We start from the raw sequence: 57,671 nt of genomic DNA on the forward strand, positions 1-57,671 counted from the left end.
CGTTCATCTGAAGGCGGACGTTCATGCCCACCTCCTGCCACATGGCCATCATGGCTTCCATCACCTCGGTCCCGTTCGGGAACAGGTTGTTCCGACCGACGATCAGAACCTCGGTGTCCAGCGGCACGCCGTCGGCGCGGGCCTCCTCGATCAGGGCGCTGGCGCGTTCGGGGTCATAGGGCCACGGCTCCATCTCCTTGTTGTAGCCGATGGTGGTCGGCACGACGAGCTGGCTTGCGATCTGCGATTCCTCGGGCAGAAGGGTTCCGATCATCGCCTCACGGTCGATGGCCAGGTTCAGCGCCTCGCGCACGCGGTGGTCGTCCAGCGGCGGGGTGCGCGTGTCGATCCGCATATAGGTGGTTTCCGAGTTCGGATAGGCGAAGTCGGTGTCGGGGTTCGTCGCGTCCTGCATGGCGATCGCGGGCACGATGTCGGCCTCTCCCGTTTCCACCATCGCGGCGGCCACGGCGCTGTCGGCCCGCCAGACATAGGTGGCCTGCTCCACCTCCGGCTCCTCGCCCCAGTAATCGGGATTGCGCTTCAGGACGATCGACTGGCCCACATTCCATTGGTCGAAGATATAAGGGCCGGTGCCGACCGGTTGGCGCGTCAACTCCCCCTCGGGCGTGGCGGTGGCCGATGCGATGGGCATCACCGTCATCAACAGCGGCAGGATCGGCGACGGAGGATTGGTGGTGATGTTGATGGTGTGGTCGTCCACGATCTCGGTCGTGAAGTCCATGCCGCCGAAATACTTGCCGCCCACTTCGCAGGTCAGTTCCGGCTTCTTGTTGCGTTCCAGCGTGAAAGCGACATCCTTGGCGGTGAAGGGCGATCCGTCATGGAACGTCACCCCGTCGCGCAGCTTGAACTGCCAGGTGTCGTCGTCGGTCTGGCTCCATTCGGTGGCCAGACGGGGCTTCAACCCGCCGTTGACGTAATCGAATTCCACCATCATCTCGTTCACGTTTTCCGAGACGACGCGGCCCACATTCTGGCGCGCGGCCATGCACGGGTCCACAAGGTCGACGTTCTGCGACAGAACGACGGTGATGTCGCGGTCCTGCGCCAGGGCACCCGTCGCCATCAGAGCGCAGGTTGCCGCCAATCCGGTAGCTTTGAAATTCATGTCCGATCCTCCCTTTATGGCCGAACCCTCCCCGGTCCGGCCGTTCTGTATCCGTAGTGCAGTCCTTCGTTCGTCCGTTTGGCAAAGGGTCCGGCGCGAAAGACCCGCGCCGGACATGATGGCTCAGGCCAGATCGCCTTCGATCAGGGCGTCGGGCAGGTTCTGGAACGCCACGGGGCGCAGGAAGCGGCGGATCGACAGGGTGCCGACCGAGGTGGCGCCGAAGTTGGTGGACGCGGGATAAGGCCCGCCATGCACCATGCTGTCCACGACCTCCACCCCCGTGGGGAAGCCGTTGATCAGGACACGCCCCGCCTTGCGCTCCAACACCGGCAGCAGCGCGCGGGCGGCGTCGGTGTCGCCGTCATCCATCAGGATCGTCGCGGTCAACTGGCCGCTCAGCCCCTTGGCCAGACGCACCATCTCGTCGGGAGAGGAGGTGCGGACCACCAGACCCAAGGGGCCGAACACCTCCTCGCCCAGGGTATGATCCTCAAGGAAAGCGTTCGACGACACTTCATAAAGGTTGGGCGCCGCGCTGCGCCCGTCAGAGGTGGTGGAGACCACCGGCCGGACGGAATTGCGCGTGTCGAACCGGTCCTTGCCCTGACGATAGGCGTCGGCGATGCCGTTCGTCAGCATCGTCTGCGGCGCCGCGGCCTTCAGCGCCTTGGCGGTCGCGTCGATGAAGGCATCCCCCTCGGCCCCGGTGGGAACCACCGCAATGCCGGGATTGGTGCAGAACTGCCCCGCCCCCATGGTCAGCGATCCGGCCCAGCCTTCGCCCATCTGCGCGCCGCGGGCGGCCAGCGCCCGGGGCAGCACGAACATCGGATTGACGGATCCCAGCTCTCCGAAGAAGGGGATCGGCTCGGGCCGTTGGGCGCAGAGATCGAACAGTGCGCGCCCACCGCCAAGGCTGCCGGTAAAGCCCACGGCCTTGATCAACGGGTGCTGCACCAGCGCCGTGCCGACCTCGCGGCGCCCGCCCTGGATCAGGCTGAACACGCCCGGATGCACACCGGTCTTCCTGATGGCCGCGTTGACGGCCTCGGCAACGATCTCGCCCGTGCCGGGATGGGCCGAATGGCCCTTGACCACGACCGGGCAACCGGCGGCCAGGGCGGCGGCGGTGTCCCCCCCGGCGGTGGAGAAGGCCAGCGGGAAGTTCGACGCGCCGAACACGGCCACCGGCCCGATCGGGCGTTGGACCATGCGGATTTCCGGGCGTGCGGCGGGCTGACGGTCGGGCTGCGCCCCATCCGTGCGGCGGTCCAGATAGTCGCCCTTGCGGATGTGGTCGGCGAACAGGCGCAGTTGGCCCGTCGTGCGGCCCCGTTCGCCCTGCAGACGGGCGGTCGGCAGGCCGGTTTCCTGGCTGCCGATTTCGGTGATGGCGTCGGCGCGGGCCTCCATCTCGTCGGCGATGGCCTCAAGGAATTCGGCGCGCTTTTCCCGAGGAAGGTAGCCGTAGGTCCAGAACGCCTCCTCCGCCGCCTCGCAGGCGCGGTTGACCAGATCCACCGTCCCGACCGAAAAGTCGTGGACGGGTCCGGTGGCGGGTTCCGACTTGAAGGTGGCATCCGTGCCGACCCACTCGCCCGCGATCAGGTGTTTTCCATGCGGGGTGAATGTCATGCGTGTCTCCTCAACGACCGTTCTTGGCTCGCCACTCGGCGAATAGGGTCAGGTTATTCTGATCTGTCGCGGGGTAAAGCCCAATTATCGTATGACCATTGCGAACTTGTGTGATGACAAAATCCTCATAGGCCGTCATCTCCACCGCCTCATCCGCAATTTCCGCAGCAATATCAGCGGGTATGACGATGACGCTGTCATCATCCCCCACCAGGATATCACCGGGAAACACGGCCACATCGCCGCAGCCGATCGGCACGTTGATGTCGATCGCCTCGTGCAAGGTCAGGTTCGTGGGGCTGGATGGGCGGTTGTGATAAGAGGCGAAGTCCAGGCCGGCAATCCCGCCCGAATCCCGGAACCCGCCATCGGTCACAACCCCTTCCGCCCCACGGGCCGCCAGACGGGTGATCAGGATGTCGCCTGCACTGGCCGCACGCGCGTCCTTGCGGCTGTCCATCACCAGAACGTGGCCCTCGGGACAGGTTTCGATCGCCACACGCTGCGGATGGTCGGGATTGCGGAACACGTCCATCTTGTTGCGATCCTCACGCGCGGGCATGTAGCGCAAGGTGAAGGCAGGCCCCACCATGTTCTTGCCCCGCGCGCGCAAGGGGCGCACATCCTGGATCGTCTGGTTTCGCAACCCCCGTTTGAACAGTGCCGAACACAGGGTGGCGACCGAAACGCCCATCAGTTTCTCTTTGACCTGCGGATCCATGACGCCCTCTCAGTTGATGACCGGATCGGGGGTCTTGCCGCCGAACTCGGTTTTCAGGAAATCGAAATCGCAGCCCTTGTCTGCCTGCTCGATATGCTTGTTGAACATATAGCCATAGCCGCGGGTGTAATGGCTTTCCGGCGCGGTCCACGCGGCGCGGCGGGCGGCGATCTCCTCCTCGCTCACCTGCATGTTCAGGCTGCGGTTGGGAATGTCCAATTCCACCATGTCGCCGGTTTTCAAAAGGGCCAGCGGTCCGCCCACATGCGCCTCGGGCGAGACGTGGAGGACGCAGGCGCCAAAGCTGGTGCCCGACATGCGCGCATCCGAAATCCGCACCATGTCCCGCAGGCCGAGTTTCAGCAGCGCCTTCGGCATCGGGATCATCCCCCATTCCGGCATTCCCGGCCCGCCCTGCGGCCCCGCCCCGCGCAGCACCAGAACCGTGTCGGGCGTCAGCGGGTAATCGGGGTCGTCGATGATCTTCTTCAGATCGGGATAGCTGTCGGCCACCAGTGCCGGGCCCACGTGACGGTGGAACTTCGGATCGCAGGCGGCGGGCTTGATCACCGCCCCGTCGGGGCAGAGATTGCCCTTCAGCACCGCAAGCGAGCCTTCGTGATAGACAGGGTTCGACAAGGGACGGATTACGTCGTCGTTCCAGATCTTCACATCCTCCAGCCCGTCCACCAGCGGTTTGCCGGTGACGGTGATGGCGGTCGGATCCAGCTTGTCGCCCAGCTGCTTCATCAGCGCGCGCAGACCGCCCGCGTAATAGAAGTCCTCCATCAGATACGTCGTTCCGGAAGGACGGATGTTGGCCAGAACCGGCGTCGTGCGTCCCACGCGGTCCAGATCCTCCAGCTTCAGATCCACCCCGGCGCGGCGGGCCATGGCGATGATGTGGATGATGGCGTTGGTGGAACAGCCCGTCGCCATCGCCACCGTTACCGCGTTTTCCACGGCGGCGGGGGTGATGATCTTGTCGGGCGTCAGGTCTTCCCAGACCATGTCGACGATGCGGCGGCCGCATTGCGTGCTCATCCGTTGGTGGCCCGCATCGGCGGCGGGGATCGACGACGCGCCGGGCAGCGTCAGCCCCATCGCATCGGCGATCGCCGTCATCGTGCTGGCGGTGCCCATCGTCATGCAATGGCCGTAGGAGCGCGCGATCCCGCCCTCGATCCCCGTCCATTCCTCTTTGGTGATGGTGCCGGCACGGCGTTCATCCCAGTATTTGAACCCGTCGGTGCCCGACCCAAGGTATTTGCCCGCGTAATTTCCGCGCAGCATCGGCCCGGCGGGAAGATAGATGAAGGGGATGCCCATGCTGACGGCCCCCATCGTCAGGCCCGGCGTGGTCTTGTCGCACCCCCCCATCAACACCGCGCCGTCCACGGGATGAGAGCGCAGAAGCTCCTCAACCTCCATCGCCAGCATGTTGCGATACAGCATGGTCGTCGGCTTCACGAAATTCTCGGACAGCGACAGGGCCGGAAGCTCCATCGGAAAGCCGCCCGATTGCAGGACGCCGCGCTTCACCCATTCCACGCGGTCCTTGAAATGCATGTGGCAGGGCTGCGCATCCGACCATGTATTGATGATCGCGATGATCGGGCGCCCTTCCCAATCGGCAGGGTCGTATCCCATCTGCATCGTCCGGGACCGGTGCCCGAACGAGCGTTGGTCATCGGGCAACATCCAGCGGGCCGAACGCAGGTCGGCATAGGTCTTCGGCATAGGTTTCCTCCCGTCGCGGCGCGATTCTCTCAAACCGTTCGACCGCCCCTAAACTAATATATTAGTGCGTCAGATATATCAACAGCCATTCGTTGCCTTCCCTCATACGCACATTCGGTCTAGGATGATGACCATGCCATATGCCGCGACACGCCATGCCCACACTGACCCGTCTTGAACCGACCGCCGGCGGAACGGTCCAGCGCATCTATGACAGCCTGCGCCACCGGATCGTGATGCTGGACCTGCCGCCCGGCAGCGCCCTTTCCCGGCTGGACCTGACCGTGGAATACGCGGTCAGCCAGACCCCCCTGCGTGAGGCGTTGCAGCGTTTGGCGCAGGACGGGCTGGTCAGCATCCGCCCCCAATCCAAGACCGTGGTCAGCCAGATCGACACGAACCGCCTGCGCGAGGCGCATTTTCTGCGCGTGGCCTTGGAAACCGAAGTGGTTCGACGCATTGCCGAGGATGTGCCCCCCGATCTGGTCGCCAACCTGCGGTCGTTGGTGCGGATGCAGACGGCCATCGCCCATGACAGCACGCAATACCGGATGTTCCAGGAACTGGATGAGCTGTTTCACCAGACGCTGTTCGCCGCCGTCAATCAGATCGACCTGAACCGTCTGGTGCGGGAACGGTCGGGCCATATGGAGCGGGTTCGGCAGCTTCATCTGCCCGAACATGGCAAGATCGAAAGCATCCTGTTCGACCACGGCGCTGTGGTGGATGCGATCGAGGCGGGCGATGCGCCGGCGGCGATGGCCGCCATGCGCAGCCATCTCAGCCGCACGTTGCAGCAGGTGGAGGCGTTGCGCCAAGTGCACCCCGCCTATTTCGCCTGATCAGTCGGGCCGGTTGGCGGGCGACAGAAGCGGCCGATCGTCGAACCACGCCACAAGATTGTCCACGGCGCGCTGGTGCATCGCGTCGCGCGTTTCCTCCGTGCCGCTGGCGTGATGGGGATAGAGCGTGACATTGGGCAGGCCCAGCAGCGCGGGATTCGGGTTCGGCTCATCCATGAACACGTCCAGACCCGCCGACGCGATCGTGCCATTCCCCAGCGCCGCGATCAGGGCCTCCTCATCCACCACCGTCCCGCGGGAGATGTTGACGAACGTCCCCGCCGGGCCCAGCGCCGCAAGCGTTTCGGCCGACACCAGATGCGCGGTGCCCTCGCCGCCCGCCGTCGCGGCGATCAGGATGTCCGACCATCCGGCCAGCCCCTCGGGCGTGTCGAAGAAGGCATAGGGCACATCCTTCGGCCCCCGCCCGAAATAGCCGATCTCCAGGCCCAGCGCCTCGCACCGCTTGGCAATGGCCGATCCGATGCGCCCCAGTCCCAGAATGCCCACCTTCTTGCCTGCGGTGGACACGGTCAGCGGGAACATTCCCTTCTGCCCCCACGCGCCCGTGCGGACATAGGCGTCGCCCTCCACCAACCGCCGCCGGGTGGCCAGCATCAGCATGATCGCCGTATCCGCCACGTCGTCGGTCAGCATTTCGGACGTGCTGGTCAGCCACACCCCGCGGCGGCTCATCGCCTCCACGTCCATCGCCTCATACCCGGCCGAGGTGATGGAGACGATCTTCAGCGCGGGCATCTTGTCCAGAAACGCCTGATCCAGATGGAAATGGCCGTTGGCGAACATGGCCTGGCAGGTTGGCCCGACACGGGCCAGAAGGGCATCGGGATCATCGGCCTTGTTCAGCCAATGCAGGGTGAAACGTTCCTCCAACTGCGCCAACTGGTGCGGACGGGGGGCAAGGGTCATCAAAAGATCGGGCTTCATACGCAAAGCATACCTTCGTGTTCGCGGTCCTGCCGGCGGCGGGACTGCACTTCGGGGTCGGGGTCCAGACTGGAGGCGAGCAACCTGCGGGTATACTCCTGCCGGGGCGCGTCGAAGATCTGGCGCACCGGCCCCTCCTCCACGATCCGGCCGTTTTTCATGACGATCACGCGGTCGGCGAAATCGCGCACCACCGGCAAATCATGGGCGATGAACAGATAGGACAGGCCGAATTCCCGCCGCAACCCGTCCAGAAGCGCGATCACCTGCGCCTGGATCGACACGTCCAGCGCCGATACCGCCTCGTCGCAGATGATCAGCTTCGGTTCCATCGCCAGCGCCCGCGCAATGGCGATCCGCTGCCGCTGCCCGCCCGAGAATTGGTGGGGATAGCGTTTCGCCATTTCCGGCGTCAGGCCGACCTTGGTCAGCAGTTCGGCAACCCGGCCCTTCCACTCCCCCTTGGGCAGGATCTCGGGATGGATCACCCACGCTTCGGAGATCAGCTGGAACACCGTCATGCGCGGGTTGAGCGACTGCGTCGGGTCCTGAAACACCATCTGGATCTCGCGCCTCAGACGATACAGGTCGGCAGGCGGCATCGTCACCAGATCCTTGCCGCGATAGATGGCCTGCCCGCCATCCGGCTCCTCCAGCCGCAAGAGCGCGCGGGCGAGCGTGGATTTGCCCGATCCGGACTCGCCCACCACAGCCACGGTTTCGCCGGGCATGATGGTGAAGGTGGCCCCCTTCAGCGCCTTGAACGCGCCATAGGATTTGTCCAGACCGTCCACCCGCAACAAAGGCTCCCCCGCGCGGGCGCGCTCCTCGGGCATCGCCCCCTTGCCGGGGGCCGCCCCGATCAGCTTCCTGGTATAGGCGTGCTGCGGATTTCGATAGACCTCCGCCGCCGCACCCGTTTCCACGATCCGCCCCGCATTCATCACGACGACGCGGTCCGCCACCTCGGCCACGACGCCAAGATCATGGGTGATCAGAAGCACACCCATCCCCGTCTCGGCCTGCAATTCCTCGATCAGACGCAGCACTTCGGCCTGCACGGTGACGTCCAGCGCGGTCGTGGGTTCATCGGCGATCAGGATATCGGGCTTCATCGCCACGGCCATCGCGATCATCAGCCGCTGCCGTTGGCCGCCCGAAAACTGGTGCGGATACTTGCGCAAGGCGGCCTCCGGCTCGGGCATGTCCACGCGGTGCATCAGATCCAACGCCCGGGCGCGGGCCGCATCGGGGGACGTGCCGTGCACTTGCAAAATCTCGGCAATCTGCCACCCCACGGTATAGACGGGGTTCAGATGGGCCAGCGGATCCTGAAAGATCATGGCGATGCGCTTGCCATTGATGCGGCGACGCTCCTCCTCTGTCATCCGCAGCAGGTCCTTGCCATCCAGCATGATCGTCCCCGACGTGATCTTGCCCGGCGGCATGTCGATCAGGTTCATCACGGCGGATGCAGAGACCGATTTCCCCGATCCCGACTCGCCCAGGATCGCCAGCGTCTCGCCACGATCCAGATGCCAGCTCACGTCCTCCACCGCGCGGACGGTGCCTTGGGCCGTGTGAAATTCCACCGACAGGTTGCGCACCTCCAGCAAATGATCAGCCATTCTTGCGCCCCCCCATTTCCAGCCGCCACCGTTGCGCCGGATCCAGCGCGATACGCAGCCAGTTGGAGATCAGGTTCAGCGACAGCGTCGTCAGGATGATCGCAAGGCCCGGCCAGAAGGACAGCCACCACGCGTTCGTCAGATAGGCGCGCCCCTGCGACACCATCAGCCCCCACGTCACCTCGGGCGCCTGAATGCCGATGCCAAGGAACGAAAGCGAGCTTTCGGCCAGCATGACGAAGGCGAAATCCAGAGTGCCGATGGTAACCAGCGTCGGCAGGATCACGGGCAGGATATGGCGGAAGATGATCCGGTTGGTGGAGGCGCCCATCACCTTGGCCGCCTGCACGAACATCCGCTCCCGGATCTCCAGCACCTCGGCCCGGGCGGTCCGCAGGTAAACGGGGATGCGCGTGATCGCCAGGACGATGATGATGTTGGTGATCGACGGCTCCAGCATGTAAAGCACGATCACCGCCAGCAGCAGTGACGGAAAGGACATGATCACGTCCGCCAGCCGCGGAATGATCTGCCCCAGACGCCCGCGCGAATATCCGGCGATCATTCCCAGCGTCGTGCCGATGATCATGCTGCACACCACCGCGCCCGCGGCGACGGCCATCGTGTTCTGCGCGCCAAGGATCACGCGCGGCAGCAGCGGCCGGCCCAGCGAATCCGCGCCCAGCATCATGGCCCAGCCCAGATCCCACTGGAACGGCGGGGCATTGCGCCCGCGCAGGTTCATCTTGTCGGCCAGACCGTCCATCAGCATCGGCCCGAACAGCGCGCACAGCACCACGATCAGCAGGAAGATCATGGCGACAAAGGCGAACTTGTCGGCCCAGAGAAGGGACAGGAAGGTGGCGAACGGCCCCCGCGGGCGCGCATCGGTCTTGGTCATCGTTTCGCTTGCACTCATGGATCAATACCGGATGCGCGGATCAAGCAGGGCATAGGCCATGTCGATCAGCAGGTTCATGATGAAGATGGCCAGCGCCGACACCATGATCGCCGCCAGAACCACCGCGAAATCGCGCTGAAGAATGCTGTCGATCATCAGCTTGCCGATGCCCGGAAAGCCGAAGATCGTCTCCACCACCACGGCGCCGTTCAGGATGGCCGCCGCCTGATCGCCGATGACCGTGATCACCGGCAGCAGGCCGTTGCGCAGGCCGTGCACGAAGATGATGGGCCGAGATTTGACGCCCTTGGCCTTGGCCGTCTTGATATAGGGGGCCGAAAGGGCGGTGATCATCGACCCGCGCACCACCTGAAGGATCAGGCCGAAGGGGCGGATGAACAGCACGCCGACCGGCAGGATCCAGTGCCAGACGGTCCCCGTGCCCGATGTGGGAAGCCAGTGCAGGTTCACGGCAAAGATCACGATGGCCACGATGGCGATCCAAAAATCCGGCGCCGACGCCCCGACAAGCGAGAAGAAGGTGGCGATCCGGTCGAACACCCCGCCCACGTTGAACGCGGCAAGCGAGCCGATCACGATGGCCGCGACCGTCACCAGCGTCATCGTCACCACGGCCAGGCTGAGCGTCCAGGTGAACCCCTGAAGCACCACGTCGATGGCCGGACGCGATTGCCGGATGGACTGGCCGAAATCCAGATGCAGCAGATCCCAGACATAGCGTCCGAACTGCACGATCAGCGGATCGTTGAACCCGTTAAGCTCGCGGAACTGGTCCCGCATTTCCTGATTGGCGTCGATGGGCAGATAAAGATCCGTGGGATCCCCCGTCAGACGCGACAGAAAGAATACCAGAACGACAAGCCCCACCAGCGAAATCGCGCTGGCAATGGCCCGTTTGCCTAAGAATGGTCCCATGCCGACCCTCTCCTCCCTCGGGTGCGCCGTGCCGTGCGACCGGGCCTCCATTCCCGATTCGCACCGCACTGATATATTAGTATTACAGTATTGAAAGGTGCCCGACCAGAGATTCGTTGCGGCCCCCTGCCAGCGATCCACAGGTGGGGGGGGCCGGAGGGCGACGCTCTGTCAATTCGCCCCTCGACCGGGCCTCACCCTCCGGCCCCCGAACGCGGACCATCACCCCATCTCCAGCATCAAATCCTTGGCGTCGATCTGGGTGCCGGGCGTCACGTGCAGCGCGGTGACCACCCCGTCGCGGTCGGCATGAAGCGCGGTTTCCATCTTCATCGCCTCGATCGTCAGCAGCAGATCGCCCGCGCGGACCGACTGGCCCTGGGTCACGGCCACGCTGGCAACGACCCCCGGCATCGGGGCGGCCACATGGGCGGGATTGCCCTCCTGCGCCTTGGGACGGGCGGTGGCCTTGGTGCTGGCACGGTTGGGCACGCGGATGATGCGCGGCTGGCCATTCAGTTCGAAGAACACCCGCACGTCGCCATCTTCCCCCTCCTCGCCGATGGCCTGCAGGCGCAGTTCCAGCGTCTTGCCCGGCTCCAGCTCCACCGATGTCTCCTCCCCCGCCGCCATGCCATAGAAGAACACCGGCGTCGGCAGCGCCGAGACGGGGCCATACACCCGCAGCCGTTTGGCGTAATCGACGAAGACCTTGGAATACATGAGATAGGCTGCCAGATCCTCGTCCGTCGGATCGGCGGGGTCGTCCTCGGTCCCCACCGCCTCGGCCAGGGCGGCGCGGGCGGCCTCCAGATCGGCGGGGGGCAGATGCGCGCCGGGGCGGTCGGTGGAGGCCACCTCGCCCTTCAGCACCTTGGCCTGCAAGGCGGGGGGCCAGCCGCCGGGGGGCTGGCCCAGATTGCCGCGCATCATGTCGATCACGCTGTCGGGAAAGCTGACCTCGACCTTCCGATCCTCCACCTGCGCACGGGTCAGGCCTTGGGCCACCATCATCAACGCCATGTCGCCCACGACCTTGGAACTGGGCGTGACCTTGACGATATCGCCGAACATGGCGTTCACGTCGGCATAGGCCTGGGCCACTTCGTGCCACCGCTCCTCCAGCCCCATCGACCGCGCCTGCGCCTTGAGATTGGTGAACTGCCCCCCCGGCATCTCGTGCAGCCAGACTTCGGATGCCGGGGCCTCCAGCCCCGCCTCGAACGCGGTGTATTGATGGCGCACCGCCTCCCAGTAGTTGGAGACCGCCCGCACCGCGCCAATGTCCAGCCCCGTGTCGCGGTCGGTATGGCGCAGAACCTCCACGATGGACCCGAGCGCGGGCTGCGACGTGCCGCCCGAAAAGGCGTCCATCGCCGCGTCCACCGCGTCCACCCCCGCCTCGGCCGCAGCCAGGATCGTGGCCCCGCCCAGACCGCCGGTGTCATGGGTGTGGAAATGGATGGGCAGGCCCACCTCCTCCTTCAACGTGCGGATCAGGTGGCGGGCGGCGGCGGGCTTTAGCACCCCCGCCATGTCCTTCACCCCCAGCACATGCGCCCCCGCATCCCGCAGATCGCGGGCCAGACCGACGTAATACTTCAGGTCGTATTTCGCCCGGTCGGGGTCCAGCAGATCGCCGGTATAGCACAGCGTGCCTTCGCAGATCTTGCCCGCCTCCTGCACGGCATCCATCGCGACGCGCATGTTCTCCACCCAGTTCAGGCTGTCGAACACCCGGAACAGATCGACCCCCGACGTGGCGGCCTGGCGCACGAAGCGTTCCACCACATTGTCGGGATAGTTGGTATAGCCGACCCCGTTCGCCCCGCGCAGCAGCATCTGCGTCAGGATATTGGGCATGGCGGCGCGCAGCCGGTGCAACCGGTCCCACGGATCCTCCTGCAGGAAGCGATAGGCCACGTCGAACGTCGCCCCGCCCCAGCATTCGACGCTGAACAGCCCGCCAAGATTTGCGGCATAGGCGGGGGCGACGCGGACCATGTCGTCGGTCCGCATCCGCGTGGCCAGAAGCGACTGATGCCCGTCGCGCATGGTGGTGTCGGTGATCAGCAGCCGCGTCTGGTCCCGCATCCAGTCGGCCACGCCCTGCGGGCCGTGCATCTCCAGCACTTGCCGCGTGCCGGGGGGCGGATCGCCCGCAAGGTCGGGCACGCGCGGGCGCCGCGCTTCCGCCGCAGGCTTGGGACGGCCCGCCGTTTCGGGATGCCCGTTCACAGTGATGTCGGCCACATAGGTCAGAAGCTTCGTCGCGCTGTCGCGGCGGCGGGGGAAATCGAACAGATCCGGCGTCGTGTCGATGAACTTGGTCGTATAGGCGTCCGACAGAAAGGTCGGATGCTTCAGTAGGTTGATGACAAAGTCGATATTCGTGCTGACCCCTCGGATGCGGAACTCGCGCAGCGCGCGGTCCATCCGGGCAATCGCGGCCTCTGGCGTCTGCGCCCAGGCCGTCACCTTCACCAGCAGCGAGTCGTAATGCCGCGTCACTACCGACCCGGAATAGGCGGTGCCCCCGTCCAGCCGGATCCCCATGCCCGTCGCGCTGCGATAGGCGGTGATGCGGCCGTAATCGGGGATGAAATTGTTCTGCGGATCCTCGGTCGTCACGCGGCACTGGATCGCGTGCCCGGACAGGTGGATATCGGATTGGGCCGCCGCCCCCGTCGCCTCGGCCAGCGTGGCCCCTTCGGCGATGCGGATCTGCGCCTGCACGATGTCGATGCCGGTCACCTCCTCGGTCACCGTGTGCTCCACCTGAACGCGGGGGTTCACTTCGATGAAGTAGAATTTGCCCTCGTCCATATCCATCAGGAACTCGACCGTTCCGGCGCAGGTATAGCCCACATGCGCGCAGATGCGGCGGCCCAGATCGCAGACCTCGGCCCGCTGCGCGTCGGTCAGATAGGGGGCGGGCGCGCGTTCCACCACCTTCTGGTTGCGCCGCTGCACCGTGCAATCCCGTTCATACAGATGATAGATGCCACCCTGCGCATCGCCCAGGATTTGCACCTCCACATGGCGCGCGCGCTGGATCATCTTCTCCAGATACCCCTCGCCGTTGCCGAAGGCGGCTTCGGCCTCGCGCCGCCCCTCGCGCACCTTCTGCTCCAGTTCGGCGGGGGTCAGGATCGGGCGCATCCCGCGCCCGCCCCCGCCCCAGCTGGCCTTGAGCATGAGGGGATAGCCGATCGTCTCCGCCTCGGCGCGGATCGCGGCGAAATCCTCGCCCAGAACGCCGGTGGCGGGAATGACCGGCACGCCCGCCGCCACCGCCACCTGCCGCGCGCTGGCCTTGTCGCCCAAAGCGCGCATCGTCGCAGCGGACGGGCCGATGAACACGATCCCCGCCGCATCGCAGGCATCGACGAAATCGGGGTTCTCCGACAGCAGGCCATAGCCGGGATGGATCGCGTCCGCGCCCGACATCTTCGCCACACGGATGATCTCGGGGATCGACAGATAGGCCCCCACCGGCGACAGCCCCTCACCGATCCGATACGCCTCGTCCGCCTTGAAGCGGTGGAGCGAGAGCTTGTCCTCCTCGGCATAGACGGCGACCGTGGCCTTCCCCATCTCGTTCGCCGCCCGCATCACGCGGATCGCAATCTCGCCCCGGTTCGCAATCAGGATCTTGGAGAATGTCTGCCGCATGGTCGTCATTACCTCGGATTGTGTGGATGAATCTTTGGGCGATAAGGAAAATGTCACCGACACGGGGCCAATCCGCAACCGCGAAGATCGGGGGGACGTCATTTCGTGGCCGCCCTGCCCATCCCGCCCCCGCGGACGGGTCATCTATTGGGGTTGTCAGTCCCGGGACAAAGCGGTCACATTGGCGTCATCTGATTTGCAGGAGGGACGGATGAAACTCTTTTCGATGAAATCGCTGGTCGGGGCCGCCTTTGCCGCCGGACTTCTGGCGCCGGGCGCCATGGCGCAGGACATGCAATTCTTCCGCATCGGCACGGGGGGCACGGCGGGCACCTATTATCCCATCGGCGGGCTGATCGCGAACGCGATCTCCAACCCGCCCGGATCCCGCGCCTGCGAAGACGGCGGCTCCTGCGGCGTGCCGGGCCTGATCGCGACGGCGGTCGCCTCGAACGGATCGGTGGGCAACGTCAACTCGATCAACGGCGGCACGCTCGAGGCGGGGTTCAGCCAGTCCGACGTGGCCTATTGGGCGCAGACCGGCACCGGGCTTTGGGAAGGGCAGCCGGCGGTGGAAAAGCTGCGCCTTCTGGCCAACCTCTATCCCGAAAGCATCCATCTCGTGGCCCGCGCCGATGCGGGCATCACCTCGGTCGCGGACCTGAAGGGCAAGCGCGTGTCGCTGGACGAACCCGGCTCGGGCACGCTGGTCGATGCCAAGATCATCCTTGAGGCATTCGGGCTGAGCGAGGCCGACATCTCGCCCGAATACCTCAAGCCCGACCAGGCCTCGGACCGGATGCGCGACGGGGCGATGGACGCGTTTTTCTTCGTGGGCGGCTATCCCGCCGGGGCGATCGCGGAACTGGCCAGCCAGAACGACGTGACGATCGTGCCGATCACCGGCCCCGAAGTGGACGCCCTGCGCGACCAATACACCTTCTTCGCCGCCGACACCGTTCCCGCGAACACCTATGACGGGCAGGATGCGGACGTGCCGACGATTTCGGTCGGGGCGCAGATGGTCACCTCGTCCGACCTGTCCGACGATCTGGCCTATGGCATCACCAAGGCGCTGTATAACGAGAACACGCAAAAGCTGTTCGCGGCCGGGCACGCCAAGGGCCGTCTGATCACGCTGGAATCGGCCACCCAAGGCGCGGGCATCCCGTTCCATCCGGGTGCGGAACGCTTCTATCGCGAAGTGGGCGCGCTGGAATAATCCCGCGTCGCATCGGCCAACGGGGCGCGGGCGGACGCATCGTCCGCGCCCCTATCCATGACATCCGCACGGGGACACGGGGATGAACCAAGACGAACGCCACCTGACGGACGCGGAACTGCGGGCGCTGGAAGAAGATTACGACCCCGAAGCGCGTTACCGCACCGTCCTTCGACCGGTCGCCATCCTGTCCGGCGTCATCCTGTTCCTGTTGTCGGTCTATCACTTCTATACCGCGGGCTTCGGCATTCCGCGCGCAACGACCCATCGCGGCCTGCACATGGGCGTGTCGCTGTTCGTGATCTTCCTCAGCTTTGCCGCCTTCTCCAGCGGGCGGGAAAAGACCACGGGCTTCGTGCTTCTGGGCGTGCCGGTGCTGGACTGGGTGTTCGCCATCGCGGCCGCCGTCAGTTCGTTCTACGTGCCCTGGATCTATGACCAGCTGGCCTTCCGCATCGGCAACCCGCTGCAGATCGACATCGTCATGGGCACGGTGCTTCTGGTCACCCTGCTGGAGGCGGTGCGCCGGTCGATGGGCTGGCCGCTGCCGGTGATCGCCCTCCTGTTCATCGGTTACGCCTATTTCGGGCAGTCGATGCCCGGCATCTTCGTGCATCCGGGGGCGGACTGGTCGGGGATCATCAACCACCTCTATCTGTCGTCGCAGGGCATCTATGGCACGGCCCTCGGGGTCATCGCGACCTATGTGTTTCACTTCGTGCTGTTCGGCGTCATGGCGCAGCGCATCGGCCTGGGGCAGTTGTTCATCGACCTCGCCACCGCGCTGACGGGGCGATATTCGGGGGGGCCGGCCAAGGTGTCGGTCGTCTCCTCGGCGCTTCTGGGCTCCATCTCCGGGTCGTCGATCGCCAACACGGTTACCACCGGCGCGCTGACGATCCCGGCGATGATCCGCATCGGGTTCAAACGCCATTTCGCCGCGGCGGTAGAGGCGGCCTCCTCCACCGGCGGGCAGATCACCCCACCCGTCATGGGGGCCGTGGCCTTCCTGATGGTCGAATATCTGGGCATCCCCCTGCGCACGATCCTGATCGCGGCCATCGTCCCCGCCTTCATGCATTTCTTCGGCGTGCTGGTGCAGGTGCATCTGGAGGCGAAACGTCTGGGCATTCGCGGCCTGCGCAAGGAAGAGTTGCCCAACGCCATCAAGGTCCTGCGCGAAGGCTGGCTGTCCATGCTGCCGCTGATCCTGCTGGTCTGGATGCTGATGTCGGGGCGGACGCCGTTCCTTGCGGCCTTCTGGGCGATCACCGCCTGCATCGTGGTTTTCGCGGTCCAGCGCGTCATGGCCTCCGGCCTTGCCACGGGGGCGCAGGAATTCGCGGTCGGCATCTATGACGGGTTCGTCGCGGGGGCCAGAAGCTCGCTTGCCGTGACGGCGGCGGCGGCGCTGGTGGGCGTGGTCATCGGCGTTGTCACCCTGACCGGGGTCGGCTTCAAGATCGCCTTCATGGTCACGTCGGTCGCGCAGGATTGGGCGCAGTCGGCCCATGCCTTCCTCGGCTTCCTGCCGTTCGAGCTGTTCACCGTCCAGACGCTGGCGCTGCTGTTCACGCTGCTGATGACCGCCGTGGTCTGCATCCTGATGGGCTGCGGCATTCCCACGACCGCCAACTACATCATCATGGTCGCGGTGGCCGCGCCCGTGCTGGGGATGATGAATGTCGAACCCCTGGTCGCGCATTTCTTCGTCTTTTACTATGGCGTTCTGGCGGATGTGACGCCGCCGGTGGCGCTGGCCGCCTATGCCGCGTCGGGAATTGCGGGGGCGAACGCGTTCAAGGCGGGCAACACCGCGTTCCGCCTGTCGATGGGCAAGGCGCTGGTGCCGATCATGTTCGTCTTCTCCCCCTCGCTGCTGCTGGTGACCCAAGGGTTCACTTGGGGCGCCTTCGCGTTGGCCTTCACGGGGGCCGTTCTGGGGATCGTGTCGCTCTCGGCGGCCATCACCGGCTGGCTGATGGGGCCGCTCCTGAAGATCGAGCGGGCGCTTCTGCCCATCGCCGCCCTCTTGATGATCGCGCCCGAGATCGTGTCCACCCTGATCGGGGTCGCCATCCTTGGGGGCGTTGCGCTTCGCCAGGGGCTGTCGCGCAAGTCCCTCCCCGCCTGAGGGCACTGCCCGTGCCGCACTTTGCGGCGGCACGGGCCACGGGGCGCCTCAGTCGCGCAACCGCCAGCCGGTGGCGAATATCCAGCGGATGATCGCGGCACAGATCACGACCATGATCCCCACCGCCACAAGCGACACGCCCACCGGCACATCCGCGAACCCAAAGAACGACCACCGGAACCCGGAAATGAGGTAGAGGACGGGGTTCAGCTTCGCGACCCCCTCCCAGAACGGCGGAAGCATGTCCGAGGAATAGAAGGCCCCGCCCAGAAACACCAAGGGCGTGATCACCATCATCGGCACGATCTGCAACTGCTCGAACGATTTCGCCCACAGGCCGATGATGAAGCCCAGAAGGCTGAAGGCCAACGCGGTCAGGAACAGGAAGGTCAGCATCCAGAACGGGTGCATCACATGCATTCCGACAAAGAAGAAGCTGGTCCCAAGGATGATCATCGCGATCAGGATCGCCTTCGCCGCCGCCGCGCCGACAAAGCCCACCGTCACCTCGATCCACCCGACCGGTGAGACGAGGTATTCATAGATCGTGCCGCTGAACTTCGGGAAATAGATGCCGAAACTGGCATTGCTGACCGATTGCTGCAGCACGGTCAGCATCATCAGCCCCGGCACGATGAACGCGCCATAGGGCACCCCCTCCACCGACTGGATGCGCCCGCCGATCGCCGCCCCGAACACGACGAAATACAGCACCGTGGACACCACGGGCGAAGCGAGCGATTGCCAGATGGTGCGGAAGAACCGCGCCATCTCATGGTTGAAGATCGCAAGGGACGCGGTCCAGTTCATGCCGCCACCTCCTTGGGTGTGGACACGAGGGTCATGAAGATCTCCTCCAGCGTGGATTGATGGGTGGAGATGTCGCGGACCGACAGGCCGCTGGTCGCGAGATCGCCCAGAAGGCGGGCGATGCCGGTGCGTTCGGCGCGGGTGTCGTAATCATAGGACAGGGTCCGACCGTCATCGTGCAGCGTCAGGCCGGGGCGGGCCAGATCGGCGGGCAAGGCGGGCAGCGCGACGTTCAACTCGATCTTCAGCGTCTTGCGCCCCAATTCGCCCATCATGTCGGCCGTGGGCTGGACGACCGCCAGCCGCCCCTTGTCGATGACGCCGATACGATCGGCCATGTCCTCGGCCTCCTCCAGATAATGGGTGGTCAGGATGATGGTCACGCCGCTTTGGCGCAGATCGCGGACCACGTCCCACATCTCGCGCCGAAGGGTGACATCGACCCCGGCCGTCGGTTCGTCCAGAAACAGGACGCGCGGGCGGTGGGACAGCGCCTTGGCGATCAGCACGCGCCGCTTCATCCCGCCGGACAATTCGCGAATGGCCGCGTCCCGCTTGGACCACAGCGCCAGCGACCGCAGGACCGCCTCGATATGCGCCTCGTCCGGGGCGGCGCCATACAGGCGGCGGGTATATCGGACGGCGTCGATCACCTTCTCGAACGGCTCCAGAGCGATTTCCTGGGGGACGAGCCCGATCATCCGGCGCGCCGCGCGCCAATCGTTGCGGATGTCGTGCCCCCCCACCCGCACCGTTCCGCCGGTGGGCATCACCAGACCGCAGATGATGGAGATCAGCGTCGTCTTTCCCGCGCCGTTCGGACCCAGGAGGGCGATGATCTCCCCCTCCTCGATCGAGAGGGAGAGGTTGTCGAGCGCCTTCGTGCCGCTGTCATACTGCTTTGACAGGTTCTCGATCTCGATGATGGCTGGCATGGGTCGTCCTTTTGGAAGCGTCGCGTGATACATAGCGACGGGGGCGCGCAAGGCGAAGGGGGCCGCGACGGTATCTTGCCCCCCGCATTCCGTGACGGGCCGTCGGAACATATTCCGCGCACACCTGTTGGTTGAACAGGCCCACGTCGCGGCGTGCAGAAAGTGGTCATGTCTTATCGTATCCTGATCGTCGAGGACGACACCATCATTGCCCTGGATCTGGCCCTCACGCTGGAGGAGGCGGGATTCGAGACCGTGGGCATCGCCATGGACATGCAGTCGGCGCTGCGGCTGGCTGAACGGTACCCGGTCGATCTGGCGACGATGGACGTGCAACTGGCGCGTGGCACGAACGGTGTGGACACGGCGATGCGGCTTCGGCACGCCTTCGATATCCCCTCGGTCTTCCTCAGCGCCAATCTGGACCGAACCACGCGCGCGCAGGCCGCCAAGGCCCGTCCCGTGGGGTTCATTGACAAGCCCGCCGGGGCAGATGCGGTCGTCACCTTCGTGGAAACGCATTTCGCTGCGCAGACGATGCCGCAGTGACCCCAAAGGCATCGCCAACGACGGCCCGACCCGATAGAAGATGCGGACGCCCCACGATCCCGGACCGTCCATGCCCCCGTTTCTGATCTTTGCCAGTCTTGTCGGCGGCTCTGCCGGATTTCTGCTGTTGGGACCTGACTTCGCCGCCAGCCATTCGATGAAAGAGCAGATCGCCCTTGGCCTTCTTGCCGTCGTGATGATCGGCACGTTGTTCGGGATGCGCATCCAGACCATGATCGGCTTTGTGCTGCGGATGGTGGTGCTGGCGCTGGTGTGGCGGTTCGCGGCGCAGCTTCTGCGCCTTGTGCGGCTGCGGTAAGCTATGGCCAAGGCGCTGAACACCAAGAATCTGGTGCCCCTTGGGGCGGCGCGTCTGGCGGACCTGCTGATGGAGGTGACGAAGGGCCGTGCTGATCTGCAGCGCCGCCTGCGGCTGGAACTCAGCGCGCATCAGGGGCCGGAGGATGTCGCGCGCGACCTGCGCAAACGCTATGCCGCGATCCGACAGGCCAAGGGCTATATCCCGCGCAAGACCCATCGCACTCTGGCCAAGGAGTTGCGCAGTTTCCTCGCCCTAATCGACGGCACCATCGCCCCCGCCAACCCGGACCTGGCCTTCGATCTCTTATGGGAACTGCTGTATCTCGCGCCCGGCGTTCTGGCCCGCGGCCGCGACGCGGCCGGAATTCTGGCGCAGCCGTTCGAGGAGGTGATGCCCCTTGTCGCCCGGCTGGCCCCTGCCCTGTCCCACCCCGCCGAGGGGCTGGCAGATCTTGTCTTCGACGCGGTTCGCCAAGACACCGGGGGGCGGTTCGACGGAAGCGTCGCCGCGCTTGCCCCGGCCTTGGGTGCGGCGGGTCTGGCGCGGCTGGATCGGCTGGCGAGTGACGCGACGTCGGCCTCCAAAATCGGTCGCGCCCGCCTGCTGGTCCTGCGGCGCGCCATCGCGGCGGCGCGCGGGGATGTCGATGCCTATATCGCGCTGTTCACAACGGCCCAGCGCGCCGATCCGGCGACGGCCCTTGATATCGCCGCCCGCCTGATGGACGCCGAGCGGCCCGAAGAGGCGCTTGCCCATCTGGACCACGCCCCCCGCACCCCCGTGGTGGAGGACGGGATCATCGCCGCGCTTGCCGCGCTGAAGCGCAAGGAGGCGCTGGCGGCGTTCCTGCGGGACAGTTTCGCCGCCCGGCCCGATGCGGATCGCCTGCGCGCCCATCTTCGCCTGCTGCCGGATTTCGAGGATATCGAGGCCGAGGACGCGGCGCGCCGTCTGGCCCAGGACCATCCCGACCGCAACGCCGCCCTGGCCTTCTTCATGGACTGGCCCGACCACGATGCGGCGGCCCGCCTGATCCTGACGCATCCCGATGCGCTGAATGGCCACGCCTCCGCCCTTCCCACCTATGCCGACGCGCTGGTCACCCGTGCGCCGCTGGCGGCGGTGATCCTGTGGCGAAAGGCGATCCGCGCCGGCTTGGGTCGCGGCACCGCAGCCGAGGACCGGCAGGCCGCCGCCCGGCTTCTGGCCTGCGCAGAGGCCGATGCGCGGATCGTGGAGTATGACCCGGTGCCGGATCACCTGAGTTTCGTGGCCTCGCTGCGCAGGACCTATGGGCGGCGAAAGGCCTTCTGGGCGCGGGTGCAATAGATCGCCGCGGGGCGCCGTCACACAGATCGGCGGGCGATGACCCAGCGAAGGATGTCGATCAGCAGGAAGGCCGCAAGGCTGATGCCCAGCACGGGCAGCGCCCAGCCAAGCGCCACGGCCCCCACCGCCCAAAACATGCGGGCAGGCACGGACAGGCGCATCCACGCGGCGGTCAACGGCAGGCCCCCGGCAGCGGGGCGGCGGGTCCACCACATCGCATAGCCATAGGCGATGGAGATCATCAGGCCCACGGCCACCAGCCCCATGACGATCTGGTTCGCAACCCCGAACAGGATGCCCATATGCGCGTCGATGCCCCAGCGGATCAGCTTCGGCACCAAGGTGAACTCCGCAAAGTCGGCGCGGCTGGTGACGGCCATGGTCGCAGGGTCCAGCGCGATGGTGTCGACCTGCGTGGGCCAGCTGCGGTCGTATTCCCGCACCGACCAGGCCTGGCCGGGTTTGGGCAGGCGGATTTCCAGGAACGGGCTGTCGATGCCGGCCTTGCGGGATGCAGCCTCCACCGCGTCCAGCTGATCCAGACGATCCTCGCGCGCCGACAGGTCCATGTGATGGTGCGCATGGGCGTCCATCGGCATGGTGGCCCCGTCCAATGCGGTGCTGGCCGAGGGCGTGACCCAGCCGATGGCGTTGCGCAGGTCGGTGATCCGCTGCCCGCCCGCCTGCGACCACGTGAGGCCGGTGATCGAGATGAACACCAGCACCACCGACAGCACCACCCCCAGCGTGGCATGAATCCAGCGGCGACGCTGCGGCGGGGGCATGTCGGCCACCGCGCGGCGGCGCTTCGGGCCGGTCGCCCACAGCGCCACGCCCCCCAGAACGGCCACCCACAGCCACGAGGCCGCAAGCTCGCTGTAATATCGCCCCCAGTCGCCCAGCAGCAGGTTGCGGTGCAGGTAATCCAGCGTGATGCGGAAGGGCAGGATGCCGCTGGTGCCATAGGTGGTCATGTCGCCCCGGATTGCCAGCGTGACCGGATCGACGAAGATCGTCCGGTTCTCGGACGGGCCCAATGCGGGATCGGAGAACATGATCCGCGTCGTGCGCCCCTCGCCCGTGGCGGGGCGGACGGCGGACACGTCCAGATCCGGCACCACGGCCCGCGCCGCCAGCGCCTGATCGGTCAGGCTGCGGGCCGCACCCGCGCTGTCGGTGTAAAGGGCGTCGGCGTAAAGCCGATCTTCGATCTGCGGGGTCAGGACGTAAAGCAACCCCGTCAGGGCGGCGATGAAGATGAAGGGGCCGACAAACAGCCCGATGTAGAAATGGAGGCGCAGCAGAAACGGCCGCAGCGCGGTGGCGCCGCGCGGCTGATCGGGGATATGGGACATGAAAAGGGCCTGAGAATGGGAACCGGAAGGGTGGAACGGTCGGTCTCAGGCCTGCGGGGGGCCGCGTGTGGGGGTGGCGGGGTCGTGCGGGCGCGCCGCCGCCCGCCGGATCTGCGGCAGGATGATGGCCGCCACCCGCGCCCGTTCGGCCCGGATCAGCGGCAGGTTCACATCCGGCAGATTGGACGCCGCCACCAGATGACACAAGGAACAGCCCGCCTCATGCGCATGGTCGGGGGTATCGTGGCACAGGTCGGACAGAAGCCCGCCCTGAAGCTGATACGCGCTCAGATACATATCGGTCACCGAAGGGGCCGCACGCCCCACCGTGCCCGTCGCGAAGGCGACGGTCAGCAGGGTTACCGCCACCAGACCCAGGATACGGAAGGCTGCAAAAGCACGCATATCCCCTGCATGACGCATTCCGGCGCGAAGACAACGGGCAAATTGTCCCAACAGGCGTTGCCCCGGCCCTGCGCCTTTCCCCGTGGACCGCCCCCCTTTTCGGGTGATCGCCGTCTGGACATCCGTGCGGGGGCCGGTGACATTGACGGCCGGGGCGCCAGTCCGCGCCTGCCACCCCGCCGCGGCACGCGTCACACGTTCAGGAGGAGGACACGATGGCACATGATCTCGACACGGCCCTGACGGGCATTTCCGGCATTCTGGTGACACCCTATGACGACCAAGGCGATCTGGCGCCTGCGAAACTGCAGCCCGTGATCGACCACGCCGTCCGGGCCGGGGTGCATATGCCGGTGGTGAACGGAAACACCGGCGAATTCTATGCCCTGACCACGGACGAGGCCGTGACGATGGTGCACGAGGTCGTGGCAATGGTGGGGGGGCGCGCCCCGGTTCTGGCTGGCGTGGGGCGCGGGCTGCGCGATGCCTGTCGGCTGGCCGGGGACTCCGCGAAAGCCGGGGCCACCGCGCTGATGATCCATCAGCCGCCGGATCCCTTCGTCTCGCCGCGCGGGACAGTGGATTACATCCGGGCCATCGCCGACGCGTCCGGTGGCCTGCCGATGATGCTTTATCTGCGCAACGACGCGATCGGCACCGACAATATTCGCGCCCTGTGCGAGGTCGAGGGGGTGAAGGGCGTGAAATGGGCCACCCCGAACCCGTTGCGGCTGGCCGAAGCGAAGGCCGCCTGCGATCCGTCGATCGTCTGGGTCGGCGGGCTGGCCGAGGTATGGGCGCCGGCCTTTTATGCCGTGGGGGCGCGCGGCTTCACCTCGGGGTTGATCAACATCTGGCCCGAACATTCGATGGCGATCCATGCCGCGCTGGAGGGGGGCGATTATGCGCAGGCCAACCGCCTGATCCGCCGGATGAAGCCGTTCGAGGATGTCCGCGCCGAGGAGATGAACGGCACGAACGTGACCGGCGTCAAGGCCGCGCTTCAGGCGATCGGACGGGACTGCGGGCCCACGCGCGCCCCATCGGCCTGGCCGCTGACGGCGGCCCAGACGCGGACGATGAACGATTTCCTGGCGGCGAACGATCTGACCTGAACGTCCCGCCGGTCCTTCCGGTGCGGCCCACGGGGCGCCGGATGGACCGGGCCGGTCGGTTCAGAAAATCGGTCGAATTTCGGAACCGGATCTGGGATCGCCCGTTATCTCCCCGATCGGCAGGAGCCGAGAAACCTAAGGAGACCAAGATGATCAAGCTGCTTTCCTCCACCGCCGTCGTTGCCATGCTGGCCGCCCCCGTCGTCGCACAGACGGCCACCACGACCGCGCCGGAAGCCACCACGACCGCACCGGCAGCCGCCACGACCGGGACGTCGGACATGGGCTTCAACTACACCGTCGAAGCCGGTGACAAGTCGGCAGAAACCTTCATCGGCAAGCGTCTGTACGTGTCCGAGGTCGAGGTCGACATGAACGCCGACATGACCGAAGTCGACCAGGACTGGGACGATGTGGGTGAGATCAGCGATCTGGTCATCGGCGAAGACGGCATGGTCAAGGCCGTTCTGACCGACTTCGGCGGCTTCCTCGGTATGGGCGAGAAGACCGTGGCCGTGTCCATGGACGACCTCGCGGTGATCCGTGACGGCGACTCGCAGAACGACTACTTCATCGTGCTGCAGTCGGACCGCGCCTCGCTGGAGAACGCGCCTGAATTCAAGTGGCCGGAAATGTAATCGACCCCACATGGTCGGATCGGAAAGCGCGGCTTCGGCCGCGCTTTTTGATTCCCGCATCATGGCCGGCGTGGCTCAGCCCTGCTTCTGCCCTGCCTCGCGCGCAGACATGGGCGGATGGCCCTTTTCGCCCCGCGGCCATCCTTCGCGCTGATCGCCGCGCGTGCCGTCGGTCGCCTCCGTCTGATCATGAAACAGCATCACCTGCGTCGGATAGGCCATGTCGATGCCCGCCTTGTCCAAGGCGTATTTGATCCGCTCCAGCAGCACCGCCTTCACATGCACCACATCGGTGCGCCGTGAATTCGTCCACCACCGCACCCGCAGATTGACGGTCGAGGATGCCAAATCCCAGACCAGAACCTCGGGGGCCGGTTTCGCCTCCACCGTATCCAGCCCTTCGAAACAGGCCAGAATGACCTTGCGGGCCTGTTCGATGTCATCCCCGTATCCGATGCCGACATCGTAATCGCTGCGCCGGGTTTCATGGGCGGTGTTCACCGTCACCGCCGTCGAATACACGTCGGCGTTCGGAATGATCGCATCCCGCCCATCATAGGTGGTCAAAATCGTCGCCCGCGTCTCGATCCGTTTGACGGTGCCCTCATAGCCGTTGACGACGATCTGGTCCCCCGGACGGAACGGCTGCCCCAGAAGCAGCAGAAGCCCCGCAAGCCAGTTCTGCAGAATATCCTTGAACGCAAAGCCGATCGCCACCGACCCGATGCCAAGGCCCGCGATCAGATCGCCCGGACGCAAGGACGGGATCACGATGGTCAACCCCAGCAGGATGCCCATCAAGATGATGACCCATTTCAGGAACGATCCGAGGACGTCGCCCAGATTGCCCCTTTGGCTGTGATTGGCCCATGTCCGTACCGCGCGCGCCACGATCAGGCCAAGGATGACGAATATCCCGATCAGCACCGCCGCGACGACGATATTCGGCAACAGCTTCTGAAAGCCGATGACCCATGTGGAAATCTTGGAGAATACGAAGACCGGATCCAGTTGGACCGCCTCTTCCATCGTCTCCGGTGCTGTCGTCTCGTCCATCGTCCGCCGCCCCCTGCCCATCAAGAGGGGCAGTATGCGGCATTTCAGGGCGTGGCGCCATATTCACGGGCCCGGGGAATGCGCCCGATCCCGCATCAACCGCCGTGCAAGGGGGCCAAGCGTCAGGCCCTGCACCAGAATGGAGAAGACCACCACCGCATAGGTCGCAGCCAGGATCGGATCCTTCCAGTCGGAGGCGGGCAGCGACAGGGCGAGCGCGACGGAAATGCCGCCCTTCAGCCCGCCCCAGGTCATCAGCGGCACCACGTCCCGCCCCTCCCGCCGGATGGGATAAAGCAGGAGGATCGGCAGCGCCACGGAGGCCAGACGGGCCGCAAGCGCAAGGCCGATTGCCGCCCCCATGAACAAAAGCGTGGTGCGTGTGACGTCAAGCTGGAAGATCTCCATCCCGATCATCAGGAAAAGGGCGGCGTTCAGGATCTCGTCGATCAGTTGCCAGAAGCCATCGACATAGCGGCGCGTCTCGTCCGACATCGCGTCCCGCCGGCCGACATTGCCAATCATCAGGCCCGCCACCACCGCCATGATCGGGGCCGACACGCCCAACGCCAACGCAAGTTCATATCCGCCCAAGGCCAGCGCCAAGGTCAGCATCACCTCCAGCGCGTAATCGTCGATCCGCCGCATCAGCCGAAAGACGCCCCAGCCCAGTGCAAGGCCCAGAACGCCGCCGCCCACCGCCTCGCGCAGGAACAGCGTCACGGCGGATGCCAGATCGAAGGCCCCCGCCCCATGCGCATCGGCGGCGGGAAACGCCAGCCCGATCAGCAGCAGGAAGACGACATATCCCACGCCGTCGTTGAACAGCGATTCCCCGGCGATCTTGATCTCAAGGCTGTTGCGTATCTTCGCCTCGCGCAGGATACCCAGCACCGCCACCGGGTCCGTCGGGGAAATCAGCGCGCCGAACACAAGGGCGATCAGAAGCGGCATCCCCGTGACCCAGGAAAAGCCCAGCCCGACGATGACGGTCGACAGGGCAACGCCCAGTGTCGCCATCAGAAACACCGCCAGCGCCTCGCGCCGCAGATCGCTCAAGGACACGTGCAGCGCCCCGGCGAACAGCAAAAGGCCCAGCATTCCGTCCAGAAGCGATCCCGACAACTCCATCGCAGACACAAGATCGCGCGTCTGTTCGGCCAGATGCAGGCCGGGATGAAGATGGTCGATGCCCAGAACGATCATCGACCCCACAAGCGCGATCACCATGATCCCGATCGAGGATGGCAAGCGAAGGAAGAAATAGTTCACGCAGCCCGACGCGGCCGCCAGCACAAGGATAATCGACGCGATCTGAAGCGGGGTCATGCGGGCTTCCTGCGAATGCGGGCAAAGTGCCGCCGTGAAGCGCGTTACATGGCGCGCCGGTCCGCAATGACAAACGTCCATGCCTCAGGACAGTCGCCAACGCCCGCGAACCATGCGAAACGGCCTGTTTTTTGTTCAACAAAAAAACAAGTCTTGTTGGTGGGGCGGTTGCCAGCGACCCGTCAATATTGCATAGCTGCCATGTGCCAAATGGCGAGAGCCATGGGGCGAAGCGAACCATGTCGAGGGGCCGATGCCAGACTCCATTTCCCCCCCCATCCTGACCGTCGAGGGGCTGAGCGTCGCGTTCGGGACGTCCCAGGTGATCGACGGGCTGGATTTCACCGTGCAGGCGGGACGCACCCTGGCCATCGTGGGCGAAAGCGGATCGGGCAAATCGGTCACCTCGATGTCGATCATGCGGCTGGCCGACATGGTCGGCGCCTCCTATCCCGAAGGGCGCATCCTGTTTCGCAATGCGGCGGGGGACTCCGATCTTCTGAAAATGTCCCAGTCGGACATGCGGGGCATTCGCGGCAACGAAATCGCGATGATCTTCCAGGAGCCGATGACATCGCTCAACCCCGTCTATTCCATCGGCGACCAGATCGCCGAAGTGCTGATGCTTCATGCGCGCCTGACGCGGGCGCAGGCGATGGCGGAAGGGATCCGCCTTCTGGAACTGGTGCGGTTGCCGGACGCCAAGGGGATGATCCGGCGTTATCCCCACCAGCTTTCGGGGGGAATGCGCCAGCGCGTGATGATCGCCATGGCGCTGGCCTGCCGTCCGAAGCTGCTGATCGCCGATGAACCGACGACGGCGCTGGACGTCACCATTCAGGCGCAGATCCTGTCGATCCTGCGCGATCTTCAGGCCGAGTTGGGCATGGCGATCATCTTCATCACCCATGACATGGGCGTCGTGGCCGAAATGGCCGACGATGTGGTCGTGATGTGGAGGGGCAGAAAGGTGGAGGACGGGCCGGTGGCCGACATCTTCGCCAATCCGCAGCACCCCTACACCCGCACCCTTCTGTCGGCCGTGCCGAAGCTGGGTGAGATGGCGGGCGAACCGCATCCCCTGCGCACCCCCCTGACCGTGCTGGAGGACGGGCAGCCGAAGCTGGTCGGCACCCGCCGCGTGCAGGACACGGCCAAAACCGGCGCGGCCCCGCTTTTGTCGGTGCGCGATCTGTCGGTCTCGTTCGATCTGACGAAGAACTGGTATGGCAAGGTCACACATTACTGTCCCGCCGTCACGCAGGTCAGCTTCGACATCCACCCCGGCGAGACGCTGGCCCTTGTCGGCGAAAGCGGATCGGGAAAATCGACCATCGGGCGCACGATCCAGCAACTGACCGACCCCGCCTCGGGCGAGGTGTTCTTCGACGGGCGGCCCATGTCGCAGATGGGTCTGGCCGAACGCCAGCGGTTGCGGCGCGAGGTGCAGTATATCTTCCAGGACCCCTTCGCCTCGCTCGATCCCCGCAGAACGGTCGGCTATTCGATTGCCGAACCGATCCGCACCCATGGACTTCTGGACAACGACCGCGCCATCCAGACGCGTGTGGGGGAGCTTCTGGAACGCGTGGGCCTGTCCGCCGCCGTCGCGGGCCGCTATCCGCATGAATTTTCCGGCGGGCAGCGGCAGCGGGTCTGCATCGCACGGGCCCTCGCCTCCAAACCCCGCCTGATCATCGCGGACGAGGCGCTGTCGGCGTTGGACGTGTCCATTCAGGCGCAGATCATCAATCTGTTCATGGACCTGCAGCACGATGACGGCCTGGCCTATCTCTTCATCAGCCATGACATGGCGGTGGTGGAAAAGATGAGCCACCGCGTCGCCGTCCTCTATCTGGGTCAGATCATGGAGATGGGCACCCGCGCGCAGGTGTTCGAGACGCCCGCCCACCCCTATACCCGCCGCCTTCTGTCCGCCGTGCCGGTGGCCGATCCGGCGCACCGCCCCGAACGCCGCGCGATGGAGGGGGACATTCCGTCCACGACCCACCGCATCGGCGATGCCCCCAAGCCGCATCTTCGTGACGAAATCGCGCCCGGCCACGTGGTCGCGCGCCACTGACATGCCAACATCAACAGGGACGACCATGAAAAAGAACTTCGCCGCCACCGCGCTTGCGCTTCTCATGCTGGCCACGCCCGCCTTTGCGGAAGGCAAGCTGACCGTGTCCTCCCCCCAGGATCCGGGAAGCTGGGACCCGATCGACACGTTCCTTGTGAACTGGGCGTCGGTGGGCACGAACATCTATGACGGGCTGACGTGGCGCGGGCCGGATCTGGAACTGCAACCCGGCCTTGCCACCGCGTGGGAGGAACTGGACGACGGCACCCGCATCCGCTTCACCCTGCGCGAGGGCGTGACCTTCCACAACGGCGAACCCTTCAACGCCGAAGCGGTGAAGTTCACCTTCGACCGCCTGCTGGGCGAAGAAGGCGGCAAGGGCCCGCAGCAATCGAACTACACCGCGATCGAGAGCGTGGAGATCATCGACGACATGACCGTCGATTTCCATCTGAAGGCGCCCGATCCGGTCCTCCTGACCAAACTGGCCGGATATGGCGCGATGATCGTGCCCCCGAAATATGTCGAGGAGGTGGGCGAGGAAGCCTTCAACCTGAACCCCGTCGGCACGGGCGCGTTCAAGTTCGTTTCCTATGAACCCCGCATCGGCATCCGGCTGGAGGCGAACCCCGACTATTGGGGTGGCGCGCCGAAGATCTCGGAACTGGAATACCGGTTCATCACCGAACCGTCGACCGCCTTGGCCGAACTGCAATCGGGCGGCGTCGATCTGGTGATCCCGCCGACCATCCCGATCGGCATGATCTCCACCATCGAAAATGCCAGCAATCTGGAACTGGTCACCACGCCGGGCCCGACGGTCTATTCCCTGCGCTACAACACCCGCGACGGCATCACGGCGGATGAGCGTGTGCGCCGCGCCCTGACCATGGCGGTGGATCGCGACACCATCGTGAACTCCATCCTCGGGGGGCAGGCCAGCGTCATATCGCAGTTGCAGGGCAAACAGTCCTTCGGCTACAACCCGGATCTGGAACCCCTGCCCTTCGATCCCGCCACGGCGATGGAGTTGTTGAAGGAAGCGGGCGTGCCGCAGGGCGCGCAGGTGCAGATAGACGTGCGCGGCAACGACGCGACCTTCAACGAGGTGGCGCAGGCGGTGTCGGCCTATCTTGGGATGGTGGGCATCAACGCGACGATCCAGCCGCACGAGACGAACGTGCTTCTGAACGACATCATCCCGCAGGGCAAGACCGGCGCGATGTTCCAGCAAAGCTGGGGCGGATGGACCTTCGATTACGACAACACCGCGTATTCGATGTATCACTCGGGCGAAAAGTGGAACCCCTATGACAGCGATCCCGAACTGGACGCGCTTTTGGAATCCCAACGCCCCATGACCGACCGGGCCGAGCGGGAGAAGGTTCTGCAAGAGATCGCGGCCTATGCCTACGAACGTGATCTGGAAATGCCGATCTACAACCTGAACGCCATCTACGCGATCAACACCCGCGTGAAAGGGTTCGTTCCGGCCCCCGACAGCCGGATGAAACTGAACGACGTCACCGTCGACTAATCGAACGGCCGCCCGGTTCGGGCGGCCCAAGCAGGGGGCGGGCATGGCCGGTTTTCTTTTGAAGCGATTGCTGCAATCGGTGTTCGTGGTCATGGTCGTGACCCTGATCGTGTCGGTGGCCGTGCGGATGACGGGCGATCCGGCCCTGATGATCACCTCGGGCGCGACCAACGTGACCGAGGCGGACCTGGCCCGCATCCGCGAGGGGCTTGGCCTGAACGAGCCGTTTCTTCACCAATACATGAACACCCTTGCCGGCCTGTTCACCTGGGATTTCGGCCGCAGCTTCGTGGGCGGGACGCAGGTGTCCACCCTGATCGCGGGCGCGCTTCCCGCCACGCTGGCGCTGGCCTTCGCCTCGCTTCTGGTGTCCATCGCCATCTCGATCCCGCTGGGGATCCGGGCGGCGGTGAACCGGGGGCGCGCCAGCGACCAGATCATCCGCATCCTGTCGCTGATCGGCCTGTCCTTTCCGAACTTCTGGCTGGCGACGATGCTGGTTCTGCTGTTTTCCATCACCCTGCAATGGCTGCCCCCGTCGGGCATGAACGGGCTGGCCAGCTTCGTGATGCCCGCGGTGACGATGGGCGTGATCCTGACCGCCACCAATGTCCGTCTGGTGCGGACCACGATGCTGGAGGTGTTGAACAGCCAGTATATCATGGTCGCCCGCGCCAAGGGGTTGAGCGAGCGCAAGGTTCTCTACAAGCACGCGCTTCGGAACTGCGCCATTCCGCTTGTCACCTATCTGGGCCTGCAATTCGGCGGCCTTCTGGGCGGCGTCGTGGTGGTGGAGCGGGTGTTCAACTGGCCCGGCATGGGCTCGCTCGCCTTCGATGCGGTGTCGGCGCGCGATTATCCGGTGCTGCAATCGGTGATCATGGTGCTGTCGCTGATGATCGTGTCCGTCAACCTTCTGGTCGACATCGCCTATGGTCTGATCGACCCGCGCATCCGGACGGAGTGAGCTGATGACCCTGAAACGCTTCGCCTCGCTTGAATTCATCCTGGGTGCCGGACTGGTTTTCGTGATCACCGCCGCCGTGCTGCTGTCGGGCTGGCTGTTCCCCAATGTCGGGGCGATCGACCTGATGGCGCGGCTGGTGCCGCCCTTCACCCGCGCGGACCACATCCTTGGCACCGATCCCCTGGGCCGCGACGTGCTGGCCCGCGTGGTGGCGGGGGGCTGGATCTCGTTGCAGGTCGGGTTCGTCTCGGTTGCGGGGTCGGTCATCCTCGGTGTGCTGGTGGGGCTGATCGCGGGATATTACCGCGGGTTCTGGGACGTGCTGGTCATGCGCTTTGCCGATGTGCAACTGGCGCTGCCGTTCATCCTTCTGGCCATCACCTTCATCGCGATCATCGGCGGCAGCCTGACCAACACGATCCTGCTTCTGATCGTGTCGCAATGGGTGCAATACGCCCGCCTTGTCCGCGCGCAGGTCCTGACACTGCGGGAGAGGGAGTTCATCCTGTCCGCCCGCGCGACCGGCGTGAAGAACCGCCACATCATCCTGCGCCACATCCTGCCCAACCTGCTGGGGCCGGTGATCGTGCTGATGACGCTGAACGTTGCCAACAACATCCTGCTGGAAAGCAGCCTGACCTTCCTTGGCCTTGGCGTGGATCCGACGATCCCCAGCTGGGGCGGGATGCTGGCAGACGGGCGCACCTATCTTCAGACGGCATGGTGGGTCAGCGTCTTTCCGGGCCTTGCGATCCTGCTGACCGTTCTGGGCCTGAACCTGCTGGGCGACTGGCTGCGCGACACACTGGACCCGACGGGGCGGACGAACCGATGATCTTTCAGGCCACCTATCCCCGCACGTTGACCGACCTTCTGGACCGCATCGACACCGGCCGGGTGGAGGCGTGGACATTCGACGACCGCGCCACCCGAATGCGGGCGGAGCAGGCCTTCGCCGTCAAGGGCGTGACGGCGCGGATCCGCAGCGCCTACAAGCCGCTGGTCCATTTCTTTCTGGAGGAGGTCGGCCCCGGCCTGATCAAGGCCGAGATCGCCTATCCCCGGCATCCCTCGGCGGTGCCCAACCGGTTCCTGCTGGAGACCTATCCCCTGTCCGCCCTTCTGCCGGGGGTGGAGGTGACCTTCACACCCGGCGCGGGGCCGGATTACGATGTAACCCTGACCTTTCCCGACCGGACAGAGACGCACCGCGTCCGGGCGCCCAACCGCGTCCACGTCGATGCCGTGGGGGAGACGCTGCTTTCGCCCACCGGCTGGCTGGTCCATGACGGCACGGACGAGGCGCTGGAGACCGAGTTCGAGGCGCTGTTCCACGACACCATCGCCGCCATCGCCGCGCAGGATTGGGGCGAGGAACCCTATTTCGACGAGTTGAACATCGCCGTCACCCTGCCCGTCGCCGACGACCCCCTGCCCCATGCCGATGAAGTCGTCAGCCTGCGCGAGGCGCTGCACGAGGATCTCTATTTCACCCTGCTGGAGGTGTTTCAGCGCCGGTCGGGGCGCCCCTTGGGCGATCGCGGGCTTCAGCCGGGTCAGATCGTGCCCGAAGTGCGCTTCGGCCCTGAATCGGCCGTGCGGGTGGAGGTGCGCCCCCTGTCCCGCGAGGATCGGACGGGCGAGGCGCAGGACCTGGACACGGCGACCGCCCCCCTGCCGGTGACGCAGATCGCCGATATCCTGACCTCGCTGAACGGGACGGCCTTTCAAGCCGATACACGTTCGGGCCGCCAGGTGACGGCCATGCGGGTCACGGGGACCGGCGCCCCGATCATGATCAGCGCCGGACAGCACGCGAACGAGACGACGGGCATCGTCGGCGCCCTGCGGGCGGGACGGCGGCTGGCCGAACAGGGGGCGGCCTTCACCCTGTCGCCGCTTGAAAACCCGGACGGCTATGCCCTGCATCAACGCCTGATCGCGGACAATCCGCGTCACATGCATCACGCCGCCCGCTACACGGCGCTTGGCGACGATCTGGAATATCGCGCCGGGGCCTATGAGAAAGCCATTCGGCTGCAGGCCGAGGCGCTGACCGGCGCGGCGCTGCATGTCAATCTGCACGGCTATCCCGCGCATGAATGGACGCGGCCCCTTTCGGGATATGTGCCGCGCAATTTCGCGATGTGGACGATCCCGAAGGGCTTTTTCCTGGTCCTGCGGCATCACGCGGATCACGCACAGGCGGCCGAACGCCTGATCGACGGCGTGACGCGGCGGCTGGCGGACGTGCCGGGGCTGATTGAGGACAACAACGCCCAGATCGCCCTTTACGAGGTTCACGCCGGCGAAACCGGATACAGGATGATCAACGGCTTTCCCTGCCTCGTTCATGCCGACGACCGGCATTCGGTGCCGCTGACCCTGATCACCGAATATCCGGACGAGACGATCTACGGCGCCGCCTTCCGCGCCGGACATGAGGCGCAGATGCAGACGGTTCTTGCCGCACATGCCGTCTGGCAGGAGATGTCCGGGGGCGTCTGACCCCACGCCTGCCCGGCCCGACAGGTTGCGCCGCCACGGCATCAATTGCATCCGGGGTCCGGTTCCGTAAACTGGCGCGCGACGGTGATGATATCGGGCGCGTTTGCAACGCCCGGGGCCGCCTGGATGTCAAGATCACGGAGGCCCCATGGCGACGCTGTTTCTTTGCCTGCATATCCTGATCGTCCTGATCTTCACATGGCGCATCCTGCTGCGGGACAATCTTACCCCGCAGGCGCGGCTGGCCTGGTTCACCGTTCTGATCGTGCTGCCCTATGTCGGCAGCGTCATCTATCTTCTGTTCGGGGAAATCACCGTGGGCCGGAAGGCGGGCGACCGTTACCGCCGCGCCTTCGATCGGATCCGCACCCAGAAGGCCCACCTCATGGGACAGGTGGAGGATACGGACCGCCTGATCGATCTGCCCTATCGTCCGGCGTTTCGCTATGCCGGGTCGATCAACGGGTTCCATGCGGTGGCGGGGAACCGGGCCACGGTGATGGCCGATGCCGCCGCCACGAATGCCCACCTCGTCGCGGATATCGATGCGGCGCAAAGCCATGTCCACGTGCTCTATTACATCTGGCTGAACGACACGACCGGCACGCAGGTGGCGCAGGCGCTGATCCGCGCCGCAAAACGGGGCGTCGTCTGCCGGGCGATGGCGGACGGGTTGGGATCGCGCGCGCTGATCACGTCGCCTTTGTGGCGGCAGATGGCGGATGCGGGCGTGAAGATGGCGGTCGCCTTGCCGCTGGACCGTCCGATCCACACGATCCTGACCAGCCGTATCGATCTGCGCAATCACCGCAAGATCACGGTCATCGACGGCAAGATCACCTATTGCGGCAGCCGAAATTCCGCCGACCCGGAGTTTCGGATCAAGGCCCGCTTTGCCCCATGGGTCGATATCATGCTGCGGTTCGAAGGGCCGATCGTCGCGCAGAACGACCTGCTGTTTCTCAGCGACTGGATGCAGGCCACGGGGGACGCGCCCGAGGATGCGGCGCGGATCGCCCCGCCGGCAGAGGGGGGCTTTCCCGCGCTGGTGATGGGCGCCGGTCCGACCGAACGTCCGGGGGCCACGCCGCAACTGTTTTCGGCGCTGATCGCGGGGGCGCAGGACAGGCTGACCCTCTCCACCCCCTATTTCGTGCCGGACGCGACCGTGCTGGAGGCGCTGTGCGCCGCGGCCCATCGCGGGGTGGCGGTGAGGCTGATCTTCCCCAAGGTCAACGACAGCTGGATCGTGGCAGCGGCAAGCCGCAGCTATTATTCCAGATTGCTGACGGCGGGCTGCGTCATCCATGAATTCAAGGGCGGCCTTCTGCATTCCAAGACCCTGACGCTGGACGGCATGGTCAGCCTCGTGGGGTCCTCCAACCTCGATCTGCGCAGTTTCGATCTGAACTTCGAAAACAACATCCTATTGCAGGATCCGGGCGTGACCCGCGCCGTTCAGGACCGTCAGCAGGACTATATCGCCCGGTCGGACCTTGTGAGCTTGGATCAGGTGACCGCCTGGCCGGCCTGGCGGCGGGTGTGGAACAATGTTATTGCCACGATCGGCCCAGTGCTCTAGCCCGTTCGAAGGCCGCAATCGCCACGGGCAGAACCGATGAACTGGAAAACGATACAGGGTTGGCTGACGCATCTGCATCCCGACAAATGGTCAGGTGCGCTGATCATCCTGCTGATCTTCCTCGCCCTCGGACTTCTGTCGTCCCACCTTCTCAAACGCGCCATCCGCCTTGTGGTCGCGCGGGATCGCGACCACCGGCTGGATCGCATGTCCGTCGGGTTTCTGGCCAAGGTCGCAAGCGCCTTCGTCTGGATCATGATCCTGATGCTTTATGCGCACATGATCCCTGCCCTGGACCGCCTTGCCACGGCGCTTCTGGCCAGTGTCTCGGTCGCTTCGGTCGTGTTCGGATTGGCCGCCCAATCGACGCTGTCGAATTTCGTGGCCGGGTTCAGCCTGATCTTCTACCGCCCGTTCCGGTTGGGCGACAAACTGAAGATCACGGCCCCGGGCGGGGTGGAAAGCGGCGTGGTGGAGGATGTGTCGCTGGGCTATACCGTTCTGAAGACCTCCGACAATCGCCGGGTCATCATGTCGAATGCGTCGATCTCCAGCACGACGATGATCAACCTTTCCGCCGCCGACCAGCGGACGATATGCGTCATCCCGTTCTCGATCGACCAGGATGCGGATATTGACGCCGCCCGCGCCCTGATCCTGCAATCGGCGGCGCAAAGCAAGGCGATCGAGGAGGTTCTTGGCTGTCCGGTGACCGGTCTGGGCCCTGCGACCGTGGATCTCAGCCTGCGCGTTCGCTGCGCGACCCCCGACATCGCGGCCGAGGTGTATACCGACATGCTGGAGGCGGTGAAAAAGCGTTTCGCGGCGGCCGGGATGACGGTCCAGAGTTCCTGAGGCCGAACCGCCCCCGCCCCGCATGACCGGGACGGCGCGACCGGATCGACCGACCGTCGCGCCGCCCCTTTTCATCGATCAGGCCAGCAGGCGCATCAGGGCCGGCACGCTCAGCACCGCGGCGTAATAGCCCATGAACTGCACCCCCGTATTCATGCCCAGCACGCGATACAAAAGCCCCCCGACAAGGCCGACGGTCAGGATGACGAACACCGCCAGAAAGCCGCCTTCCCAAAGGCCGATCACCAGCACGAGGCCGACGAAGGTGCCGATGATCGCCTCGTGGCTGATCTTGCGCGACACGAACACCGCCGCCTGCCGCGCAAAGTTCATGGCGAAGGGATAGGCGATCAGGGCCGCCAGGGCGACGGCCAGAAGGCCATAGAACAGGAACTCCGGCACGGTCAGCAGGGTGTGCAGGTTGTTCACCTCTCCCGTCGTCGCATCCACGGTGAAGCGGGGCGGCGCGTTGAACAGCGGGGCCGCCGGACCTGCCGCGACAGGGCTGAGCGGCAGCCCGAACGCGATAAGGGGGATCAGCGCCTCGGCGATGTAGGTGGATTCGGTCACGCCGTTGCGAACCGCCAGAACCGAGGTCAGGCGGTGATAGGCATGTTTCACGCGCGCGCCCACGGCCTCGCCCGCGATGACCGTCACGGCGACGGGGCTGAAGACGAAGGTGGCACTGCTGACCGCGGCGGCGATGGCCGTTGCGCGGGTCTGGAACCCGTCCAGCACGCGGAACGGGTTCGGGAAATACCCGTGCCAGCCCTTCACATCGGGCGCCAGCGTCATCTGGCGATAGGCGCTGCGGTTCATGCGCCGCGCTTCCATCGGCGAGGCGGCGGAGAACAGCTCGGCCACAAGCGGGCCGATGGCGATGCCAAGGAAATAGCTGATGGCAAGACGCATATCCTGCGTGCCGGTGAACGCCTGCAACGCCACGATGACCAGTGTGAACGGCACAAGACCCGCAACCGCCGACCACCGCCCCGCCGAGAAATAGGCGATCAGCACGGCGGCGATCAGGAATATCCACGGTGCGGCGGCGGTGATATAGCTGCCGAACGGCGCGAGGATGACGGCGAACAGCACCGCGACCGGCACCGCGATGAAGGCGGAGATCACCGCCCCCGCCAGCATTTTGCGCAAGGCGATATGCGGGGCGCCCAGATTGCGCATCGCCGTCGCCTGCTGAAGAAGCGGGATGGCCAGCGTGTCGCCCGGAATGCCCAGAAGCGCGGTCGGCACGGCATGGGTCATGTGCTTGGAAACCGCCGCCGCCATCCAGAAGGTCAGGATGGCCGCGGGCGGCGCGCCCAGCATCACCACAAGAAGCGTCACCGGCGCGATGGTCGCGGTTTCGTCCGTGCCGGAGACAAGGCCGATGGCCGAAAACAGCACCGCCCCCAGAACGCCGAACCCGACGGCGGTCAGAATCTCAAGAAGGAGTCCGTCCATCCTAGACCTCCCCCCCGACCCGTGCAGCGCTTTTGCGATTGGCGAACACGTCGTAAAGCCCGGTTTCGTGCAGTTCCTTCACCACGGCGGGCGGAAGATCGGCCATGTCGCCGATGGTGCCGCCTTCCGCCTCGATCTGGTCCAGAACCTGATGCTGCCATTCGGCGCTGCCGGCCCCCAGTTCTTCGGTCAGAACGCGCTTGGGCGCATAAAGTCGCGCGCAGATCAGGCCGCCGGTCAAGCAGCCCAGAATGCCCAGCAGCATCGCCAGGGCCCGCCCGATCTGCGGCGTTTCCGCCATGGGCGTGATGACCAGCAGCCCGATGCCGTAAAAGGCAAGGCTGACCGCCCCGCCGATGATGATCGCCCGCCCCAGATGCCGGCGCGACACCACGTCGCCCCACACCTCGGCCAGCTGGCCGTCCGATGTCGATGTCATGATCTTCTCCCTTGTCCCCTCCGCAGGCCGCCCCGCACCCCTCCGTGCGGGGGCGGCCCTGTCGTCATTCAGTTGGCACGTATGTCGGCCAACACCTCCTCGGCGCGGGCCGAGCGCACATCGTGATCGGCGGCCAGCCGTCGTGCGACCTCGTCGATCTCCGCCCCCGTGGCACCGGCCCCGATCGCGATGTTGCGGGCGTGCAGCGCCATGTGGCCGCGCTGGATGCCCTCGGTCGCCAGGGCCCGCAGCGCCGCCATGTTCTGCGCCAACCCCACCGCGACCGTGACCTCCGCCAGCTCCACCGCCGTCGTGACGTTCAGAACCTGCAGGGCCGCGCGGGCGGCGGGATGGGTCTTGGTCGCCCCCCCCACCAGACCCAGCGCCATCGGCATTTCCAACGTGCCGATCAGGTTGCCATTCGCGCCGATTTCCCATGTGCTGAGCGATGTGTAGCGCCCCGAGCGCGCGGCATAGGCATGGGCCCCCGCCTCGATCGCGCGCCAGTCGTTGCCCGTGGCGACGACGACCGGGTCGACGCCGTTCATGATGCCCTTGTTGTGGGTGGCGGCGCGGTAAGGGTCGATGGCCGCGAATTCATAGGCGTCGACCATGCCGTCGATCACGCGCCGCCCGTCGAAGTCCTTGGTGGCCAGCGACGCCTCGGTCAGTTCCACCCGCGCCCGCGCAATCCGCAGATCGGCCAGGTTCGACAGAATGCGCAGACGCACATGGCCGCCGGTCATCTTCTCCACGATCGGGGCGACCGTTTCGGCCATGGTGTTGACCGTGTTGGCCCCCATCGCGTCGCGCACGTCCACCAAAAGGTGCATCACGACCATCGGCCCCCGGGCCGAGGACGGGAAGACATGCACCTCGATGTCGCGGCAGCCGCCGCCGAACTTCACCAGCACCGGATCCTTGGCATTCGCGGCTGCGACGATCTGGTCCTTCGCCTGCAGAATCTTCAGCCGCGCCCCATGCGGGTCCGGGATGCCCAGGATCTGCACCTGCGCGCGCATGATCGGCAGGGTGGAGGAGGTCTGGAACCCGCCGCAGCCGCGCACGATCCGCGCCATGAACGACGCCGCCGCCACGACCGACGGCTCCTCCACCGCCATGGGCACCAGATAATCGCGGTCGTTCACGGTGAAGTTCGTGGCAACGCCCAGCGGCAACTGGAAGGTGCCGACGACGTTCTCGATCATGCCATTGGCCAGATCGACGGGCAGCGCATCGCCGCCGAACATGGACTTGCCGTTGGCATCAAGGCTGACGGCCTCCGCCACGCGGTCCAGCCGTCCCGCCGGATCGAGGTTGCGCATGTTTTCAAGCCGCGAGTTCACAACCCGCGGGGTGCCGATGGTCATCAGGTAATCTCCTCCCTCTGTGCAGGGGCCGGCGGACCGGCCCTTGCGTCCGCCCCAAACTGTCATGCTATATTGGCGGCGATCAAGGGACAGTTCTGCGGATTATCGGGGGGGACTGTCATGATTTTCAAAGGGGACGATCCGTGGCCAGCCGCGTGGACAAATTGGTCGATGACGTGATCCGGCAGGTGGCGGCGGGCGTCTATCGGAACGGCCAGCGGCTTCCCTCGGTCCGACAGGGCGCTGCGTTGCATGGCGTGTCCAAGAACACGATGGCCGAAGCCTATGACCGGCTGGTCGTGCGGGGTGTCGTGACGGCCCGCACCGGGTCCGGCTTTTATGCCACGGGCGAATGGCCGACGGCCCCCGTGCCGACGACCCCCCATGTCGCCGAGGCCATCGGCATCGTCTCGCTTTTGCGCGAGCAGTTGGACCAGCATTACGAGGTCCGCGCCGGGGATGGCCGCCCCCCGGCGTCGTGGATGGAAGGCTCCGAGATCGGCCGCTTCATGCGCAGTTCGCGCAGCAGCGAGATGGAATACGGCTATGGCAGTCCGTGGGGTCTGGCCGGTCTGCGCCAGTGGCTGCGAATGTCATTGGCCGAACGGCAGATCCCGGTGGCCGAGGATGGGATCGCCCTGACCCACGGGATCAATCACGGGCAGGATCTGATCATCCGTCATCTGCTGGAACCCGGCGATACGGTCTTTGTGGACAGCCCCGGATACTATCCGTTGTTCGGCAAGCTGCGGCTTGCGAATATCGTCGTCGTGCCGATCCGTCGCGGCCCGGACGGCCCCGATCTGCGCGATCTTGCGGACGCGCTGGAGCGTCACCGGCCCAAGATCTATTTCACCCAAAGCCAGGCCCACAATCCAACCGGCAGCGGCCTGTCGCCCGCGCAGGCGTTCAGCATCCTGCAGATGGCCGAACTGCACGATTTCCGCATTGTCGAGGATGACGTCTTTGCCGATATCCTGCCGCCGACGCTGCCGCGCCTCGCCGCTTTCGGCAAGGCGGAGCGGGTGATCTATCTCGGGTCGTTCTCCAAGACGCTCTCGGCCGGGCTGCGCTGCGGCTATGTCGCGGCGGCGCCCGATATCGTGCGCCGGATCGTGGACATCAAGATGCTCACGACCGTCTCCACCTCCGCCCATGTGGAGCAGCTGATCCTGAACCTGATCGAAGGCGGGCATTACCTGCGCCACCTTCGTCGCCTGCGCGCCCGCATCCATGAAGGGACGAAGGATTCGGTGACCGCCCTGTCCCGTGTCGGACTGACGGTGGCGCCCCCCGCCACCCCCGGCTTCTATCCCTGGGTGCCGCTGCCCGAGGGAACGGACGAGGAGGGTCTGGTCCGCCGCGCCGCCGCGCGCGACATCTTCCTCGCGCCCTCCAGCGTGTTTCACCCCGACGGGGCCGGGCTGTCGGCGGGGATGCGCATCAACGTCGCCTATGGGTCGGACCCGAGGCTGATCGACTTTCTGAAGGAGGAGCTGGGATGACAGCGCAGGACCAGGTGCGGATCGTGGAGGTGGGGCCACGTGACGGCCTGCAGAACGAGGCCGCGCCGCTGGATGTGCCGGGCCGCGTCGCCATGATCGAGGGGCTGATCGCCTCCGGCCTCTCGACGGTGGAGGTCGGCAGCTTCGTCTCCCCCAGATGGGTGCCGCAGATGGCGGGATCGGACGATGTGCTGGCCGCCTTTGCCCATCGGACGGAGCTGCGATTGCCGGTTCTGGTGCCCAACATGAAGGGGTTTTTGGCCGCCAAGGCCGCCGGGGCGCGGGAAATTGCGGTCTTCGCCTCCGCCTCGGAAAGCTTTTCGCAACGCAACATCAACTGCTCCATCGACGAAAGTCTGGAGCGGTTTCGCCCCGTCATGGACGCGGCCGCCGAGGCCGGGATCGCGGTGCGCGGCTATGTCTCCTGCGCGTGGGGCTGCCCTTACGAGGGCGCGGTCGATCCGGCGGCGGTGGTCCGTGTTTCGGCCGCGCTGCACGCCATGGGCTGCTACGAGATTTCCGTCAGCGACACGATCGGCACGGGCACCCCGACCGCCGCAAGGGGGGTGATCGAAGCTGTTGCGGGATCGGTGCCGATGTCGGCCTTGGCCGTGCATGTCCATGACACCTATGGGCAGGCGCTGGCGAACATCCTTGCCTGTTTTCAGGCCGGGGTGCGGGTGTTCGACGCCTCGGTCGGGGGTCTGGGTGGCTGCCCCTATGCCAAGGGGGCCACGGGCAACGTTGCGACCGAGGATCTGGTCTTCATGCTGGACGGGATGGGGATAGGGACGGGCGTCGATCTGCGGCGTCTTTGCGCCGTCGCGGTGGATGTGTCGAACCGGCTTGGCCGACCGCCCTCATCCCATGTGGCGCGGGTCTTCGCCCAGACCGGGGGCGAAGGATATCCCTTCGCCACCGGCACGACCTGACGCATTTCACATACGTCGGGGAAAGGCGCGGCTCAGTCGGCCTGCACCCTGCGGAACGCCGTGTCGAGGTTCGACAAGGACGCGTCGATATGCTCCCGACGCCCATCGATCCAGGCCTGGCCCTGGGACAGGTTCTGACGGGCCTCACCGATCATGCGCTCCATCTCGGCGGGCTGCGGACCCCCGCGCGTCGCCCGGTTGCGGATGATCGCCACAGGGTCCAGCGTCGCGCGGAACGTCGCCTCGTCGATCGGCAGGTCCTGCGGGTAATCGGTGCCGGCCACCGTTTCGGTATAGATCCGCTGCGCCTCGGCATAGGGGAAGTCCAGCGGGCCGATGCCGGTTTCGCGGGCATGGCTGACGACCTCGGACGCGAAATGATGGCCTTCGCGGAACGGCAGCCCATGGTCGCGCATCAGCAGATCGGCCAGTTCCTGCGACGCGGTCCAGTCCGCGTTCAACTCCTCCAGCGCGCGTTCGGGATTGATGCGCAGCGCCTTCAGCACCCGGTCCAGACGGTTGAGGGCCTTGATCCCCGCCTCCACCACGGCGGCGTTGTCATCGACCGATTTCGGGTCCGACATGCCCGGCGTGATGTTGTGGGTCTGGATGATCGGCCCCATCGCCAGCGTCACGGCGGTCGAGGCGTCGCTGCGGGCCGAATTCAACAGGCCGGGATTGCGCTTCTGCGGCATGGCGCTGCTGACATAGGTGTTGTCGCCGCCCTCCTCCAGCAGGATCCACGGGCGGGTCTGGGCATACTGCGTCATCACATCCTCGACGAAGTTGCCGGTGTGCAGCGCGATGGAGGTGACGATGCCCGCCACCTCGACCGGCTGGTCCATGGACGAGATCTGCGAGGCGTCATAGGCGTTGTCCACCACCCCGGCAAAGCCGAGATAGTCCGCCATCCGGTCGCGGTTCAGGGGCCAGCTCGTGCCGTTCAGGACCGTGGTTCCCATGGCCGAACGGTCGATCCGGGCATAGGCCTCGCGGATGCGCTGCGCGTCGCGGTCCAGCCCCGCTGCATGGCCCAGAAGGTAGTGGCCAAAGCTGTTGGGCTGCGCCGCCACCCCGTTGGTGTAATTCGGAACGATGGTGTCCGCATGGGTCTGCGCCAGATCCACGAGCGTGGTGGAGGTGGCGTTCAACTGCTGGGCCAGATCCAGGAGGCCGTCGCGCAGGATGGCGGCGCGGTAGGTGGCGTGCATGTCCTGACTGGACCGACCGGCATGGATCAGCGTCACGTCCAGACCGCCCGCCTTGATCAGAAGCGGCTCGAACGAAATGACGGTGCCGGGGCGTTCGCCGTCCGGCTGGGCGCCGTCGTCCAGCACCTTTTGCAGGGCGGCGGCAATGTCCGGGGCAAGGGCGGGGTCCAGAAGCCCCTCCTCGCTGTTGATGACGATGGTGGCCTTGTTGATCTCCCCCAACCAGAAGAACTCGTCGCGGTTGTCGGTCTGGGCCGCGGAGGCGGTCGCAAAGCAGATGACGGCCCCCCCAAGCGCCAATGGGCGCAGCGGGGCGCGGATGTAAAAGGTCATGGTCTCTTCCTCCCTGAAGATGCGGCAAGGATAGCGGGTAGGACCATTACCGCCATTGTGGTTTTCCGTGACCGTGGGCGTCGGGCAGCATCATCGCCAGTTCGATGCCGTTCCGTGCCCCCATCTTGGCCAGAACCCGCCCCCGATGCACCTCCACCGTGCGCATCGCGATGTTCAGCGCATCGGCGATCTGCTTGTTGGGCGCGCCCGAAAGCATCAGCTGCATCACCTCCTCCTCACGCGGGGACAGGCTGGCGCGGCGTTCGGCAAGGTCGCGCTGCGTGTCGGTCGCGGCACGTGCGGCCTCGTGCGCGGCGATCGCCTCCAGCGCCAGATCGACGATCTGATTGTCGCTGAACGGCTTTTCCAGAAAGTGGAACGCCCCGCCCTTCAGGGCTTCCACGGCGATGGACACGTCCGCATGGCCGGTCAGGAAGATGACCGGCGCGGTGTTGCCTGCGGCCTTCAGACGGCGGAACACCTCCGGCCCGCCGATCCCGCCCATCCGAACGTCCAGAAGGATGCACGAACAGGGGCCGACCGGCTGGGCGGCCAGAAACGCCTCGCCCGAGGGCCAGCCCTGCGAGGCCAGATTGCGCGAGGCGAACAGGAAAGCGAGCGCGTCGCGGATCGGTTCTTCGTCGTCGACGATGTGGATCATGAAAGCTCCCTTGCGTCGGACATCAGCGGAAGGGCGATGCGAAAGATCGTGCCCCCCTTCGGACCGGGCCGGATGGACAGCGCCCCGCGATGCAGTTCGACGATGGAGCGGCAGATTTTCAGCCCCATGCCCATCCCTTGCGGTTTCGTCGTGGCGAAGGCATCGAACAAGCGGCCCAGGATCTCCTCGGCGATGCCTGCGCCCTGATCGTCCACCTCGATCACGGCCTCGTCCGCCTCCACGTCCAGCCGCACCGTCAGCACATCCCCCGTGCGGGTGTCGGCCATCGCCTCCATCCCGTTGCGGATCAGGTTGATCAGCATCTGTTCCAAAAGCACGCCATCCGCCTGAACCACCGGGGCCGCGTCGATGCGGGGGCGCAGGGTGACGCGGTGCTGGCGCGCATCGGCGGACATGAAGCCGACGGTGCCCGTCACCACCTCCGCCAGATCGGTCGGGGCAAAGCGGGGCGCGCGTTTTTTCACCAGATCCTGGATGTGGCGGATGATCTGGCCCGCGCGGTCGGCCTGATGGACCAGCTTGCGGTTCGCCTCGCGCAGGAGGGCGGGATCGGTGCCCTCCCGCTCCATTAGATTGGCCATTCCGGCGGCATAGGAGGCGATGGCCGCAAGCGGTTGGTTCAGTTCATGCGCGAGGGTGGAGGCCATTTCGCCCAGCGTCACCAGCCGCCCCGTCCGCGCCAGCGCCTCGTCCTGCGCGCGGGCCATGCGGTCGGCGCGCTTTTGTTCGGTCAGGTCGATGACCGATCCCATCCAGCCGCGATGCACCCCCTGCGCGTCGATCAGCGGCGCCTCATAGACCTGCACGTCGATGCCGCGCCCGTCGCGATGACGAAAACGCGTCTCGAAGCTTTGCTGGATCGCCCCTCCGCCCTTCAGGCGGGACTGGCGGGCCTCCGTCTCGGGCAGGCGTTCGTGATCCCAATAGGGCATGGGCTGCGCCTGACCGACCAGATCGGCCGCCTCCCACCCCACCAGATTGCAGAAGGCGGAATTGACATAAAGAACGCGCCCCTCGTGATCCTTGGCACGCAGACCGACGGTCAGGCTTTCCTCCATCGACCGGCGAAAGGCGCTTTCGCCCCGCCAGCGCTCCTCCGCCGCGCGGCGGCGGCCGGCGGTACGGAACAGCACCAGCAGCGCAAGAATGGCAAAGGTCGCCAGCGCTCCGATCGCCGCCATCAGCAACGTGGACCGGAACGGGCGCGGCGCGTCATAGGCGGTGATGCCAAGGAACGTGCCGCTGAGCGGCGGGTCGAAGCTGATGGAATGGGACGGGGTGCCGGACTTTGGTTGCAGACGTTGCCGCGCCGCATGGACCGCATCGTTGCTGCCGAAGATCCGCACGCCGTATTGTTCGGCGATCCACCAGGGAATGTGCCGGTCCAACAGGATCCCAAGCGAGATGGTCGCCGTGACGGACCCCCCGCCCCCGGCGATCGCAAGACCCATCGCGACCGTGCCATCGGGGCGGACATCGCCATAGATCGGGCGCGCCGACCGGGCCCCCGTGCGGGTCAGCAGCGCCACCAGCGCCGGATCGTCGGGTGCGCCCGCCCCCGGCAGGGTGCGCAGACGCGCGCCCGAGGCGTCGTGCCAGACCACCGACATGATTTCGGGATTGTTGGCAAGATGCAGGCGGGCGCGCGCGTCCAGCGACGCGGGCGGGGCGCCGCCCGCCGCCTCCAGGGCCAGGCGGGCCAGCATGTCCTCATCAACCGACATCTGAAAGCGCAGCGTCTGTTCCACCCACAGCGCGTCGGTCGCCAGTTTCACGCGGGCCTGTTCCGCCTCGTTCCGGCCGATGACCCAGACCACGCCCGCGACAAGCGCGACCAGCGCCAGGATCGCCACCAGCGGCACCAGCGACAAAAGGTCCAGCCGGTGCCGGATGGCCGGACCGCTGTCCGGCACCCACGGCCCACCCCCCGGTGGACGCGCGCCCCTGCCCCCGATCTCCTCCACCCCGCCACGCCCCCCTGTTGCGGAAACCCACAATAGATACCGGCCGCCGGGCGTGGCAAGCAGGGATATGACCGCCGAGGAGGGCGGGATCACCTGGGAGGGAACCACATGTTCAACCGTCGCCATTTCGCAGGGCTGGCGGGCGCCGCCATTCTGGCGCTGTCCACCGCCATGCCGTCCTTTGCGCAGGACCCGATCGTCATCAAGTTCAGCCACGTCGTCGCCCCCGACACCCCCAAAGGCAAAGGCGCCGAGCGGTTCAAGGAACTGGCCGAGGAATACACCGACGGCGCGGTCCGCGTCGAAGTCTATCCCAACAGCCAGCTTTACAAGGACAAGGAGGAGCTGGAGGCCCTGCAACTGGGCGCGGTCCAGATGCTGGCCCCGTCCCTGGCCAAGTTCGGCCCGCTGGGCGTGCAGCAGTTCGAACTGTTCGACCTGCCGATGCTGTTCAACGGCCGCGAGGATCTGCGCAAGATCACCCAAGGCGAGGTGGGCCGCGAGCTTCTGGACCTCTTGGAACCGAAGGGCATCACCGGCCTCGCCTATTGGGACAACGGGTTCAAGATCATGTCGGCCAACAGCCCGCTGATGGTCCCCGATGATTTCCTGGGCCTGAAGATGCGCATCCAGTCGTCCAAGATCCTTGAGGCGCAGATGCAGGCGCTGGGCGCCGTGCCGCAGGTCATGGCCTTCTCCGAAGTGTATCAGGCGTTGCAGACGGGCGTGGTGGACGGGACCGAGAACCCGCCGTCCAACATGTATACCCAGCGCATGAACGAAGTGCAGTCGAACGCCACCCTGTCGAACCACGGTTATCTTGGATATGCGGTGATCGTGAACAAGGCGTTCTGGGACGGCCTTCCCGCCGATATCCGCGAGGAGCTGGACCGGGCCATGGCCGAGGCGACCGATTACGCCAACGGCATCGCCGAGGAAGAGAATGCCCGCGCCCTGCAGGCCATGATGGACGCCGGCACCACCGATTTCCACGAACTGACCGAGGACGAGCGGGCCGAATGGCTGGAGGTGCTGCGGCCCGTGCACGACCAGATGTCCGACCGCATCGGGGCCGACCTTCTTCAAAAGGTCTATGCCGCGCTGGGCACCACCAACTGACGTCCAACGGGGGTGCCGCAGGGTGCCCCCAACATCCGAGGTCCGCCATGTTTCTGCGCATCCTCGACCGTCTCGAAGAAACCCTGATTTCCGTTCTCATGGCCCTTGCGGTCGTGCTGATCTTCGTGGCCGTCGTTCATCGTTTTTCCATCGGCCTTGCCGCCGACATGGTGGGCTTTGCCCGCAGCCATGACATGCCCGCGCTGCTGGATGCCGCCCGGTCGGCGTTCAAGTCGATCAACGCCGTCCGGCTGACATGGGCGCAGGAGACCTGCATCTATCTGTTCGTCTGGATGGCCAAGTTCGGCGCGGCGTACGGCGTGCGCATCGGCATCCATGTGGGCGTGGACATCCTGGCCACGCGGCTGACCGGCACGCTGCGCACGGTGGTCACCACCATCGCCATGTCGGGCGGCATCCTGTTCACCGGCATCCTTGTCTGGATCGGGACGGATTTCGTCTATCACGTCTATCACGGCGGCCAGATCTCGCCGGATCTGGAGATCCCGATGTGGATCGTCTACCTCGCCGTGCCGCTGGGATCGGCGCTGATGTGCTTTCGCTTCATTCAGGCGCTGTGGCTGTATCTGACCACGGGCGAGATCGCCCATCACGACGTCGGCGCCGTGGACGGTGTCGAGGACGAGGCCGAAGTTGCCGCGGAGGGCAAGGCATGACCGCGCTTATCATCTTCCTGATCCTTGCCCTGCTGCTGATCACCGGGATGCCCGTGTCGATCGCCCTTGGCCTGACGGTCTTTTCCTTCCTGTTCGCCTTCACCGAAATCCCGCTGGACAGCATTGCGCTGAAGCTGTTCACGGGGATCGAGAAGTTCGAGATCATGGCGATCCCGTTCTTCATCCTGGCCGGCAATTTCCTGACGCATGGCGGCGTGGCGCGGCGGATGATCCGCTTTGCCACCGCGATGGTCGGGCATTGGTATGGCGGCATGGGCGTGGCGGCGGTGCTGGCCTGCGCGATGTTCGCGGCCATCTCCGGCTCCTCCCCCGCGACGGTCATGGCGGTGGGCTCGATCCTGATCCCCGCCATGGTGAAACAGGGCTATCCCCCGCAGTTCGGCGTGGGCGCCATCGCCACCGCCGGGGGCCTGGGCATCCTGATCCCGCCGTCGATCGTGATGGTGATGTATGCGGTCGCCACCTCCGGCATGGTGGTGACGGGGCCGGACGGGCAGACCGTGCTCTCGGCCTCCATCGGGACGATGTTCATGGCGGGCGTCGTGCCTGGGATCATGCTGGCGGCGATGCTGGGCGGCACCACGGTGTGGAGCGCGTGGAAAAACGGCTATCCCCGCATGAAGCGCGCCGATTTCCGCACCCGCTGGGCCGCCTTCCGCGACTCGGTCTGGGGTCTGATGCTGATCGTCATCATCATGGGCGGCATTTATGGCGGGATCTTCACCCCGACCGAGGCCGCCGCCGTCAGCGCCGTCTATGCCTTCGTGATCGCGGTGTTCGTCTATAAGGACATCAAGCTGCGGGACGTGCCGCGCATCCTCCTCAACTCGGCGGCGATGTCGGCGATGCTGCTCTATATCATCGCCAACGCCGTGATGTTCGCCTTCATCCTGACGTCCGAGCAGATCCCGCAGGCGCTGTCGGCATGGATCACGGATCTGGGCTTCGGCAAGATCGGTTTCCTGCTGATCGTCAACATCATGCTTTTGCTGATCGGCATGGTGATGGAGCCGTCGGCCATCGTGTTGATCATGGCCCCGATCCTTTATCCCGTAGCCGTGTCGCTTGGGGTCGATCCGGTGCATTTCGGCATCATGATGATCGTCAACATGGAGATCGGGCTCTGCACCCCGCCCGTCGGCCTCAACCTCTATGTCGGGTCGGCCATATCCCGACTGGGGTTGACGGATGTCAGCCGCGCGACCTTCCCATGGCTTCTGACGGCCTTGGTGTTCCTGATGCTGATCACCTATGTCCCCGCGATCACGATGACGCTGCCGCGCCTGTTGGGCATGAACTAGGGCCGCGTCGGGTCAAGATGGGCGGAGGCGCGGATGACGCGCCTCCGCCCTCATCCCCTGCCCCGCATCACCATCAGGCCGGAAAGGACGATCAGCGCGCCGCCCAGCAGCATTCCGGGGCGCGGCACATCGCCGAACACGATGAATCCCAGGATCACGCCCCAGACCAGCATTGAATATTGCAGCGGCGCCACGACAGACGCGTCCGCCACCTTCAGCGCCCGCGTGACCAGCATATGCGCCGCCGTCGCCACGACACCCAGAAGGGCCAGCAGCGCCAGATCCAGGCCGGACCGCAACGGCTGCCAATCCAGCGGGGCCAGCACCAGCCCCGCCACCGCCGCCGCCCCGATCTGGAACAGCACGAGATCGCGGTCGGGGGTCGCGCGCAGGGACCGGCCGAGGATCATCATCGCGGTGAACGCGGCCACGCCCAGAAGCGCGAACACGGTTCCCGGATTGAACACCTGGGCCGAGGGGGCCAGAAGCACCAGCACCCCCACAAATCCAAGGGCGACCGCACCCCATGTCCGGCGGCCCACCCGCTCTCCCAGCAGGGCCCCCGACACGGCGACCACGCAGATCGGCGCCGCCATCCAGAAGGCGATCACATCCGCCAACGGCATGTAGGACACGGCCAGATAGAACAGGAAAACCTCGGCCGTCGTGCAAAGCGCCCTCAGCCCCTGAAGGGCCGGTTGCGGCGCGGCCCGGATGCGCGCCAGGGGCCGCCCCCCGTGCAGAAGGAAGGGCGTCATCACCATCAGCGCCGCGAGCGAGCGGAGCAGGATCACCTGCGCCACGCCGTAATCGGCCACCAGCCATTTGCCGATCGTGTCGTTCAGGGTAAAGGCGGCCATGCCCAGAAGCATCAGCGCCGCACCCGCGGTGTTCGCCTGCATCCGCCCCTCCCGAACGGGCACGGCCCCGGCGCGCGAATGACGCGCCGGGGCCGTGCTTGCGTCAGTTCGTTCCGCGAATCTCGGCCAGGATATCCTGCACCTGATCGACCACGTCCGTGCCGATCTCGTCCTTGTGGCGGTCATAGACGACTTGCGACTTCTCCAGCATCTCCTGCTGCGCCTCGGGGGTGATGGTGTTGAATTGAAGTCCCGCCTCTTCCATCTTGGCAAGCGACGCCTTGTTCAGGTCCTGAATGGCGACCCGTTCCACATCGCGGCCGACGGCGGCGCAATCGCGAAGGGCCTGCTGCTCCTCGGGCGAATAGGTGTTGAAGATCGCCTTGGAGAACAGGAACAGGAAGGGCGTATAGGCGTGCTTGGTTTCGCTGATGTACTCCTGCACCTCATAGAACTTGGAGGTGTCGATCGTGACATAGGGGTTTTCCTGCGCGTCGATCGCCTTCGTCTCCAGCGCCGAGAACACCTCGCCGAAGGACATCGGCGTCGCGTTCGCCCCGAAATTGGAGAAGGTGTCGAGGAAGATGTTGTTCTGCATGACGCGCACCTTCATGCCCTCGAAATCCTCCCACGTCTGGATGGGACGTTGGGAGTTCGACATGTTGCGGAACCCGTTCTCCCAGTATCCAAGGTTCACGAGGCCGATGGCGTCCATCCTTTCGGTCAGCATGTCGCCGAAGGGGCCGTCCATCACCTGATACGCCTCCTCGGGGCTGCGGAACAGGAACGGCAGGTCGAACACGCCCAGCGCGGGCAGCATTCCCACCAGCGGCGAGGACGAGGTGACCACCGCCTCCTGCAAGCCCGACCGGACGGCCTGCGTGGCCTGAAGATCGCCGCCCAGCGCGCCGCCCCAGAACCCCTGCATCTGCATCTTGCCGCCGGTCTTTTCATCAAGGCAGGTCTGCATCGCCTTCATCCCCTCGTTAACGGGATGATCGGCGTTGATCCCGTTCGACACGCGGAACGTGCGGTCGCGGAATTCGGCCAGCGCGGGACCGGCGGCGGTGATCAGGACGGCGGCGCAGACCGCGGCCTTCAAGGCGAATGTCTTCATGGTATCCTCCGTGTTGCAGTTGGATCAGTTGAACCAGGTGGCGGGAACGATGACGATGGCGGGGAACAGGACCAGCAGCAGAAGCACCGCGACCTGCGCGATCAGGAAGGGCCAGACCCCGGCGATGACCTTGCCCAGCGGCACCCGCCCCACGCCGCTGACCACATTCAGCACGACCCCGACGGGCGGGGTCAGCAGACCGATGCAGCAGTTCATGATGAACATCACCCCGAAATAGATCGGGTCGATCCCCGCCGCCGCGATGATCGGCATCAGCACCGGCGTCAGGATCAGGATGGTCGGCGTCAGGTCCAGCGCCGTTCCGACCACAAGGATCAGGATCATGATCACCAGCATCAGCAGGCGCGGCCGGTCGATCAGCGGCTCGATGAAGCCCGTGATCTCGGCCGGGATGTTGGCGGCGGTGATGAGCCAGGCCGACACCAGCGCCGCGCAGACAAGGAACATGATCGCCGCCGTCGTCCGTCCCGCCTGAACCAGGACGGCCGGCAAATCCCGGATTTTCAGTTCGCGATACACCACCATCCCGACGAACAGGGCATAGAAGGCGGCGATCACGGCGGCTTCGGTCGGGGTGACCACGCCCAGCTTGATCCCGCCCAGGATGATGACCGGCATCCCAAGCGCCCACACCGCCCGCCCCGAGGCCCGCCCGCATTCGCCCCAAGAGGCGCGTGGCAGCGTCTCCACCCGGTCGTTACGCGCGACGATCAGCCAGGTCGCGACCAGCGTGATCGCCATCAGCAGCCCCGGCACGATGCCCGCCATGAACAGCTTGGATATGGAGACGTTGGCCGCCACACCGAAGATGATGAAGGCCATTGAGGGCGGGATCACCGGCGCGATGACGCCCCCCGCCGCGATCAGCCCCGCCGATCGCGGGACGTTGTAGCCCGCCCGCGCCATCATCGGGATCAGGATCGCCGCCAGCGCCGCCGTATCCGCCGCCGCGGACCCGGAGATTGACGCCATGATGACCGCCGCGATGATCGCCACGATCCCAAGTCCGCCGCGCACATGGCCGACGCAGGTGATCGCGAATTCGATGATGCGCTTGGACAATCCGCCCGCGTTCATCAGCTCACCCGCCAGGATGAAGAACGGGATCGCCAACAGGGTGAAGGTGTCGGCGCCGATCAGCATGTTCTGCGCGATGATCTGCGTGTTGAACATGCCCATATGCGTCATCAGAACGACGCCGCACAGGATCAGGGCGAAGGCCACGGGCACGCCGATGGCCATGGAACCGAGAAGCGAGGCGATGAAGATCAGGAGGGTCATTCGACACGCTCCTGCGCGTGATGATCCATGTCGCCGCCAAAGGCGGCCAGCTCCGCCTCGGTGATGCGCCCCCGCAGCAGACGGAACAGACGTTCCAGCGTGATCAGCGCGATGCCCGTGCCGGCGAACAGCCCGATGCCATAGACCCAAGCCATCGACAGGCCGGACACGGCGGCGTTCATGCTGGCGTTGATCGGCAGTTGTTTCCACGTGCCCACGGTCAGCACGACCGCGCCCCCCAGGATCAGAAGGTCGGAGAACCCCATCAGAACCAGCCGCCCGCGCCGCCCGAAACGGGCCACCAGCGTTTCCATGCCCATATGCAGGCGGTGGTGATGCGCCACGACGGCGCCGATGAAGGTCAGCCAGACGAAGGCGAAACGCGACAGTTCATCCGACATCGCGATGCCGGAGTTCATGGCGTAGCGCAGGACGACATTCACGAACACCATCCCCGCCATCGCCGCCAGCAGGGCCGCAAGCAGCAGGTCAAGGAAACGGAAGAACAGATGCACCGCCCGCCCCATCTCAGATCCTGTCCCCAAGGCCGCGACCGATCAGGTTGCGCATCAGCGCGCCGACGCCGAACGTCCATTCGGGGCAGGCATCCGTGCGATCCACCCGATTGATCAACCGACCAAGGCGGGGGGACGCGATCTCCACCACATCGCCCACGTCATGCGTGAACCCCTGCCCCGCGCCGCGCCGGTCCTGCACGGGGGCGAACATGGTGCCAAGGAACAGGACCACCCCGTCGGGATACTGGTGCGACCGGTTCAGAAGTTGCGCCGCAAGGTCGGACGGCGGACGGCTGATGGCCCGCATCGGGCTTTCGCCCGTCATGACGAAGCCGTCCTCCCCCTCGACCCGCAACGACACGGTTTCCGCCTCCAGGTCGGCTTGGGTGAAACGATCATCGAACAGCCGGATGAACGGCCCGATCGCGCAGGAGGCGTTGTTGTCCTTGGCCTTGCCTAGAAGCAACGCCGAACGCCCCTCCACATCGCGCAGGTTCACGTCATTACCAAGCGTCGCCCCAAGGATCGTCCCGTCCGAGCGGATGACAAGCACCACCTCCGGTTCCGGGTTGTTCCAGTCCGATGCGGGATGGATGCCCACCGCCGCCATGCACCCCACCGCCGACATCGGCTGCGCCTTTGTGAAGATTTCGGCATCCGGGCCGATCCCCACCTCCAGATATTGCGACCACAGGCCCAAATCCGACAAAAGAGCCTTCACCTTGGCGGATTTGGCCGACCCTGCGATCACGCCGCGCAGGCTGTCCCCCAGAACGGGGGCCAGACGGGCGCGCACCTCATGGGCACGGGTCGCGTCGCCGCGTGCCTGCTCCTCGATCACCCGCTCCAGCAGGCTGTCGGCAAAGGTCACCCCCGCCGCCTTGACGGCCTGCAGATCCACCGGCGCCAGAAGATGCCCGAGGGATCCATCCACGAACCCCTCCAGTGGGCCAAGATCGGGCAGGTCCGCAGCAAGGATATCGGCAAGGTCCGCCCGTTCCAGCAGACCCGACAGGGTGGCGGACAGGTGCGACAGGTTCAGCACACGCCCCGCATGGATCTTGACGGGGCATGGCCCGCCCTCATTGTCCGACCAGACGCGGCCAAGCAGCGTGGCGCGATCCGCATCCTGCGGCAAAAGCGCAGCCGCCGTCAAAGGTTGCCCTGATGCCACCTTGCCCTCCTCCCTTTTCGTTCGCGACGCCCTCCAGCATCGCTGCGCCTGACGATGTCAGACAACCCTATCACATGACCGTAACCGCCGCCTCCTCAGGATGTCCACCGCTTTCTTCGATAAAACGCCCCTTCAGCGCCCCAGCCCCAGATCCAGCGCCACCCGCTCGGCCGATCCCGCCATATGCGCCCGCATCGCGGCCCGCGCCCGTTCCGGGTCGCCCGAGGCGATCGCCTCGCGCAACAGGCCATGTTCGCGGCGCACATGGTCCACGATCTCCTCGGGGGGCATCCGACGGCGTGATTCGACGATGGTGTGGATGATCCGGTCGGAAATCGCGCCCAGAAACTGCACGAAGTAATCGTTGCCCGTGGCAACCGCGATGACGCGGTGGAATTCCAGATCGGCGGCAATCCCGTCGGCATTGGCCTCCGTCCGCATCATCGCGGCGTCCATCTGGTCCAGATGCTCCGGGCGGTGCGCCAAGGCGGCCAGCCCCGCCGCCTCGATCTCCAGCGGCACGCGAAGCTGGAACAGGTCACGAAACGCGTGCTTGTCCATGCGCGCGCTGTCGTCCAGCCGGATATGCCGCGTGGGCCGTTCGATCACAAAGGCCCCCACGCCCTGCCGCGTCTCGATCATCCCCTCGTTGCGCAACTGCGCGATCGCCTCGCGGATGACGGTGCGACTGACGCCGAAGGTCTGTGACAATGCATGTTCGGTCGGAAGCTTGTCGCCCGGCATCAGCACGCCCTTCTGGATTTGCTGGGCGAACTGCGCGGCGATCCGGGCGGGCAGATGCTCGGTGCGCGTGATCTGGGTGAAATCGGCGGCCATCGTATGCTCCTCGGGTGGGTGGGGCGGGTGTGGTCAGGATGGGGTCAACTGGCAACCCGGATTCATCGTGCCGTGCGGGTCGATCGCCTGGCGCACCGCAGCCAGCAGCCTGCGGTTCACCTCCGGCAGACGGGCCTCGAACTCCTCGCGCTTCAGGCGGCCGATCCCGTGTTCGGCGCTGATGGAGCCTGCATACCGGTCCAGAACAGCATTCACGATCTTTTTCGCCGCAAGGATCTGCGGTTCGGCCGGGCTGGACGGATCGGGCAACACGTTCAGATGCACGTTCCCGTCGCCCACATGACCGTAAGACACGCAAAGGCTGCCCGGCAGCGCGGCCAGAACCGCCGCCTCCGCCTCCGCCACGAAATCGGCCAGTCGCGAAAGCGGAACGGAAATGTCGGTCCGCAGATGACGCCCCCGTGCCGCCTGGCCCAGATTCATCCCCTCACGAATCGCCCACAGATTCGCAGCCTGCGTGCCGGATTGCGCGATGACCCCGTCCAGCGCCAGCCCGTCCTCGAACGCGCCTTCCAGAAACCGCTCCATCAACCCACCCGCATCGACAAGGCCAGAGCCCGCAATCTCGATCAACGCATAGGCGGCATGTCCGGTCATCGGAATGGGCAGGTCGGGCATCGCTTCGCGTGCCAGATCCATCGCAAGGGGGGGCATGAATTCAAAGGCCGACATCAGGTCGCAGCAATCGCGCCGCGCGCGGCGGTAAAGCGTCATGACATCCTCAAGCCGGGGCAACGCCACCAGCGCCGTCGCCACCTGTTCGGGTGCGGGCAGAAGTTTCAGCGATACGGCGGTGACGACCCCCAACGTCCCCTCCGCACCGATGAACAGCTGCTTCAGGTCGATCCCGCGATTGTCCTTGCGCAGCCGCGACAGCCCGTCGAACACCTGCCCGTCCGGCAGCACCACCTCCAGGCCCAGCACAAGATCGCGCATCATGCCGTAACGCAGCACATTCACCCCGCCCGCATTGGTGGCGACGTTGCCGCCGATCCGGCAACTGCCCTGCGCGCCAAGCGACAGCGGAAAGAACAACCCCGCCGCCGCGGCGGCCGTCTTCACCTCCTCCAGCACGGCCCCCGCCTCCACCACGGCCGAAAAATCGTCGCGGTCCAAAGCGCGGATGCGGGTCATCCGTTCCAGGCTCAACACCACTTGCGCGGCGGGGGCGTCGGGAATGGCCCCCATCACCAACCCCGTGTTCCCCCCCTGCGGCACAACGCCAAGACCAAGGGCCGCCGCCGCCCGCATACAGGCCGCCACCTCGGCGGTGGACCGTGGCCGCAGCACCGCGACCGCGTCGCTTTGCACATCCCCATGCCAATCGCGGCAATAAGGGGCGATCCCCGCCCCCGTCAGGACAAGGTCATCCCCAAGCAGTATCGTAAGCCGTGTCGCCAGACGCTCCGTCATCCGCATATCCCAATCTTGTCGTTGACCAATCTTATTGTTTGCAGGTCGTCAGACAATCATACTACCGTAGTTCAGCGAATTGCCATGGGGGATATGGGGGGCCATGAACATCCTGATCATCGGCGCGGCCGGCATGTTGGGCACGAAGCTGACCCAACGCCTGCTGCGCGACGGAACGCTGGGCGGCACGACGATCGACACGCTGACCTTGGCCGACGCGGTTCCGCCCGCCGCTCCCGAAGGGGCGATCGCCGTGACCGCCGACCTGTCCGCCCCCGGCACCGCCGCCCGCCTGATCGAAAGACGACCCGACGTGATCTTCCACCTCGCCGCAATCGTCTCGGGCGAGGCGGAGGCGGATGTCGAGAAGGGCTACCGCATCAATCTCGACGGCACGCGGGCGCTGTTCGATGCGATCCGTCAGGTACATGGCTATGTCCCCCGCGTGGTCTTCGCCTCCTCCATCGCGGTGGTGGGCGCGCCCCTGCCCTTCCCGATCCCCGACGATTTCCACACCACCCC

49 protein-coding genes (2 of these 49 only partly in view) are annotated in these 57,671 nt (G+C 65.7%); 21 read left to right on the forward strand and 28 right to left on the reverse strand.

The genetic code is table 11. The annotated features are described in order from the left end of the window. From MU449_RS09115 to araD, 4 genes are all read right to left on the reverse strand, one after another. Positions 1-1,132, reverse strand: the 5' portion of a protein-coding gene (locus tag MU449_RS09115; protein WP_244737715.1) for an ABC transporter substrate-binding protein. Its footprint begins 374 nt before the window's first position; 1,132 of the gene's 1,506 nt are visible here — the first part of the coding sequence; it begins with the start codon at positions 1,130-1,132; the stop codon falls past the left edge of the window. 123 nt (positions 1,133-1,255) lie between these two features. Continuing rightward, positions 1,256-2,770, reverse strand: a complete 1,515-nt coding sequence (locus MU449_RS09120; protein ID WP_244737716.1) for an aldehyde dehydrogenase (NADP(+)) — start codon at positions 2,768-2,770, stop codon at positions 1,256-1,258. A 10-nt stretch (positions 2,771-2,780) separates the two neighbouring features. After that, entirely contained in the window at positions 2,781-3,491 is a 711-nt protein-coding gene (locus tag MU449_RS09125; RefSeq protein WP_244737717.1) for a ribonuclease activity regulator RraA, read from the reverse strand. A 9-nt stretch (positions 3,492-3,500) separates the two neighbouring features. Further along, positions 3,501-5,231 carry an L-arabinonate dehydratase gene (gene araD / locus MU449_RS09130; RefSeq protein WP_244737718.1) on the reverse strand — a complete coding sequence of 577 codons (1,731 nt, stop codon included), beginning with the start codon at positions 5,229-5,231 and terminating at the stop codon, positions 3,501-3,503. A gap of 155 nt (positions 5,232-5,386) precedes the next feature. On the opposite strand from araD, the gene MU449_RS09135 reads away from it, so the two are divergent. Next, entirely contained in the window at positions 5,387-6,073 is a 687-nt protein-coding gene (locus tag MU449_RS09135; protein ID WP_244737719.1) for a GntR family transcriptional regulator, read from the forward strand. On the opposite strand, the gene MU449_RS09140 is transcribed toward MU449_RS09135, so the two are convergent. The 5 genes from MU449_RS09140 to MU449_RS09160 form a co-directional block, all read right to left on the reverse strand. After that, positions 6,074-7,021, reverse strand: a complete 948-nt coding sequence (locus MU449_RS09140) for a 2-hydroxyacid dehydrogenase (protein ID WP_244737720.1) — start codon at positions 7,019-7,021, stop codon at positions 6,074-6,076. It abuts the gene before it with no gap. Beyond that, a complete protein-coding gene (locus tag MU449_RS09145) occupies positions 7,018-8,649 on the reverse strand; it encodes an ABC transporter ATP-binding protein (RefSeq protein WP_244737721.1) in 1,632 nt (543 codons plus the stop codon). Before MU449_RS09145 ends, MU449_RS09140 begins: the two co-directional genes overlap by 4 nt. Continuing rightward, on the reverse strand, positions 8,642-9,550 hold the full coding sequence (locus MU449_RS09150) for an ABC transporter permease (protein WP_244737722.1): 909 nt from the start codon (positions 9,548-9,550) through the stop codon (positions 8,642-8,644). The genes MU449_RS09145 and MU449_RS09150 overlap by 8 nt, the downstream gene beginning before the upstream one ends. A gap of 21 nt (positions 9,551-9,571) precedes the next feature. Continuing rightward, positions 9,572-10,486 (reverse strand): ABC transporter permease, encoded by a 915-nt coding sequence (locus MU449_RS09155; protein WP_244737723.1) that lies wholly within the window; start codon positions 10,484-10,486, stop codon positions 9,572-9,574. Between the two features lie 222 nt (positions 10,487-10,708). Beyond that, the gene (locus MU449_RS09160) at positions 10,709-14,161 is read right to left on the reverse strand and encodes a pyruvate carboxylase (RefSeq protein WP_244737724.1); all 3,453 of its coding nucleotides are present in this window, start codon (positions 14,159-14,161) and stop codon (positions 10,709-10,711) included. 211 nt (positions 14,162-14,372) lie between these two features. Between MU449_RS09160 and MU449_RS09165 the strand changes: the two genes are divergently transcribed. Together MU449_RS09165 and MU449_RS09170 are read left to right on the forward strand one after the other, a co-directional pair. Then, complete coding sequence (locus tag MU449_RS09165; RefSeq protein ID WP_425310275.1) at positions 14,373-15,383, forward strand: TAXI family TRAP transporter solute-binding subunit; 1,011 nt, start codon at positions 14,373-14,375, stop codon at positions 15,381-15,383. A gap of 82 nt (positions 15,384-15,465) precedes the next feature. Next, entirely contained in the window at positions 15,466-17,517 is a 2,052-nt protein-coding gene (locus MU449_RS09170; RefSeq protein ID WP_244737725.1) for a TRAP transporter permease, read from the forward strand. Positions 17,518-17,565: 48 nt separating this feature from the next. On the opposite strand, the gene MU449_RS09175 is transcribed toward MU449_RS09170, so the two are convergent. After that, positions 17,566-18,327, reverse strand: a complete 762-nt coding sequence (locus MU449_RS09175) for an ABC transporter permease (protein ID WP_244737726.1) — start codon at positions 18,325-18,327, stop codon at positions 17,566-17,568. After that, positions 18,324-19,262 carry an ABC transporter ATP-binding protein gene (locus MU449_RS09180; protein ID WP_244737727.1) on the reverse strand — a complete coding sequence of 313 codons (939 nt, stop codon included), beginning with the start codon at positions 19,260-19,262 and terminating at the stop codon, positions 18,324-18,326. Before MU449_RS09180 ends, MU449_RS09175 begins: the two co-directional genes overlap by 4 nt. 168 nt (positions 19,263-19,430) lie before the next feature. Between MU449_RS09180 and MU449_RS09185 the strand changes: the two genes are divergently transcribed. The 3 genes from MU449_RS09185 to MU449_RS09195 all read left to right on the forward strand — a co-directional run bounded on the left by MU449_RS09185 (position 19,431) and on the right by MU449_RS09195 (position 21,462). Then, entirely contained in the window at positions 19,431-19,811 is a 381-nt protein-coding gene (locus tag MU449_RS09185) for a response regulator (protein ID WP_244737728.1), read from the forward strand. 70 nt (positions 19,812-19,881) lie between these two features. Continuing rightward, positions 19,882-20,130, forward strand: a complete 249-nt coding sequence (locus MU449_RS09190) for a hypothetical protein (protein ID WP_244737729.1) — start codon at positions 19,882-19,884, stop codon at positions 20,128-20,130. Positions 20,131-20,133: 3 nt separating this feature from the next. Then, the gene (locus tag MU449_RS09195) at positions 20,134-21,462 is read left to right on the forward strand and encodes a DUF6880 family protein (protein ID WP_244737730.1); all 1,329 of its coding nucleotides are present in this window, start codon (positions 20,134-20,136) and stop codon (positions 21,460-21,462) included. Between the two features lie 17 nt (positions 21,463-21,479). Here MU449_RS09195 and MU449_RS09200 read toward each other — a convergent pair whose 3' ends face one another. Continuing rightward, positions 21,480-22,817, reverse strand: coding sequence for a PepSY-associated TM helix domain-containing protein (locus MU449_RS09200; RefSeq protein ID WP_244737731.1), 1,338 nt, complete (start codon positions 22,815-22,817; stop codon positions 21,480-21,482). Positions 22,818-22,862: 45 nt separating this feature from the next. Next, positions 22,863-23,222 (reverse strand): hypothetical protein, encoded by a 360-nt coding sequence (locus tag MU449_RS09205; RefSeq protein ID WP_244737732.1) that lies wholly within the window; start codon positions 23,220-23,222, stop codon positions 22,863-22,865. 215 nt (positions 23,223-23,437) lie between these two features. Between MU449_RS09205 and MU449_RS09210 the strand changes: the two genes are divergently transcribed. After that, positions 23,438-24,337, forward strand: coding sequence for a dihydrodipicolinate synthase family protein (locus MU449_RS09210; protein WP_244737733.1), 900 nt, complete (start codon positions 23,438-23,440; stop codon positions 24,335-24,337). 149 nt (positions 24,338-24,486) lie between these two features. Next, complete coding sequence (locus MU449_RS09215) at positions 24,487-24,975, forward strand: PRC-barrel domain-containing protein (RefSeq protein WP_244737734.1); 489 nt, start codon at positions 24,487-24,489, stop codon at positions 24,973-24,975. Between the two features lie 75 nt (positions 24,976-25,050). Here the strand turns inward: MU449_RS09215 and MU449_RS09220 are convergent, their stop codons facing one another. Together MU449_RS09220 and MU449_RS09225 are read right to left on the reverse strand one after the other, a co-directional pair. Continuing rightward, entirely contained in the window at positions 25,051-26,031 is a 981-nt protein-coding gene (locus tag MU449_RS09220; RefSeq protein WP_244737735.1) for a mechanosensitive ion channel family protein, read from the reverse strand. A 63-nt stretch (positions 26,032-26,094) separates the two neighbouring features. After that, positions 26,095-27,360, reverse strand: a complete 1,266-nt coding sequence (locus MU449_RS09225) for a cation:proton antiporter (RefSeq protein WP_244737736.1) — start codon at positions 27,358-27,360, stop codon at positions 26,095-26,097. Between the two features lie 253 nt (positions 27,361-27,613). Between MU449_RS09225 and MU449_RS09230 the strand changes: the two genes are divergently transcribed. From MU449_RS09230 to MU449_RS09260, 7 genes are all read left to right on the forward strand, one after another. Then, a complete protein-coding gene (locus tag MU449_RS09230; RefSeq protein ID WP_244737737.1) occupies positions 27,614-29,443 on the forward strand; it encodes an ABC transporter ATP-binding protein in 1,830 nt (609 codons plus the stop codon). A gap of 25 nt (positions 29,444-29,468) precedes the next feature. Continuing rightward, on the forward strand, positions 29,469-30,980 hold the full coding sequence (locus tag MU449_RS09235; protein ID WP_244737738.1) for an ABC transporter substrate-binding protein: 1,512 nt from the start codon (positions 29,469-29,471) through the stop codon (positions 30,978-30,980). A gap of 43 nt (positions 30,981-31,023) precedes the next feature. Then, positions 31,024-31,947 (forward strand): ABC transporter permease, encoded by a 924-nt coding sequence (locus tag MU449_RS09240; protein ID WP_244737739.1) that lies wholly within the window; start codon positions 31,024-31,026, stop codon positions 31,945-31,947. 4 nt (positions 31,948-31,951) lie between these two features. Continuing rightward, the gene (locus MU449_RS09245; RefSeq protein WP_244737740.1) at positions 31,952-32,782 is read left to right on the forward strand and encodes an ABC transporter permease; all 831 of its coding nucleotides are present in this window, start codon (positions 31,952-31,954) and stop codon (positions 32,780-32,782) included. Continuing rightward, positions 32,779-34,455, forward strand: coding sequence for a M14 family metallopeptidase (locus MU449_RS09250; RefSeq protein WP_244737741.1), 1,677 nt, complete (start codon positions 32,779-32,781; stop codon positions 34,453-34,455). Before MU449_RS09245 ends, MU449_RS09250 begins: the two co-directional genes overlap by 4 nt. Before the next feature lie 148 nt (positions 34,456-34,603). Beyond that, complete coding sequence (gene cls, locus MU449_RS09255; RefSeq protein ID WP_244737742.1) at positions 34,604-36,037, forward strand: cardiolipin synthase; 1,434 nt, start codon at positions 34,604-34,606, stop codon at positions 36,035-36,037. Between the two features lie 36 nt (positions 36,038-36,073). After that, positions 36,074-36,892, forward strand: coding sequence for a mechanosensitive ion channel family protein (locus tag MU449_RS09260; RefSeq protein ID WP_244737743.1), 819 nt, complete (start codon positions 36,074-36,076; stop codon positions 36,890-36,892). 78 nt (positions 36,893-36,970) lie between these two features. On the opposite strand, the gene MU449_RS09265 is transcribed toward MU449_RS09260, so the two are convergent. From MU449_RS09265 to MU449_RS09275, 3 genes are all read right to left on the reverse strand, one after another. After that, positions 36,971-38,353 (reverse strand): tripartite tricarboxylate transporter permease, encoded by a 1,383-nt coding sequence (locus tag MU449_RS09265; protein ID WP_244737744.1) that lies wholly within the window; start codon positions 38,351-38,353, stop codon positions 36,971-36,973. A 1-nt stretch (position 38,354) separates the two neighbouring features. After that, positions 38,355-38,792, reverse strand: coding sequence for a hypothetical protein (locus tag MU449_RS09270; protein WP_244737745.1), 438 nt, complete (start codon positions 38,790-38,792; stop codon positions 38,355-38,357). 68 nt (positions 38,793-38,860) lie between these two features. After that, positions 38,861-40,162, reverse strand: coding sequence for a hydroxymethylglutaryl-CoA reductase, degradative (locus MU449_RS09275; RefSeq protein ID WP_244737746.1), 1,302 nt, complete (start codon positions 40,160-40,162; stop codon positions 38,861-38,863). A gap of 143 nt (positions 40,163-40,305) precedes the next feature. On the opposite strand from MU449_RS09275, the gene MU449_RS09280 reads away from it, so the two are divergent. Together MU449_RS09280 and MU449_RS09285 are read left to right on the forward strand one after the other, a co-directional pair. Next, positions 40,306-41,667, forward strand: a complete 1,362-nt coding sequence (locus tag MU449_RS09280) for an aminotransferase-like domain-containing protein (RefSeq protein WP_244737747.1) — start codon at positions 40,306-40,308, stop codon at positions 41,665-41,667. After that, positions 41,664-42,599 (forward strand): hydroxymethylglutaryl-CoA lyase, encoded by a 936-nt coding sequence (locus MU449_RS09285; protein WP_244737748.1) that lies wholly within the window; start codon positions 41,664-41,666, stop codon positions 42,597-42,599. Before MU449_RS09280 ends, MU449_RS09285 begins: the two co-directional genes overlap by 4 nt. 32 nt (positions 42,600-42,631) lie before the next feature. On the opposite strand, the gene MU449_RS09290 is transcribed toward MU449_RS09285, so the two are convergent. The 3 genes from MU449_RS09290 to MU449_RS09300 are packed head-to-tail and all read right to left on the reverse strand — an operon-like array spanning position 42,632 to position 46,738. Next, complete coding sequence (locus tag MU449_RS09290; protein WP_244737749.1) at positions 42,632-44,143, reverse strand: argininosuccinate lyase; 1,512 nt, start codon at positions 44,141-44,143, stop codon at positions 42,632-42,634. 46 nt (positions 44,144-44,189) lie between these two features. Further along, positions 44,190-44,804 carry a response regulator transcription factor gene (locus tag MU449_RS09295; protein WP_244737750.1) on the reverse strand — a complete coding sequence of 205 codons (615 nt, stop codon included), beginning with the start codon at positions 44,802-44,804 and terminating at the stop codon, positions 44,190-44,192. Further along, positions 44,801-46,738 carry a two-component system sensor histidine kinase NtrB gene (locus MU449_RS09300; protein ID WP_244737751.1) on the reverse strand — a complete coding sequence of 646 codons (1,938 nt, stop codon included), beginning with the start codon at positions 46,736-46,738 and terminating at the stop codon, positions 44,801-44,803. Before MU449_RS09300 ends, MU449_RS09295 begins: the two co-directional genes overlap by 4 nt. A 159-nt stretch (positions 46,739-46,897) precedes the next feature. Between MU449_RS09300 and MU449_RS09305 the strand changes: the two genes are divergently transcribed. From MU449_RS09305 to MU449_RS09315, 3 genes are read left to right on the forward strand one after another with little or no spacing between them, the layout of a single operon-like run. Further along, positions 46,898-47,908 carry a TRAP transporter substrate-binding protein gene (locus tag MU449_RS09305; RefSeq protein ID WP_244737752.1) on the forward strand — a complete coding sequence of 337 codons (1,011 nt, stop codon included), beginning with the start codon at positions 46,898-46,900 and terminating at the stop codon, positions 47,906-47,908. A 47-nt stretch (positions 47,909-47,955) separates the two neighbouring features. After that, complete coding sequence (locus MU449_RS09310; RefSeq protein ID WP_244737753.1) at positions 47,956-48,585, forward strand: TRAP transporter small permease; 630 nt, start codon at positions 47,956-47,958, stop codon at positions 48,583-48,585. Further along, complete coding sequence (locus tag MU449_RS09315) at positions 48,582-49,907, forward strand: TRAP transporter large permease (protein ID WP_244737754.1); 1,326 nt, start codon at positions 48,582-48,584, stop codon at positions 49,905-49,907. Before MU449_RS09310 ends, MU449_RS09315 begins: the two co-directional genes overlap by 4 nt. A gap of 50 nt (positions 49,908-49,957) precedes the next feature. On the opposite strand, the gene MU449_RS09320 is transcribed toward MU449_RS09315, so the two are convergent. The 7 genes from MU449_RS09320 to MU449_RS09350 form a co-directional block, all read right to left on the reverse strand. Beyond that, positions 49,958-50,809, reverse strand: a complete 852-nt coding sequence (locus tag MU449_RS09320; protein WP_244737755.1) for a DMT family transporter — start codon at positions 50,807-50,809, stop codon at positions 49,958-49,960. A gap of 61 nt (positions 50,810-50,870) precedes the next feature. Then, positions 50,871-51,884, reverse strand: a complete 1,014-nt coding sequence (locus MU449_RS09325) for a DctP family TRAP transporter solute-binding subunit (protein WP_244737756.1) — start codon at positions 51,882-51,884, stop codon at positions 50,871-50,873. Positions 51,885-51,908: 24 nt separating this feature from the next. After that, positions 51,909-53,186 (reverse strand): TRAP transporter large permease, encoded by a 1,278-nt coding sequence (locus MU449_RS09330; RefSeq protein ID WP_244737757.1) that lies wholly within the window; start codon positions 53,184-53,186, stop codon positions 51,909-51,911. Further along, positions 53,183-53,713 (reverse strand): TRAP transporter small permease, encoded by a 531-nt coding sequence (locus tag MU449_RS09335; RefSeq protein WP_244737758.1) that lies wholly within the window; start codon positions 53,711-53,713, stop codon positions 53,183-53,185. The genes MU449_RS09330 and MU449_RS09335 overlap by 4 nt, the downstream gene beginning before the upstream one ends. Before the next feature lies 1 nt (position 53,714). Next, a complete protein-coding gene (locus tag MU449_RS09340; RefSeq protein ID WP_244737759.1) occupies positions 53,715-54,878 on the reverse strand; it encodes a fumarylacetoacetate hydrolase family protein in 1,164 nt (387 codons plus the stop codon). 132 nt (positions 54,879-55,010) lie between these two features. Beyond that, positions 55,011-55,715, reverse strand: a complete 705-nt coding sequence (locus tag MU449_RS09345) for a FadR/GntR family transcriptional regulator (protein WP_244737760.1) — start codon at positions 55,713-55,715, stop codon at positions 55,011-55,013. A gap of 33 nt (positions 55,716-55,748) precedes the next feature. Beyond that, entirely contained in the window at positions 55,749-57,149 is a 1,401-nt protein-coding gene (locus tag MU449_RS09350) for an FAD-binding oxidoreductase (protein WP_244737761.1), read from the reverse strand. 103 nt (positions 57,150-57,252) lie between these two features. Here MU449_RS09350 and denD point away from each other — a divergent pair, with 103 nt between their 5' ends. After that, positions 57,253-57,671, forward strand: partial view of a D-erythronate dehydrogenase gene (gene denD / locus MU449_RS09355; RefSeq protein ID WP_244737762.1) — the 5' end (the start) only. 535 nt of this gene lie beyond the right edge of the window; only the first 419 of its 954 coding nucleotides appear in the window; the start codon lies at positions 57,253-57,255; its stop codon lies off the right edge, out of view.

Origin of the sequence: Falsirhodobacter halotolerans (genome assembly GCF_022899245.1) — a bacterium.
GTDB classification, from domain to species: domain Bacteria; phylum Pseudomonadota; class Alphaproteobacteria; order Rhodobacterales; family Rhodobacteraceae; genus Falsirhodobacter; species Falsirhodobacter halotolerans.

Bases quoted from the DNA above. Each gene is read 5' to 3' on its own strand.
- MU449_RS09120 (WP_244737716.1), bottom strand. From the start codon at position 2,770: ATGACATTCACCCCGCATGGAAAACACCTGATCGCGGGCGAGTGGGTC.
- MU449_RS09125 (WP_244737717.1), bottom strand. From the start codon at position 3,491: ATGGATCCGCAGGTCAAAGAGAAACTGATGGGCGTTTCGGTCGCCACC.
- araD (WP_244737718.1), bottom strand. From the start codon at position 5,231: ATGCCGAAGACCTATGCCGACCTGCGTTCGGCCCGCTGGATGTTGCCC.
- MU449_RS09135 (WP_244737719.1), top strand. From the start codon at position 5,387: ATGCCCACACTGACCCGTCTTGAACCGACCGCCGGCGGAACGGTCCAG.
- MU449_RS09140 (WP_244737720.1), bottom strand. From the start codon at position 7,021: ATGAAGCCCGATCTTTTGATGACCCTTGCCCCCCGTCCGCACCAGTTG.
- MU449_RS09145 (WP_244737721.1), bottom strand. From the start codon at position 8,649: ATGGCTGATCATTTGCTGGAGGTGCGCAACCTGTCGGTGGAATTTCAC.
- MU449_RS09150 (WP_244737722.1), bottom strand. From the start codon at position 9,550: ATGACCAAGACCGATGCGCGCCCGCGGGGGCCGTTCGCCACCTTCCTG.
- MU449_RS09155 (WP_244737723.1), bottom strand. From the start codon at position 10,486: ATGGGACCATTCTTAGGCAAACGGGCCATTGCCAGCGCGATTTCGCTG.
- MU449_RS09160 (WP_244737724.1), bottom strand. From the start codon at position 14,161: ATGCGGCAGACATTCTCCAAGATCCTGATTGCGAACCGGGGCGAGATT.
- MU449_RS09165 (WP_425310275.1), top strand. From the start codon at position 14,373: ATGAAACTCTTTTCGATGAAATCGCTGGTCGGGGCCGCCTTTGCCGCC.
- MU449_RS09170 (WP_244737725.1), top strand. From the start codon at position 15,466: ATGAACCAAGACGAACGCCACCTGACGGACGCGGAACTGCGGGCGCTG.
- MU449_RS09175 (WP_244737726.1), bottom strand. From the start codon at position 18,327: ATGAACTGGACCGCGTCCCTTGCGATCTTCAACCATGAGATGGCGCGG.
- MU449_RS09180 (WP_244737727.1), bottom strand. From the start codon at position 19,262: ATGCCAGCCATCATCGAGATCGAGAACCTGTCAAAGCAGTATGACAGC.
- MU449_RS09185 (WP_244737728.1), top strand. From the start codon at position 19,431: ATGTCTTATCGTATCCTGATCGTCGAGGACGACACCATCATTGCCCTG.
- MU449_RS09190 (WP_244737729.1), top strand. From the start codon at position 19,882: ATGCCCCCGTTTCTGATCTTTGCCAGTCTTGTCGGCGGCTCTGCCGGA.
- MU449_RS09195 (WP_244737730.1), top strand. From the start codon at position 20,134: ATGGCCAAGGCGCTGAACACCAAGAATCTGGTGCCCCTTGGGGCGGCG.
- MU449_RS09200 (WP_244737731.1), bottom strand. From the start codon at position 22,817: ATGTCCCATATCCCCGATCAGCCGCGCGGCGCCACCGCGCTGCGGCCG.
- MU449_RS09205 (WP_244737732.1), bottom strand. From the start codon at position 23,222: ATGCGTGCTTTTGCAGCCTTCCGTATCCTGGGTCTGGTGGCGGTAACC.
- MU449_RS09210 (WP_244737733.1), top strand. From the start codon at position 23,438: ATGGCACATGATCTCGACACGGCCCTGACGGGCATTTCCGGCATTCTG.
- MU449_RS09215 (WP_244737734.1), top strand. From the start codon at position 24,487: ATGATCAAGCTGCTTTCCTCCACCGCCGTCGTTGCCATGCTGGCCGCC.
- MU449_RS09220 (WP_244737735.1), bottom strand. From the start codon at position 26,031: ATGGACGAGACGACAGCACCGGAGACGATGGAAGAGGCGGTCCAACTG.
- MU449_RS09225 (WP_244737736.1), bottom strand. From the start codon at position 27,360: ATGACCCCGCTTCAGATCGCGTCGATTATCCTTGTGCTGGCGGCCGCG.
- MU449_RS09230 (WP_244737737.1), top strand. From the start codon at position 27,614: ATGCCAGACTCCATTTCCCCCCCCATCCTGACCGTCGAGGGGCTGAGC.
- MU449_RS09235 (WP_244737738.1), top strand. From the start codon at position 29,469: ATGAAAAAGAACTTCGCCGCCACCGCGCTTGCGCTTCTCATGCTGGCC.
- MU449_RS09240 (WP_244737739.1), top strand. From the start codon at position 31,024: ATGGCCGGTTTTCTTTTGAAGCGATTGCTGCAATCGGTGTTCGTGGTC.
- MU449_RS09245 (WP_244737740.1), top strand. From the start codon at position 31,952: ATGACCCTGAAACGCTTCGCCTCGCTTGAATTCATCCTGGGTGCCGGA.
- MU449_RS09250 (WP_244737741.1), top strand. From the start codon at position 32,779: ATGATCTTTCAGGCCACCTATCCCCGCACGTTGACCGACCTTCTGGAC.
- cls (WP_244737742.1), top strand. From the start codon at position 34,604: ATGGCGACGCTGTTTCTTTGCCTGCATATCCTGATCGTCCTGATCTTC.
- MU449_RS09260 (WP_244737743.1), top strand. From the start codon at position 36,074: ATGAACTGGAAAACGATACAGGGTTGGCTGACGCATCTGCATCCCGAC.
- MU449_RS09265 (WP_244737744.1), bottom strand. From the start codon at position 38,353: ATGGACGGACTCCTTCTTGAGATTCTGACCGCCGTCGGGTTCGGCGTT.
- MU449_RS09270 (WP_244737745.1), bottom strand. From the start codon at position 38,792: ATGACATCGACATCGGACGGCCAGCTGGCCGAGGTGTGGGGCGACGTG.
- MU449_RS09275 (WP_244737746.1), bottom strand. From the start codon at position 40,162: ATGACCATCGGCACCCCGCGGGTTGTGAACTCGCGGCTTGAAAACATG.
- MU449_RS09285 (WP_244737748.1), top strand. From the start codon at position 41,664: ATGACAGCGCAGGACCAGGTGCGGATCGTGGAGGTGGGGCCACGTGAC.
- MU449_RS09290 (WP_244737749.1), bottom strand. From the start codon at position 44,143: ATGACCTTTTACATCCGCGCCCCGCTGCGCCCATTGGCGCTTGGGGGG.
- MU449_RS09295 (WP_244737750.1), bottom strand. From the start codon at position 44,804: ATGATCCACATCGTCGACGACGAAGAACCGATCCGCGACGCGCTCGCT.
- MU449_RS09305 (WP_244737752.1), top strand. From the start codon at position 46,898: ATGTTCAACCGTCGCCATTTCGCAGGGCTGGCGGGCGCCGCCATTCTG.
- MU449_RS09310 (WP_244737753.1), top strand. From the start codon at position 47,956: ATGTTTCTGCGCATCCTCGACCGTCTCGAAGAAACCCTGATTTCCGTT.
- MU449_RS09315 (WP_244737754.1), top strand. From the start codon at position 48,582: ATGACCGCGCTTATCATCTTCCTGATCCTTGCCCTGCTGCTGATCACC.
- MU449_RS09320 (WP_244737755.1), bottom strand. From the start codon at position 50,809: ATGCAGGCGAACACCGCGGGTGCGGCGCTGATGCTTCTGGGCATGGCC.
- MU449_RS09325 (WP_244737756.1), bottom strand. From the start codon at position 51,884: ATGAAGACATTCGCCTTGAAGGCCGCGGTCTGCGCCGCCGTCCTGATC.
- MU449_RS09330 (WP_244737757.1), bottom strand. From the start codon at position 53,186: ATGACCCTCCTGATCTTCATCGCCTCGCTTCTCGGTTCCATGGCCATC.
- MU449_RS09335 (WP_244737758.1), bottom strand. From the start codon at position 53,713: ATGGGGCGGGCGGTGCATCTGTTCTTCCGTTTCCTTGACCTGCTGCTT.
- MU449_RS09345 (WP_244737760.1), bottom strand. From the start codon at position 55,715: ATGGCCGCCGATTTCACCCAGATCACGCGCACCGAGCATCTGCCCGCC.
- MU449_RS09350 (WP_244737761.1), bottom strand. From the start codon at position 57,149: ATGACGGAGCGTCTGGCGACACGGCTTACGATACTGCTTGGGGATGAC.